The organism is Microbacterium sp. Cr-K32, assembly GCF_000708345.1.
In the GTDB taxonomy this organism is placed as follows: Bacteria; Actinomycetota; Actinomycetes; order Actinomycetales; family Microbacteriaceae; genus Microbacterium; species Microbacterium maritypicum_A.
In genome coordinates this window covers 1-57671 of sequence record NZ_JARD01000026.1, presented here as the reverse complement: position 1 = coordinate 57671, position 57671 = coordinate 1, and the positions used below count along the sequence as shown (strand labels likewise).

The 57671-nt window shown below is 69.3% G+C and carries 49 protein-coding genes and 1 pseudogene (1 of these 50 running past the window's edge); 31 read left to right on the top strand and 19 right to left on the bottom strand.

All coding sequences use genetic code 11. The annotated features are described in order from the left end of the window. Together GZ64_RS0112865 and GZ64_RS0112860 are read right to left on the bottom strand one after the other, a co-directional pair. Positions 1-99 carry the beginning of a GlsB/YeaQ/YmgE family stress response membrane protein gene (locus GZ64_RS0112865; RefSeq protein ID WP_021198885.1) on the bottom strand. The gene continues 174 nt to the left of window position 1, outside the view, so 99 of the gene's 273 nt are visible here — the first part of the coding sequence; its start codon is at positions 97-99; its stop codon lies beyond the left edge, outside the window. A gap of 168 nt (positions 100-267) precedes the next feature. Continuing rightward, positions 268-1194 (bottom strand): Bax inhibitor-1/YccA family protein, encoded by a 927-nt coding sequence (locus GZ64_RS0112860; protein ID WP_029266978.1) that lies wholly within the window; start codon positions 1192-1194, stop codon positions 268-270. A gap of 90 nt (positions 1195-1284) precedes the next feature. On the opposite strand from GZ64_RS0112860, the gene GZ64_RS0112855 reads away from it, so the two are divergent. Next, positions 1285-2271: a glycerophosphodiester phosphodiesterase family protein gene (locus tag GZ64_RS0112855; RefSeq protein ID WP_029266976.1), complete on the top strand. Its 987-nt coding sequence runs from the start codon at positions 1285-1287 to the stop codon at positions 2269-2271. A 23-nt stretch (positions 2272-2294) separates the two neighbouring features. Here the strand turns inward: GZ64_RS0112855 and GZ64_RS0112850 are convergent, their stop codons facing one another. Beyond that, positions 2295-2756, bottom strand: a complete 462-nt coding sequence (locus GZ64_RS0112850) for a hemerythrin domain-containing protein (protein WP_029266975.1) — start codon at positions 2754-2756, stop codon at positions 2295-2297. Between the two features lie 54 nt (positions 2757-2810). Further along, the gene (locus GZ64_RS0112845) at positions 2811-3209 is read right to left on the bottom strand and encodes a YccF domain-containing protein (RefSeq protein WP_021198881.1); all 399 of its coding nucleotides are present in this window, start codon (positions 3207-3209) and stop codon (positions 2811-2813) included. 89 nt (positions 3210-3298) lie between these two features. On the opposite strand from GZ64_RS0112845, the gene GZ64_RS0112840 reads away from it, so the two are divergent. From GZ64_RS0112840 to ligD, 7 genes are all read left to right on the top strand, one after another. Beyond that, positions 3299-4258, top strand: coding sequence for an ABC transporter ATP-binding protein (locus GZ64_RS0112840; protein WP_051668039.1), 960 nt, complete (start codon positions 3299-3301; stop codon positions 4256-4258). Further along, positions 4255-5274 carry an ABC transporter permease gene (locus tag GZ64_RS0112835; RefSeq protein WP_029266973.1) on the top strand — a complete coding sequence of 340 codons (1020 nt, stop codon included), beginning with the start codon at positions 4255-4257 and terminating at the stop codon, positions 5272-5274. Before GZ64_RS0112840 ends, GZ64_RS0112835 begins: the two co-directional genes overlap by 4 nt. A gap of 262 nt (positions 5275-5536) precedes the next feature. Next, positions 5537-8671: a lamin tail domain-containing protein gene (locus GZ64_RS0112830; protein ID WP_029266970.1), complete on the top strand. Its 3135-nt coding sequence runs from the start codon at positions 5537-5539 to the stop codon at positions 8669-8671. A gap of 164 nt (positions 8672-8835) precedes the next feature. Then, positions 8836-9447, top strand: a complete 612-nt coding sequence (locus GZ64_RS0112825) for a LysE family translocator (RefSeq protein WP_029266964.1) — start codon at positions 8836-8838, stop codon at positions 9445-9447. An 89-nt stretch (positions 9448-9536) separates the two neighbouring features. After that, a complete protein-coding gene (locus GZ64_RS0112820; RefSeq protein WP_029266962.1) occupies positions 9537-12011 on the top strand; it encodes an ATP-dependent helicase in 2475 nt (824 codons plus the stop codon). A gap of 62 nt (positions 12012-12073) precedes the next feature. Then, positions 12074-13279: an SseB family protein gene (locus tag GZ64_RS0112815; protein WP_029266960.1), complete on the top strand. Its 1206-nt coding sequence runs from the start codon at positions 12074-12076 to the stop codon at positions 13277-13279. Between the two features lie 88 nt (positions 13280-13367). Next, positions 13368-14441 (top strand): non-homologous end-joining DNA ligase, encoded by a 1074-nt coding sequence (gene ligD / locus GZ64_RS0112810; protein WP_021198874.1) that lies wholly within the window; start codon positions 13368-13370, stop codon positions 14439-14441. A gap of 10 nt (positions 14442-14451) precedes the next feature. Here ligD and GZ64_RS0112805 read toward each other — a convergent pair whose 3' ends face one another. Continuing rightward, positions 14452-15495 carry an ATP-dependent DNA ligase gene (locus tag GZ64_RS0112805; RefSeq protein WP_029266959.1) on the bottom strand — a complete coding sequence of 348 codons (1044 nt, stop codon included), beginning with the start codon at positions 15493-15495 and terminating at the stop codon, positions 14452-14454. Positions 15496-15541: 46 nt separating this feature from the next. Then, a complete protein-coding gene (locus GZ64_RS0112800) occupies positions 15542-16993 on the bottom strand; it encodes a phytoene desaturase family protein (RefSeq protein WP_036331531.1) in 1452 nt (483 codons plus the stop codon). Between the two features lie 72 nt (positions 16994-17065). Between GZ64_RS0112800 and GZ64_RS0112795 the strand changes: the two genes are divergently transcribed. Both GZ64_RS0112795 and GZ64_RS0112790 read left to right on the top strand, forming a co-directional pair. Continuing rightward, positions 17066-17554 carry an SLC41A family transporter gene (locus tag GZ64_RS0112795; protein WP_136025462.1) on the top strand — a complete coding sequence of 163 codons (489 nt, stop codon included), beginning with the start codon at positions 17066-17068 and terminating at the stop codon, positions 17552-17554. Beyond that, a complete protein-coding gene (locus tag GZ64_RS0112790; RefSeq protein ID WP_197020529.1) occupies positions 17500-18081 on the top strand; it encodes a GNAT family N-acetyltransferase in 582 nt (193 codons plus the stop codon). The genes GZ64_RS0112795 and GZ64_RS0112790 overlap by 55 nt, the downstream gene beginning before the upstream one ends. Positions 18082-18107: 26 nt before the next feature. Here GZ64_RS0112790 and GZ64_RS0112785 read toward each other — a convergent pair whose 3' ends face one another. After that, entirely contained in the window at positions 18108-18908 is an 801-nt protein-coding gene (locus tag GZ64_RS0112785; protein ID WP_081859753.1) for an AraC family transcriptional regulator, read from the bottom strand. 54 nt (positions 18909-18962) lie between these two features. On the opposite strand from GZ64_RS0112785, the gene GZ64_RS20215 reads away from it, so the two are divergent. Next, positions 18963-19385, top strand: a complete 423-nt coding sequence (locus GZ64_RS20215; protein WP_231479897.1) for a hypothetical protein — start codon at positions 18963-18965, stop codon at positions 19383-19385. Then, a complete protein-coding gene (locus GZ64_RS19170) occupies positions 19373-20245 on the top strand; it encodes an MFS transporter (protein ID WP_231479896.1) in 873 nt (290 codons plus the stop codon). Before GZ64_RS20215 ends, GZ64_RS19170 begins: the two co-directional genes overlap by 13 nt. Before the next feature lie 21 nt (positions 20246-20266). Here the strand turns inward: GZ64_RS19170 and GZ64_RS0112775 are convergent, their stop codons facing one another. Then, complete coding sequence (locus GZ64_RS0112775; RefSeq protein WP_029266953.1) at positions 20267-21502, bottom strand: acyl-CoA dehydrogenase family protein; 1236 nt, start codon at positions 21500-21502, stop codon at positions 20267-20269. 69 nt (positions 21503-21571) lie between these two features. Continuing rightward, complete coding sequence (locus GZ64_RS0112770; RefSeq protein ID WP_029258576.1) at positions 21572-22231, bottom strand: TetR/AcrR family transcriptional regulator; 660 nt, start codon at positions 22229-22231, stop codon at positions 21572-21574. 60 nt (positions 22232-22291) lie between these two features. Between GZ64_RS0112770 and GZ64_RS0112765 the strand changes: the two genes are divergently transcribed. The 3 genes from GZ64_RS0112765 (at position 22292) to sucD (ending at position 24848) form a co-directional block, all read left to right on the top strand. Continuing rightward, positions 22292-22645, top strand: coding sequence for a DUF2510 domain-containing protein (locus GZ64_RS0112765; protein ID WP_021198865.1), 354 nt, complete (start codon positions 22292-22294; stop codon positions 22643-22645). A gap of 115 nt (positions 22646-22760) precedes the next feature. Next, positions 22761-23927 carry an ADP-forming succinate--CoA ligase subunit beta gene (gene sucC / locus GZ64_RS0112760; protein ID WP_021198864.1) on the top strand — a complete coding sequence of 389 codons (1167 nt, stop codon included), beginning with the start codon at positions 22761-22763 and terminating at the stop codon, positions 23925-23927. Between the two features lie 18 nt (positions 23928-23945). Further along, on the top strand, positions 23946-24848 hold the full coding sequence (gene sucD / locus GZ64_RS0112755) for a succinate--CoA ligase subunit alpha (protein ID WP_021198863.1): 903 nt from the start codon (positions 23946-23948) through the stop codon (positions 24846-24848). Positions 24849-24899: 51 nt separating this feature from the next. Here sucD and GZ64_RS0112750 read toward each other — a convergent pair whose 3' ends face one another. Together GZ64_RS0112750 and GZ64_RS0112745 are read right to left on the bottom strand one after the other, a co-directional pair. Continuing rightward, positions 24900-25409, bottom strand: coding sequence for a mycothiol transferase (locus GZ64_RS0112750; protein WP_036331529.1), 510 nt, complete (start codon positions 25407-25409; stop codon positions 24900-24902). 74 nt (positions 25410-25483) lie between these two features. Next, positions 25484-26062 (bottom strand): TetR/AcrR family transcriptional regulator, encoded by a 579-nt coding sequence (locus GZ64_RS0112745; protein WP_029266946.1) that lies wholly within the window; start codon positions 26060-26062, stop codon positions 25484-25486. Positions 26063-26139: 77 nt separating this feature from the next. On the opposite strand from GZ64_RS0112745, the gene GZ64_RS0112740 reads away from it, so the two are divergent. After that, positions 26140-26541 carry a VOC family protein gene (locus GZ64_RS0112740; RefSeq protein WP_021198860.1) on the top strand — a complete coding sequence of 134 codons (402 nt, stop codon included), beginning with the start codon at positions 26140-26142 and terminating at the stop codon, positions 26539-26541. Between the two features lie 179 nt (positions 26542-26720). Here the strand turns inward: GZ64_RS0112740 and GZ64_RS0112735 are convergent, their stop codons facing one another. After that, complete coding sequence (locus GZ64_RS0112735; protein WP_021198859.1) at positions 26721-28196, bottom strand: NCS2 family permease; 1476 nt, start codon at positions 28194-28196, stop codon at positions 26721-26723. A 90-nt stretch (positions 28197-28286) separates the two neighbouring features. Between GZ64_RS0112735 and GZ64_RS0112730 the strand changes: the two genes are divergently transcribed. The 9 genes and pseudogenes from GZ64_RS0112730 to GZ64_RS0112690 all read left to right on the top strand — a co-directional run bounded on the left by GZ64_RS0112730 (position 28287) and on the right by GZ64_RS0112690 (position 40279). Next, positions 28287-29663: a cell division protein PerM gene (locus GZ64_RS0112730; protein WP_021198858.1), complete on the top strand. Its 1377-nt coding sequence runs from the start codon at positions 28287-28289 to the stop codon at positions 29661-29663. Positions 29664-29726: 63 nt separating this feature from the next. Further along, a complete protein-coding gene (gene purN / locus GZ64_RS0112725; RefSeq protein ID WP_029266943.1) occupies positions 29727-30314 on the top strand; it encodes a phosphoribosylglycinamide formyltransferase in 588 nt (195 codons plus the stop codon). Positions 30315-30353: 39 nt separating this feature from the next. After that, the gene (gene purH / locus GZ64_RS0112720) at positions 30354-31961 is read left to right on the top strand and encodes a bifunctional phosphoribosylaminoimidazolecarboxamide formyltransferase/IMP cyclohydrolase (protein ID WP_029258569.1); all 1608 of its coding nucleotides are present in this window, start codon (positions 30354-30356) and stop codon (positions 31959-31961) included. A gap of 168 nt (positions 31962-32129) precedes the next feature. Next, the gene (locus GZ64_RS0112715; RefSeq protein WP_029266941.1) at positions 32130-33650 is read left to right on the top strand and encodes a DNA-3-methyladenine glycosylase 2 family protein; all 1521 of its coding nucleotides are present in this window, start codon (positions 32130-32132) and stop codon (positions 33648-33650) included. After that, a complete protein-coding gene (locus tag GZ64_RS0112710; RefSeq protein ID WP_029266939.1) occupies positions 33647-34144 on the top strand; it encodes a methylated-DNA--[protein]-cysteine S-methyltransferase in 498 nt (165 codons plus the stop codon). The genes GZ64_RS0112715 and GZ64_RS0112710 overlap by 4 nt, the downstream gene beginning before the upstream one ends. 79 nt (positions 34145-34223) lie before the next feature. Further along, positions 34224-35272, top strand: a pseudogene (locus GZ64_RS20320) (dipeptidase). Positions 35273-35584: 312 nt separating this feature from the next. After that, positions 35585-37516 (top strand): ABC transporter ATP-binding protein, encoded by a 1932-nt coding sequence (locus GZ64_RS0112700; protein WP_029266938.1) that lies wholly within the window; start codon positions 35585-35587, stop codon positions 37514-37516. Continuing rightward, positions 37513-39327 carry an ABC transporter ATP-binding protein gene (locus GZ64_RS0112695; RefSeq protein WP_021198851.1) on the top strand — a complete coding sequence of 605 codons (1815 nt, stop codon included), beginning with the start codon at positions 37513-37515 and terminating at the stop codon, positions 39325-39327. Before GZ64_RS0112700 ends, GZ64_RS0112695 begins: the two co-directional genes overlap by 4 nt. A 130-nt stretch (positions 39328-39457) precedes the next feature. Next, on the top strand, positions 39458-40279 hold the full coding sequence (locus tag GZ64_RS0112690) for a hypothetical protein (protein ID WP_051668037.1): 822 nt from the start codon (positions 39458-39460) through the stop codon (positions 40277-40279). A 123-nt stretch (positions 40280-40402) separates the two neighbouring features. Here the strand turns inward: GZ64_RS0112690 and GZ64_RS0112685 are convergent, their stop codons facing one another. Beyond that, a complete protein-coding gene (locus GZ64_RS0112685) occupies positions 40403-40861 on the bottom strand; it encodes a GNAT family N-acetyltransferase (RefSeq protein WP_021198850.1) in 459 nt (152 codons plus the stop codon). 174 nt (positions 40862-41035) lie between these two features. Here GZ64_RS0112685 and GZ64_RS0112680 point away from each other — a divergent pair, with 174 nt between their 5' ends. Beyond that, positions 41036-43255, top strand: coding sequence for an NADP-dependent isocitrate dehydrogenase (locus tag GZ64_RS0112680; RefSeq protein ID WP_029266937.1), 2220 nt, complete (start codon positions 41036-41038; stop codon positions 43253-43255). Between the two features lie 239 nt (positions 43256-43494). On the opposite strand, the gene GZ64_RS0112675 is transcribed toward GZ64_RS0112680, so the two are convergent. Both GZ64_RS0112675 and GZ64_RS0112670 read right to left on the bottom strand, forming a co-directional pair. Continuing rightward, positions 43495-44994 carry a L,D-transpeptidase family protein gene (locus tag GZ64_RS0112675; protein WP_029266927.1) on the bottom strand — a complete coding sequence of 500 codons (1500 nt, stop codon included), beginning with the start codon at positions 44992-44994 and terminating at the stop codon, positions 43495-43497. 98 nt (positions 44995-45092) lie between these two features. Beyond that, positions 45093-45497, bottom strand: coding sequence for a RidA family protein (locus GZ64_RS0112670; protein ID WP_021198847.1), 405 nt, complete (start codon positions 45495-45497; stop codon positions 45093-45095). Positions 45498-45523: 26 nt separating this feature from the next. Between GZ64_RS0112670 and GZ64_RS0112665 the strand changes: the two genes are divergently transcribed. From GZ64_RS0112665 to nagB, 5 genes are all read left to right on the top strand, one after another. Next, the gene (locus GZ64_RS0112665; RefSeq protein ID WP_231479893.1) at positions 45524-46741 is read left to right on the top strand and encodes an alanine racemase; all 1218 of its coding nucleotides are present in this window, start codon (positions 45524-45526) and stop codon (positions 46739-46741) included. Next, positions 46732-50058, top strand: coding sequence for a family 20 glycosylhydrolase (locus GZ64_RS19500; RefSeq protein ID WP_029266923.1), 3327 nt, complete (start codon positions 46732-46734; stop codon positions 50056-50058). The genes GZ64_RS0112665 and GZ64_RS19500 overlap by 10 nt, the downstream gene beginning before the upstream one ends. A 79-nt stretch (positions 50059-50137) precedes the next feature. Continuing rightward, entirely contained in the window at positions 50138-51325 is a 1188-nt protein-coding gene (locus tag GZ64_RS0112655) for an ROK family transcriptional regulator (RefSeq protein ID WP_021198844.1), read from the top strand. A gap of 43 nt (positions 51326-51368) precedes the next feature. Continuing rightward, positions 51369-52334, top strand: coding sequence for an ROK family protein (locus GZ64_RS0112650; protein ID WP_021198843.1), 966 nt, complete (start codon positions 51369-51371; stop codon positions 52332-52334). Continuing rightward, positions 52327-53106 (top strand): glucosamine-6-phosphate deaminase, encoded by a 780-nt coding sequence (gene nagB, locus GZ64_RS0112645; RefSeq protein ID WP_021198842.1) that lies wholly within the window; start codon positions 52327-52329, stop codon positions 53104-53106. The genes GZ64_RS0112650 and nagB overlap by 8 nt, the downstream gene beginning before the upstream one ends. Before the next feature lie 28 nt (positions 53107-53134). Here nagB and GZ64_RS0112640 read toward each other — a convergent pair whose 3' ends face one another. The 4 genes from GZ64_RS0112640 to GZ64_RS20270 are packed head-to-tail and all read right to left on the bottom strand — an operon-like array spanning position 53135 to position 57301. After that, the gene (locus GZ64_RS0112640) at positions 53135-53542 is read right to left on the bottom strand and encodes an NUDIX hydrolase (protein WP_021198841.1); all 408 of its coding nucleotides are present in this window, start codon (positions 53540-53542) and stop codon (positions 53135-53137) included. Next, on the bottom strand, positions 53535-54899 hold the full coding sequence (locus GZ64_RS0112635; protein WP_029259530.1) for an FAD-binding oxidoreductase: 1365 nt from the start codon (positions 54897-54899) through the stop codon (positions 53535-53537). Before GZ64_RS0112635 ends, GZ64_RS0112640 begins: the two co-directional genes overlap by 8 nt. 38 nt (positions 54900-54937) lie before the next feature. Further along, positions 54938-55309: a YrdB family protein gene (locus tag GZ64_RS0112630; protein WP_021198839.1), complete on the bottom strand. Its 372-nt coding sequence runs from the start codon at positions 55307-55309 to the stop codon at positions 54938-54940. Between the two features lie 9 nt (positions 55310-55318). Beyond that, a complete protein-coding gene (locus GZ64_RS20270; RefSeq protein WP_051668035.1) occupies positions 55319-57301 on the bottom strand; it encodes a sigma-70 family RNA polymerase sigma factor in 1983 nt (660 codons plus the stop codon). Positions 57302-57671 lie beyond the last annotated feature (370 nt).

The window sequence follows — 57671 nt, the reverse complement described above, 5'->3', positions numbered from 1 at the left end:
CAGCGTGATGAACCAGCCGCCGCCCTGCTTGCCGGGAAGGATCAGCTTGGCGATGGCTCCGGCGATGAGGCCGAGAAGAAGAAAGCCGAGAAAACTCATGGTCAGCTCCTGTGGATCGGGAGCCCCGGGGTGCCGGGGCTTCTGGTATCCAGAGTGCCGACATCGCTGCTCGCGTGCCAACCCCTTGCGCACACATGCCTGGATGTGCGAAGAGGCCCGCCTCCCCAGGGGAGACGGGCCTCTCGACGCGGTCGGATCGGTTCGCGGTCAGTTGTTGCCGCGGACGATCGCGATGATGCGCAGGATCTCGACGTAGAGCCAGACGACCGTGACCATGATGCCGAAGGCGCCGAGCCAGCCGTACTTGCGGGGAGCACCGTTGCGGACGCCCTGCTGGATCTGATCGAAGTCGAGCACGAGCGAGTACGCCGCCATGATGACGACGAGCACGCCGATGATGACACCGAGCGGGATGCCGAAGATGTTGGCGCTCAGCAGGCCGAAGGCCTGGCCCTGGGGCAGCACGCCGGTCCACATGAGGACCAGGTTCAGCAGCGAGAAGACCAGGTAGCCGATCATCGCGATCATGAAGATCTTCGTCGCCTTCTTCGACGCGCGGATCTTGCCGCTCGCGAAGAGAGCCAGGGTCACCCCGACGACCGAGACGGTCGCGAGCGTCGCCTGGAAGACGATGCCGGGGTAGATGACCTCGAAGAACGCCGAGATGCCACCGATGAAGAGGCCCTCGAACGCGGCGTAGGCGAAGATCAGCGCGGGCCGGACCTTCTTGCGCGACGTGAAGGTGATGACCATCGCGAGCACGAAGCCGCCGAGGGCGCCGACGATCCACGGCAGCATGCTGACGGGCGCGGAGTTGTACGGGTCATATCGCGGCACGTCCAGGCCGCCGAGCGTCAGCACCCAGCCGATCGCGGCGGTGACGAGCAGGATGCCGAACAGGCCGGCCGTCTTCCAGACCGTGTCCTCGACCGACATGCGGTCGGTCTCGATCGCTCCGGCCGGCGGGGCGGCGTACATGCCCTCGAGCTGTGCGTTGGCCGCAGCGTCCATCGCCCCGTGCTGGAGCGAGGCGTTCTGCGCGCCCTGGGCAGCCTGAGGTCCGCCCGGGTACGTCGCGACGTTGCGCGGGTCCTGCTGCTGGAAAGCAGGGTTGTTGAAAGCGAAGTTGCTCATTGGTGGGCCTCACTCCAAAGGGGGGTAGTAGGTCTCTTTCCTCCACGATACTCGGGAGGGCGCACCGCCGGGGTGTTCTACGCTGAGAGCGTGCCCAGGAAATCCCCCCTCGTCATCGGGCACCGCGGTGCGCCCGGCTATCGCCCGGAGCACAGCCGCTCCTCCTATGAGCTCGCTCTCGCCATGGGGGTGGATGCGGTCGAACCCGACGTCGTGGCGACCAAGGACGGCGTGCTCATCGTGCGGCACGAGAACGAGATCTCGGGCACGACCGACGTGGCGGAACATCCGGAGTTCGCCGACCGCAAGACGACGAAGCGCGTCGACGGGCAGGCGCTGACCGGATGGTTCAGCGAAGACTTCACCTGGGACGAGCTGTCGACCCTGCGCATCCGCGAGCGGCTGCCCGAGGTGCGGGCATCGAGCGCGAGCTTCGACGGCGCCCAGCAGATCCTGCGCCTGCGCGATGTGCTCGACATCGTGCGCGACGGATCGGCGGAGCATGGACGCGAGATCGGCGTGGTGCTCGAGGTCAAGCACGCCACGTACTTCGCGAGCATCGGCCTCGACCTGGCCCCCCTCATCGACCGCGAGCTGCGCGACGCCGGATGGGCCGAGGGGGAGCTGCCGCTGGTGATCGAGTGCTTCGAGTCGACCGTGCTCGGGCAGCTGCGGGAACGCGGGATCTCCGCATCGTACATCTACCTGATCGAGGCGTCGGGGCGTCCGTACGACCTCCTGGTGGCCGAGGGCACGCACGCCCGCACGTACAGGGAGACCGTCACCCCGGAGGGGCTCGACGCCCTCGTCGGACAGGTCGACGGCATCAGCGTGAGCAAGAAGATGCTGCTCGACCGGGGCAACACGATCGTCGCGGATGCGCATGCACGAGGTCTGCAGGTCTTCACATGGACGTGCCGGCCGGAGAACGCCTTCCTCGCGGCGGAGTTCCGCGGCCGGGGTGGGCGCGGCGCCTACGGCGACTACGAGGCGGAGTGGGGCGTCATCGCACGTCAGGGCGTGGATGGCGTGTTCGTCGATCATCCGGATCTGGGCGTCGCCTTCTTCCGCAGCTGATGCGGTCGCGCAGGTCCGCGGCGTCAGAGCGGTCCGAGCACGCTCTGCACGTCGCTCTCGAGCATCAGGGCGCGCAGGGGCTCGAGGATCTCGCGTTCCTCGAAACGGAAGTGGGATTCCATGATCGCGGCGATCCCGTCGAGGTGACCGCCGATCGCGGTCGCATCGTCGCCGCGCTCGGCTGCACCGCGCAGCGAGGCGAGCAGGTGGGCGAGCATCGAGTGGTCCTGCATCAGCTTGTCGATGATCCCGCCGAGCTCCGGATGCTCCGCGCGCAGAGCAGGGAAGAGCTGCCGATCCTCGGCGCCGTGGTGGCCGTCGAGGGCGGCGCAGAATCCGACGCAGTAGAGCACGAGTTCCGATGTGGCATCGGGGACGTCCGTGCCCTGGTCGAGGGCGTCGCGCGTGGCGGCGAGGGCGGCACGCAGACGGGAGTGCGCCGACCGGAGCTCCTGATCCCAGGCGATCAGACGGGCGGCATCCATCGGCCCAGTGTAGAGGGGCCGGTGTGAATGGGGCCCGTGTCGGCGGATTCCCGCTCAGAGGGTGCGGTCGAAGGCGCCGCGGCGGGTGGAGACGATCTCCTTGCCCAGCGGCATGAGCGAGATCGGGACCATCTTGAAGTCGGCGATGCCCATCGGGATGCCGATGATCGTGATGCAGAGCAGGATTCCGGACACGATGTGTCCGATCGCGAGCCACCAGCCGGCCAGGATCACCCACAGCACGTTGCCGAGGAACGACCCGACACCCGCGGTGGGCTTGCTGATGACCTCGCGGCCGAACGGCCAGATCGCGTAGGCGGCGATGCGGAACGAGGCGATCGCCCAGGGGATCGTGATGATCGGGATGCACAGCAGGATGCCGGCGAGGACGTACCCGAGGAACAGGGCCCAGCCGGCGAGGATGACCCAGATGATGTTGAGGATCGTGCGCATGAGCTGATTGTGTCACCCCTCTGCGGCCGGGCCTGAGCATCCGCCCCGAGGTCCCGGAGGCGACGGACTCCGGATGCCAGACTGACCGCATGACCGGAATCGTGGTGCAAGACGTCAGCAGAGCGTTCGGGACGGTGCAGGCGGTGAGGGGCGCCACTCTCCGGGCCGAGCCCGGCCGGGTCACCGGCCTCGTGGGGCCGAACGGAGCAGGCAAGACCACTCTGCTGCTGATGCTCGCCTCCCTCCTCGCTCCCGACACCGGGACGATCAGCATCGGAGGCGTCGACCCCTCCGTCGATCCGCTCGCCGCACGACGCCTGCTCGGATGGATGCCGGACGCTCTCGGTGCGTGGCCGTCGCTCACCGCACGGGAGACCATCGTCACGACCGCCCGCCTGTACGGCATCGAGAAGCCGCAGGCCGCGGTCCGTGCGGAGCAGCTGCTCGCCCTCGTCGGGCTGACCGAACTCGCCGACTCCCCGGCCAAGGTGCTGTCGCGAGGGCAGAAGCAGAAGCTGGGCCTGGCACGCGCGTTGGTGAACGACCCGCAGGTGCTGCTCCTCGACGAACCGGCTTCCGGTCTCGATCCGGAGGCGCGGGTGCAGCTGCGGGTGCTGCTGCGCCGTTTCGCGGCGGAGGGGCGCACCGTGCTGATCTCGAGCCACATCCTCTCGGAGCTCGAAGAGGTCGTCGACGACGCGGTCTTCCTCGTCGCCGGTGCCGTCGTCGATGCCGCACCGGCGCGGAGCATGCTGCGCGCGTGGCGGGTGCGTCTCGCCGGTGCGACCGAGGATCGGATGAAGGCCGATGCCTGGCAGGTGGCCTCGAATCTCGGTATCGCCCACGAATCCCTCTCGCAGGATCGTGGAGCGGTGCTCGTCGGATTCGAGGGAGAGGATGCCGCAGCACAGGCCCTTCGACATCTGATCGAGGCGGGGCTCCCGGTCGTGGAGTTCGCTCCGGCGCAGAACCAGTTGGAGCACACGTTCCTGAACCTGCATCATGCGACACCACCCCAGGCATCCACCGGAACGGAGGCGGGCGCATGAGCCTCGCGAACATCGGCATCATCGCCCGACTCGAACTGACCCAGCGCCTGCGCAGCGTGGGCTGGTATGTGCTGCTCGGGGTCTTCGCCCTGGTGCTGCTCGGGGTCACGGGGCTCTCGTTCGCCGTGTACTCCTGGGGCGATGCGGTCGGTGCCGGCGTCTACTCGATCGTCGTCAACATCGTGCTGCTGCTGGTCGTGCTGGTGTCGCCGACGCTCAGCGGCAACGCGATCAACGGGGATCGTGATGCCGCGACGCTCGCGGCCGTGCAGGTGACCGCCGCGTCGACCGGCGACATCATGCTCGGCAAGCTCGTCGCGGCCGTGGCGACCGGCGGCGCCTTCCTGGTGGTCGCGGTGCCGTTCCTGGCCCTGTCGTTGCTGGGTGGGGGAGCGAACCCGGCCGTGCTGCTCATCTCCCTGCTCGTGCTCGCGGCCGAGATCATCATCGTGGCCGCGATCGGAGTGGGGTTGAGCGGACTCATCGCGCGTCCGCTGTTCTCGGTCGCGACGACCTACCTGGTCGTCGCCGCGCTCGTGTTCGGAACGCTCATCGTGTTCGGACTCGGCGGCATGGCGGTGCGCAGCGAAGCGACCGTGTACTCGCGCCCGTACGACGCGAACGGCACGCCGGACTGTGATCGCTGGGAGGTGAACAGCACCCAGGATGTGCCTCGGTTCGATCTGATGTGGTGGACGCTCGCCGCGAACCCGTTCGTCGTGCTCGCCGACGCGACCCCGACCGAGTACGCGACGGGGGGTTATCCCGTCGACATGTTCGGTCAGATCAAGTACGGATTGCGCAGCGCGCAGCTCTCGCCCTTGGAACAGCGCTGGGACGAGTGCGACCCCGGTGGCGGGTACCGCACACCCCAAGAGGTGATCGACTCGACGGTGCCGAGCTGGTTCGTCGGCCTGGGGGTGCAGATCGTCATCGCGGGTTCGCTGTTCGCGGGGGCATGGGCGCGCACGCGGACGCCGGCTCGCCGGCTGCCCCCGGGCACGCGCATCGCCTGAGGCTCTTCCCCTCGGGCACGTTCCGGTCGCACCACCCGCCGTTCCGGACGCTCTGATGCGGCGGCAAGTGGGACCGGGACGGGAACCGGGAACGGCGAAGACGTGGGCAGCGGATGGCCACCTTCCGTTCATCTGCCGTGCACTCGGCGGATCCTCTGCGGCCACGTGGGGTCGGTGGTCTGGGCGGGTACCCGACTGAGTCCCCCCTCCGGTCCGGCCCTGCACCCTGGGGTCTGCCGGCCCAGCCACCCAGGAGTCCTCCATGCCCCGCCTGCACCGTGCAGCGGCGGTCACGGCGGTGTGCGCCTTGAGCGCCGCCGCCCTGCTCGCCACTCCCATCGCCGCGATCGGCGCCGACCCCGGCATCCGCCCGTCCGTGGCGACGTCGACCGCTCCGAGTCTCGTCCTGAACGAGATCGTCTACGACGACGCGGCGACCGGCCTCGCCGACCAGGTCGAGATCTACAACGCCGGGACCGAGGTGGTCGATCTCGCGGGGTGGAAGATCGCGGACGAGAAGCGCGACACCTTCGGCGCGGCCCCGGATGGCACGTCGCTCGCCCCGGGGGAGTTCCTGGTGCTGGTGAAGGACGTCGACTTCGCGTTCGGGCTCGGCAAGGGCGACGAGGTCGTGCTCTTCGACCCGGACGGCACCGAGGTCGACTCCTATGCGTATGCGAACACCGCGCCGCTGTCGGTGTGGGCGCGCTGCCCTGACGGCACGGGTGCCTGGGCGCCGGCGACGCAGGTGACGCCCGGCGCTGCGAACGATTGCACGGTTGCTCCTGTCGCCGGTTCGATCGTGATCAACGAGGTCGACTCGCAGCCGGCCGACTGGGTGGAGTTCCACAACCCCGGCACCGCTGCGCTCGACATCTCGGGCTACGAGATCCGGGACAACTCGGACGATCACCGCTGGCAGTTCCTCCCGGGAACGCAGATCGGCGCGGGACAGTTCCTCGTGGTCGAAGAGGGTACGGTCGGAGTCTCCGGAGGCGTCGAGGCCGCATTCCGCGAGCCGATCGGCATCGGCAGCGCCGACCGCATCCGCCTCTACGACACCTCGGGCGCGATGATCGACGACACGCTCCCGTGGCAGGGGCACGCGGCGATCGACGGCGACTTCGCCGCGGCCACCCTGGCGCGCTGCCCTGACGGCGTCGGCTCCTTCGTGCTCGCGCACCCGACCCCGGGCGCCACGAACTCGTGCGTCATGCCCGACGTCGTGATCAACGAGATCGAGTCGAACGGCGACACCACAGATTGGGTCGAGGTCGTCAACACCGGCAGCACGGCGGTGGATCTCTCCGGCTGGACCGTGATGGACAGCGACCCCGTCGGCCACGCCGGTGAAACCACTCCGTTGCCCGCAGGCACGATCCTGCAGCCCGGAGGCTACTTCGTCTTCGACCAGCCGGCGAACTTCGTCTTCGGTCTCGGTAACGGCGATACCGTGTCGATCCGCGACGCGAACGGCAACACGGTCGATGAGCACGTGTACGCCGCGCATGCCACAGGGGTCCTCGCCCGCTGCGCCGACGGCACCGGCGACTTCGTCGACATCGCGGTCTCGACCAAGGGGCTGCGCAACGCCTGCGGCAACCCCGTGCGCATCAACGAGGTCGAATCCGACGGCGGCTCGCCCGACGACTGGGTGGAGCTCGTGAACCCGACGAGCACGGCGCTCGATGTGTCGGGCATCGTGGTGAAGGACGACGACGACACCCACGCGTACGCGATCCCGGCCGGAACCCTCCTCGGCGCGGGGGAGTACCTCGTGATCGAGCGGGCGCAGTTCGGCTTCGGTCTCGGTGACGGCGATGCGGTGCGGGTGTTCGACGGCGACCTGCTCGTGGACGAGACCACCTGGGGCGCGGGCCACGCCGCCACCACCTGGGGGCGTTGCCCCGACACGACCGGCGCGTTCGCTGTCACCGCAGCGCCCACGAAGGGCACCGCGAACGTGTGCCCCGGCGAGGTCGCCGTGTCGCCGTGGCCCGGCTCTGCCGAGGTGCGCGTGGTGGACGGCATCCCCACGTTCCTCGAGGACAGTTCGGGCCTCGACGTGCAGGAGACCGCCGACGGCGCCTTCCTCTGGGCTGTCGACAACGGTGAAGGCCGCATCTGGAAGCTCGATGCGCACGCCGACGGCTCGGTCGAGAAGGCGGAAGGGTGGGATGCGGGCAAGCGCGTGCGCTTCCAGAAGGACGCCGCGAACCCGGGAGCCGCGGGCCCCGACACCGAAGGCATCACGGTCGACGGAGACGGCTTCGTCTACGTGGCGTCCGAACGCGACAACAGCGCCAAGGGCGTGACCCAGAACGTGGTGCTGAAGGTCGACCCCGAGGCCTCGGACGGCGATCTCGTCGCCCAGCAGGAATGGGATCTGACCGCGTTGCTTCCTGCCGTCGGGGCGAACCTCGGCATGGAGGCCGTGCAGTGGGTGCCGGATGCCGCGCTCGCCGGAAAGCTCTTCGATGACAGGACGGGTGCGGCGTACGACCCGAGGGACTACGCCGGTCACGGTGACGGGCTGTTCTTCGTCGCGGTCGAGGACAACGGTCACGTCTACGCATTCGCCCTCGGGGCCGACGGCTCCGCGACGCTCGTGTCGGAGATCGCTCCCGGTCTCACCGGAGTCATGGCGCTCGACTACGACACCGTGCGCAACACCCTGTGGGCCGTGTGCGACGACGGCTGCCAGGGCCGCTCCGCCGAGATCACGCTGAACGGCACCGGGCAGCCGAGCCTCGTGCACTACGCCCGCCCTGCCGGGATGCCCGACATCAACAACGAGGGCTTCGCGACCGCGCCGGCCTCGCTGTCGGTCGACGGACAGCGCCCGGTGTGGTGGTTCGCCGACGGGTTCGCCTCCGAGGCGCTGCGCACGGGAACGCTGCCGGGAGTCGACGACGGCACCCCCGGCGGCGAGACCCCGCCGCTCCCCGGCACCGGCCTCGTCGACGACAATCGCCACGGTCTGACGGTGGACCCGTCGGTCGCGACCCGCGGGCAGAAGGTCACGATCACGGTCGGGGCCGGCGGCGCGGGAACGGACGTGTCGGTGTGGATGTACTCCGACCCGACGCGGATCGCGTCGGGGACGCTCACGGACGCGGGCACCATCTCGGTGACCGTCCCGGCGGACGCTCCGCTCGGCGCGCACAGGATCGCGGTGTTCGATGCGAGCGGCGCGCTCCTCGGTTGGGCGGACCTCCGCGTCGCGGCGGGTAACGGGGCCGGTGCCGGGGCCGGGGCCGGGGCAGGGGCAGGGGCAGGGGCAGGGGCCGGTGGGCTGGCGACGACCGGTGCGGAACTCCCCGTCGCCGCCCTCGCACTGGCGCTGATGCTGCTCACCGCCGGTGCGGTGGCCGTGCGGCGCAAGCGCACGGCATGAGCCATGGGAGGGGGCGCGCGCGTGCGCTCGTGTGCGCCCTCCCATGGCCGGACGGTCACGTGCCCGCCGCTCCGCGTGGATCATCTGCAATGGAGGATGCGCGCGGGCCCCGGCACCGCTAGACATGGGGGAGGCGCGGAAGGACCGCACGCGGAGGGCCGTCGATGAGCATCGCATTCCTGCTGACCACCCTGGTGATCGTCGCGACGCCGGGGACCGGTGCCGTCTACTCGATAGCGGCGGGCATCTCGCGAGGACGCCGAGCGGGCGTCATCGCCGCGTTCGGCTGCACCCTCGGTGTCATCCCGCACATGATCGCCGCGATCACGGGGCTCGCAGCGATCCTGAACGCCTCCGCGGTCGCGTTCGAGACCATCAAGTGGCTCGGCATCGCCTATCTGCTGTTCCTCGCCTGGCAGACCATGAGGGACAAGTCGTTGATCCAGGCCGACGAGAGCGTCGCCCCGCTGTCGTCCTGGCGTGTGATCCGCACCGCTGTCCTCATCAACGTGCTCAATCCCAAGCTCACGATCTTCTTCTTCGCCTTCCTGCCCCAGTTCGTCCCGGCCCAGACGCCGAACGGCACCTGGCAGATGGTCGGGCTCAGCCTGGTGTTCATGGCGCTCACGTTCGTGGTCTTCGCGCTGTACGGCGTCTTCGCGGCCACCATGCGCGCCCAGGTGCTGGGGCGACCGAGGGTCATGACGTGGCTGCGCCGCTCCTTCGCCGCGACGTACGTGCTCCTGGCCGGACGTCTCGCGCTGGAGACCCGGTAGCCTGCTCGGGACGCCGCGTCGTGAGCAGGCCTCCGGACGGCGCGAGGCCGTGCCGCGGTGTCGGTGCCGACGCCTAGACTCATAGGGCCATGACCGAAGCTCCTCTCATCGTCCCCTCCACCGCCGGTCCTCGCTCGTCGGGAGCCCCGGGGCAGGACGATCTCCTCGCCGGCCTCAACCCTCAGCAGCTCGAGGCCGTCACCTACCGCGGCCCGGCGCTGCTCATCGTCGCGGGCGCCGGATCGGGCAAGACGAGCGTGCTCACCCGCCGCATCGCCTCGCTGTTGCGGGCCCGAGAGGCATGGCCGAGCCAGATCCTCGCGATCACCTTCACCAACAAGGCCGCGGGCGAGATGCGCGAGCGTGTCGAAGGGCTGATCGGCGATGCCGCCCGTGGCATGTGGATCTCCACGTTCCACTCCGCGTGCGTGCGCATCCTGCGTCGCGAGGCCGAGCAGTTCGGGTACACGAAGTCGTTCACCATCTACGATTCGGGCGATTCGCGGGCTCTCCTCAAGCGCCTGGTCAAAGAGCACGAGGCCGATGCCTACGGGCTCACACCCGCGTCCGTGCAGTCGCGCATCTCGAAGCTGAAGAACGAGCTGTCCGACGCCGAGTCGTATGCGCGTCAGGCCAACATGAGCGACCCGGCCGAGCGCGTCTTCGTCGAGGTCTTCGCCGACTACCAACGGCAGCTGCAGAAGGCCAACGCCTTCGACTTCGATGACCTCATCGGGCAGACCGTGTATCTGTTCCGAGCGTTCCCGCAGGTCGCCGACACCTACCGTCGTCGTTTCCGTCACATCCTGGTCGACGAGTACCAGGACACGAACCACGCGCAGTACTCGCTGATCCACGAGCTCACGCGCCCCGTGTCCGGTGCTGCCGGTGCCGCGCCGGATCCGTATGCCTCCAACGGCATGATGATCTTCGAGCCCGATCCCGCCCCCACGGCAGACGCCGGCGAACCCGGTGCCTCGCTCACCGTGGTCGGCGACTCCGATCAATCGATCTACGCGTTCCGCGGCGCGGACATCCGCAACATCAGCGAGTTCGAGCGTGACTTCCCCGGCGCCCGCGTCGTGCTGCTCGAGCAGAACTACCGCTCGACGCAGAACATCCTGTCGGCGGCGAACGCGGTGATCGGCAACAACTTCGATCGCAAGGACAAGAAGCTCTGGAGCGACAAGGGCGACGGCGATCCCATCATCGGTTTCACCGGCTACTCGCAGCACGATGAGGCGCAGTTCGTGGCTGACGAGGTCGAGGCCCTGCACCGCGCCGGCATGCCCTACTCCGAGATGGCGGTGTTCTACCGCACCAACTCGCAGTCCCGTGCGCTGGAGGAGATCTTCATCCGCTCGGCGGTGCCGTACAAGATCATGGGCGGCACCAAGTTCTACGATCGCGCCGAGATCAAGGACGCGCTCGCCTACCTCGTCGCCGTCGCGAACCCGGCCGACGAGATGTCGGTGCGCCGCATCCTGAACAAGCCCAGGCGCGGCATCGGCGACGTCACGGAGACGGCCATCGCACGGTTCGCCGAGGAGCACGGGATCAGCTTCCGCGATGCACTGTCGATGCCGGGTCAGCTCGGGGTCGGGCCGAAGATCCAGACGGCGATCGGGCAGCTCGACGCGGTGCTCGCCGAAGCCGCCGCCATCCTGACCCCCGCGAGCGGCGAGCTGCCTCCCCCCACCGCGGTGGCCGACGGCCTGAGCCTGTTGCTGGGCAAGAGCGGATACCTCGACGCCCTGCGTGCGAGCCGCGACCCTCAGGACGAGGCGCGCGTGGAGAACCTCGACGAATTCGTCGCGGTGGCTCGTGATTTCGCGCGCAACAACCCGGAGGGCACGATCGTCGACTTCCTCACCGAGGTCGCTCTGGTCTCCGATGCCGATGACCTCGACGACGAGTCGGGCTCGGTCTCGCTCATGACCATGCACACGGCGAAGGGCCTGGAGTATGACGCCGTGTTCGTCACGGGCGTCGAGGAAGATCTCATCCCGCACCGCATCTCGGCCGGCGAGCCCGGGGGACCGCAGGAGGAACGCCGTCTCTTCTACGTGGGCATCACGCGTGCGCGCAAGCGTCTGCACCTCTCTCTCGCGATGACGAGGGCGCAGTTCGGCGAGGTCACGGTGGCGATGCCCAGCCGCTTCCTGCAGGAGATCCCGGCGGGCCTGATCGACTGGCGACAGTCTCCGGGCGACGTGAACTCGCGCGGGGGGATGCAGTCGCGCGCACTGAACGCGCGTCGCCAGGGCGGCTTCGGCGGCTCGGGCTCGGGCGATCGTTTCGCGGTGAAGTCGCTGCCGGGTCGAGACTCCCTGAAGCCGCTGTCGACGGCGATGGACAAGTTCCCCAACCGGGTCACGGCCAAGATGCGCGACAACGGTGATCTCGAGCTCGCCGCCGGCGACCGCATCCGTCACGTCGACTTCGGCGAAGGGCGGGTGGATGCGGTGACGGGCGAGGGCGCCAAGCGCATCGCTCACGTGCGATTCGACTCGGCGGGGCAGAAGAAGCTCCTCATCAAGGTCGCGCCGATCGAGAAGATCTAGCCCACCGCAGGTGTTTCCGCCTCGGCGAAACACCGACCGGATTGCCGGTTAGGCTGGCTCATATGGCCCTCTTCTCCCGCCGCAAGAAGTCCGGTGACGATGTCGTCGCCCCCACCGCCGAGGCTGTCGCGAGCGATAGCGCGCCGAACGACACCACGCCGAACGACACCACGCAGAACGGTGCGGGCGCGGTCGCCGGAGAGCACACGACGTCAGAGAGCCCGACCGCCGAGCAGCCCGTCGAAGCGCCCTCGATCGGGATCTCGGTGCAGGCGTTCCGGGGCGTCGGTGCTGAGGCCGGCCCCGAGGTCTCCCTTCCGACGTCCGACGGTCCTTCGAGCTCCGACGCCCCGTCCGTCTCGGCGGCGCCCGCCGCGCCGCAGGCTTCTCCCTCTCCGCCCGTTCAGCCCGAGACGCCCCAGGAGCGGCGCCTGCCTCTGGCCTCCGTGCTGCCGCCGGAGCAGACCGAGACCGTCGCCGGCATGAAGGACAATGTCCTCCTGCGTGAGGCCCTCAGCGAGATCGAGGCGGGCGCGACCAACGACCAGCTCCTCGGCGTCATGCGTCAGGCTCTTCAGGGACACCTCTACATCCGCGTGAACGGCGATGCGCGTGCCCAGATCAGCGAAGGGAAGGCGCTCTCCGTCGCCGTCGTCCGCGACAGTGAAGACAACCAGTACATGCTGGCGTTCAGCTCGGCCGGCGCGGTACGTGATTCCGTGCAGCTCGAAGCGGACCCGTCGTCGACCTCGGCGGTGGCCCAGCCCGTCACCTCGGTCCTGCAGCAGGTCGTGTCCGGAGATTTCGCCGGCCTCATCGTCGACAACGCGTCGGCCCCGCATCGGGTGGTGTTCCCGACGGAGCTGCTGCAGAAGACGCTCGAGCAGGCCGATGTCGACATGACGGTGAAGAGCATCCTCGCCGCTCCCCGGGAACAGGATTCCGTCGTCAAGGTCGGCGAAGCCCTTGCGACCACGCGGATGTGGGTCGCGGTCAACGACGGCTCCGGCGGTGGCCCCGTCGGTATCGCCGAAGCGCAGACGACCGACGGACGTCGGTTCCTGCAGCTGTTCTCGCACCCGCTCGAGGTCATCGCGCTCGGACGCGGCGACCGTCCGCTCCCGTTCGCGCCGGAGCAGCTGGCGAAGGTCCTCACGAGCCACGCCGACATCGCCGGAGTGATCGTGGACTCGGCCGGTCCGTCGATCGTCGTCGAGCGGGCTGCGCTCACGCCGGTCCTCGTGCTCGCGGTCGACCTCGGCGACTGAACCGACCCGGACACGGACGATCCGGACTCCGCGCACTGTCCGCGTCGGCGGGGTTCCGTCTGTCCGGGCGGCGCTCTAGGGTCGGAGCATGGCCTCAGAACGCGTGACCCTGACCGTCGCCGACTCCGATGGAGAACGCGAGGTCGCGCTGTCCAGCCCGAACCGCGTGGTCTGGCCCGACCTCGGCATCACCAAGGCGGAGCTGGCCGAGTATGTGCAGCTCGTCGCGGTGCCGTTCCTGGCGGCGAACGGCAACCGCCCGGTCTCGCTCGAGCGGTTCCGTGACGGCATCGGACCCGCAGGCGGGGCGCGGGCCGAGGGCTTCTTCTCGAAGAACCCGCCCAAAGGTACCCCGGACTTCGTCGACGCGGTGACGGTGACATACAACAGCGGGCGCCAGCATCCGCAGATCGTGTTGAACCGTGCGAGCGCGATCGTGTGGGCCGTGCAGATGAACACGATCGTCTTCCACCCCTGGGCGTCGCTCGCCACTGACGCGGACAACCCCGTCGAGCTGCGCATCGACCTCGATCCGCAGCCCGGTACCGACTTCGCAGATGCGGTCACGGCCGCGCACACCCTGCGCGAGGTGCTGCGCGAGGCGGGTCTGGAGGCGTTCGCCAAGACCAGCGGCAACAGAGGATTGCACGTGTTCGCGCCGATCGAGCCGACCCACGAGTTCCTGGAGGTGCGGCACGCCGTGATCGCCGCCGGGCGCGAGCTGGAGCGACGGATGCCGGAGCAGGTCACGACGAACTGGTGGAAGGAGGAGCGGGGCGCGCGCATCTTCGTCGACTTCAATCAGGCCAACCGCGACCGCACGATGGCCGGTGCCTACAGTCCTCGAGCGCTTCCCGGAGCGACCGTGTCGACGCCGGTGGCCTGGGACGAGCTCGACGGTCTCGATCCGAAGGTGTTCACGGTGCGCAGCATCCCGAAGCGTCTGGGCGAGGTCGGCGACCCGTGGGCGTCGATGCCGCACAACCCTGGCCGCATCGACACGCTGCTGGAGTGGTGGGAGCGCGACACGCAGAACGGTCTCGGCGAACTGCCTTTCCCTCCGGAGTTCCCGAAGATGCCGGGTGAGCCGCCGCGCGTGCAGCCGAGCAAGAAGGTCGCAGCGAATTGGGACGAGGACGGCACCCCGGCCGAGAAGGAGTGAGGGCTCCCGCTCAGCTCAGGACATCGGCGAGGTCGTAGCCCTCGACGGTGTCCAGCTGCTCATAGGTGCATGAGCGGGCGTCGCGATCGGGGCGCCAGCGTTCGAACTGCACGGTGTGGCGAAACCGCGCGCCTTCGAGTTGGTCGTATCGCACCTCGAGCACCCGCTCCGGGCGCAGCCGCACGAACGACACATCCTTCGATCCGCTGAATCGCGACCGCTCGCCCTCGGCGGTCACGGCGTCGCCCGACTCGTCGCGCTCGACCAGCGGGGAGAGCTCTTCGACGAGCTCCTGCCGACGGGCATCGCTCCACGCGGCCACGCCGCCGACCTGGTGGAGCTCCCCGTCGTCGCCGTACAGCCCGACCAGCAGGGAACCCACTCCCGATCCGGACTTGTGGATGCGATAGCCGAGCGCGACGACGTCGGCGGTGCGGGCATGCTTGATCTTGAACAGAGTGCGCTTTCCCGGCGCGTAAGGCTGGTCGAGCGGCTTCGCGACGACACCGTCGAGCCCTGCCCCTTCGAACTCGGCGAGCCAGCGCACAGCGGCGTCACGATCGCGGGTCGTGCGGGTGATGTGCAGCGGATGTCCGACGCCCTCCATGAGGGTCTCGAGGCGTGCGCGCCTCGTCTCGAACGACTGTCCGAGCAGGTCCTCGATTCCGACGGCGAGCAGATCGAACGCGATGAACATGGCTGGGGTCTCGACGGCGAGCTTCGCGACGCGTGAGGCGGCGGGGTGGATGCGCTGGCTGAGGGCCTCCCAGTCCAGGCGCTGCGAGCCGTCCGGCCCGGTGGCGACGACGATCTCGCCGTCGAGCAGGCACGGTTCCGGAAGCAGCTGGGGGATCACGTCGACCAGTTCGGGGAAGTAGCGGGTCAGCGGCTTGGCGCCTCGTGACCCGATCTCCACCGTCTCCCCGTCCCAGGCGATGAGTCCACGGAAGCCGTCCCACTTCGGCTCGTACAGCAGTCCGCCCGGCGTCTTCGCGGGGTCGGGGACGGCCGGCGCCGCCTTGGCGAGCATCGGCGCGGGGATGTCGTAGCGCATGCTCCCATCCTGGCCGCCGATGATCCGCGGCGGAAGGGGAGGACGATCAGCCGAAGAGGTCGGTCAAGGTGGCGGGTTCTCCGGCATCCCGCAGCGCCGTGCGGGCGGCATGCCAACCGGCCATCCCGTTCACGGAGGGGCCGGGGGGTGTCGAGGCGGACGCCAGGTACACGCCACGCATCGGCGTGCGCCACGGGGAGGGGGAGAGAACCGGGCGCCGGAGCGCCTGGCGCATGTCGAAGACGCCACCGGAGATGTCGCCACCGATCTCCGTGGGGTTGATCGCCTCGCGCGACGACGCCGGGACGGCGTGGTGCGCGAGGATGAGGTCGCGGAAGCCCGGAGCGAAGCGCTCGACCTGGGCGGTGATCAGCTCGGTCGGATCGAGGTCCGAGCCCGGGGGCACGTGGATGTACGCCCAGAGCACGGCCTTCCCCGCGGGGGCGCGTGAGTCGTCCAGTACCGATGGCTGCACGGCGAGCACATACGGGCGCTCAACCACGCGTCCGGCGGCGACGGCGTTCTCACTCGCCCATACCTCGGCGCGGGTGCCGCCCAGATGCACGGTCGGGGCCGCTGCCACGTCGGCGTTCGTCCACGGGATCGGGCCGTCGAGCGCGAAGTCGACCTTCGCTGCTCCGGGCCCGTACCGGTACGAGCGGAGGGCCCGTGCGTAGCCGGCGGGCACGTCGGGATGCGTGAGGGCGAGTCGCGGCGAGGTGTTGAGCAGCAGCAGGTCGCCCTGCTGCGGGTCGCCCCAGTCCAGGGCACCGAGATCGGAGACGGGGGTGCCCGCCTCGATCGTTCCGCCGTGCTGCTCGATGTCGGCGACCATCGCGTCGGCGATGCGCTGCGCACCTCCGCGCGGGTACGGCCAGCCGCCTGCGTGTCCGAGCGCGGCCAGCAGCAGCCCGGCCGCCGCACCCGCGAGGGAGGGCTGCGGCGAGTTGGCGTGCGCTACCACCCCGGAGATGAGCGCCGCCGCCTCCTCCGTGCGGAAGGCGCGAGCCGCCAGGGGAGTGCCCTGGTCCAGCATCCGGATCGCGAAGCGCGCGGCGGTCAACGGATCGCGGGGGATGCGGAGCAGCTGGTTGCCGGTGAAGTCGACCACGCCGTCGATGTGGCTGCTGAGTGGACGCAGGCGAGAGATCCAGGCGGATCCGTCTACTCCGAGATCCGCCGCCGTGCGCTCGATGTCGCGCCAGGCGATCGCTGCGCGCCCGTCGTCGAGCGGATGCGCGTACGAGGCGTCGGGACGGATCCACTCGATCCGCCGGTCGAGGCCGAACGCCTGGAAGAACGGGGAGGAGAGGGCGGCCGGATGCACGGCGGAGCAGAGGTCGTGCCGGAACCCCGGAAGCGTGGATTCGCGTGTGCGCACCCCGCCGCCGATGGTGTCGGCGCCCTCCAGAACTCGCACCCGATAGCCGGCGCGCGCGAGCGTCACTGCGGCAGCGAGCCCGTTCGGGCCGGAGCCGATGATCGTCGCCTGGGCCATGACGTCAGTTTGGCACGTATACAAGCGGAAAACGGTCGGCTGTACCCCTCTGGGCGTGCGATCCTGGAACTGATGAAAGAAGTACAGGGGCCGACCCCCGCAGGCACCTCCCGTCCATACCGTTCGCTCCCGGAGGCGTTGCGCGCGCACCGCATCGATCCGGCCAACCACGCGTTCATCACCGCCATCGTCGACGCGATCGGGATCAGCTCGTTCATCGACCGCGGTCGCTACATCGAAGCGATCCGTCGAGGTGAAGGCGCCCCTCTGCACATCGGGCGCACCTACACGAACGGCTTCACCGAGGACGAGCGCCTCGTCGTCGGTTCCGCTCCGCTGCGTCTGCAGCCGAGCGAAGGCCGGGCGCCGTACTTCTACGTGAGCCACCCCAGCGAGTTCATCCCGCTCACCCCGCCGCGCGCGGCCAAGCGCACGACGACTCCTCGCGTCTCCGCCCCGCGGGCCGAGAAGGCTCCGAAGCCGGTCGAGGATCGCGACTACGGCGTGTGCGACGTGTGCTTCATGGTGAAGACGCCGTCCGGCGGCTGCGGCTGCGACTGACCGTGAGCGCCGAGGCGGGATCCGGGCTCGACCGACCGTCGATCCGGCTCGCCGACCTGACCGGACCCGACGCACTCGAGGTCGGTGCGGCTGTGCGTGCGTATCTGCTGCAGACCGAGCGGGAGAAGAGTCTGCAGGAACACGGATCCGAGCGCGATCCCGCCGTGCCGCTGCCCGACCGCTATCTCCGCGAGGTCGATGACCCGGCCGAGGCGTACGCCGCGCATCGAGTGCGGGTCGCGCAGTTCGACGAACGCATCGTCGGGGTCGTGGTGCTGTCCGTGCACGACGGTGTGGCGGAGATCAAGCGATTGTGGGCGCAGCCTGACGTGCGCGGCCGCGGGGTGGGTTCGGCGCTGTTGGACGCGGCGGTGGCCGATGCGGTCGATCTCGGTGCGTCGCAGGTGCGGCTGTCGGTGTGGGAATGGCGGGACGGCCCCGTGCGTCTCTACGAATCGCGAGGCTTCGAGCGGGTGCCCTCGTGGGACGATCGCGAACGCCTCGTGTGCATGGCGCGCGTGGTCTGAGCCGACCGCAGTCGTGGTCCTTCCCCTCACGCGGTCGGTTGCGACAGCCGGTATCGGCCGGGGGTCATCCCGACGAGCGGTGTGAACTGCTCGATGAACTGACTGGTCGTGGCCCACCCGCATGCGGAGGCCGTGTCGGTCACCGTGGCGCCGTCGGCGAGCAGGACGAGTGCCCGATGCACGCGCAGTTGCAGGCGCCACTGCCGGTATCCCATGCCGGTCTCCTGCTGGAACAGGCGGCTCAGCGTCCGCTCGGCGGTGCCGGTGCGTGCGCCGAGTTCTCCGAGCGGCACGGGCAGGGCGAGGTCATCCTCGACGATGCGTGCGGCACGGCGCAGGCGCGGATCGTGGGGCTCCGGGAGATGGAGTGGCTGCTCGGGCGCGGTCACGACTTCGTCGACGACCACGCGGCGCAGGTGGTCCAGGGCTTCGTCGCTGCGTGTGCGGTCGGACGTCATCGACAGCACGGCTTCGCGCGCGAGTGGCGTCGCGACGAGCACCGCAGGGGAGGCCGGGAGCAATGCGGCGAGCTCGTCGGTCAGATGGACGATGCGCATGTCCGTGCGCCCGTGCGCGCGATGGCGATGCTCGGCGCCGGCGGGCACCCAGGCCATGCGGGTCGACGGCGCGATCCAGGCGCCCTCGTCGGTGAGCAGCGACAGCACTCCGGAAGCGGCATGCACCAGGTGTCCGAGCGGGTGGGCGTGGCGGGGGGAGGTCTCGGCGTGCGCGAACCGGTAGGCGCCCTCCATGGGCAGGGCCGCCAGGGAATCGAAGTCGACCAGATTCAGGTCGACCATTCGCGAGGATTGGCGGGTATTCGGCATCAAGATGCAGTGTACGTGTTTCCTGACATACCGGGTGAATGCTGGACTCGATGCATGACCACGATGCAGGAACCGTTCGACACCGCGCCGACCCCGTTGACCACGCCGTCCACCCGGCGCGGCGGCATCCTCACCGGGATCTACGTGGGCACCGGCCTGCTGCTGATCGCGCTGAACCTGCGCATGGGCGTCGCTTCTGTCGGACCCGTCCTCCCCGCGATCGAGCAGGACCTGGGGATCCCTGCAGCCGCGGCAGGGCTCCTGACGACGATCCCCGTGTTCGCCTTCGGCGCCTTCGCGTTCTTGACGCCCGCGCTGACACGCTGGATCGGACTGCATCGGCTGCTCGCGCTGACGATGGTCGTGGTGGCACTCGGGATCGGCATCCGCCTGCTTCCCTCACCCGTGGCTCTCTTCGGCGGCACGGTGTTGGTGGGGCGGGCATCGCGGTCGCGAACGTCTGCATGCCCGCCGTGATCAAGCAGGACTTCGCGCACCGTCTCGGTCTGATGATGGGGCTGTACTCCACATCGCTGTTCCTGGGTGCCGCCGCGGCGGCCGCATTCACGGTGCCGTTCATGATCGCCCTGGACGGGTCGTGGCGTGGCGCGCTGGGGGTCTGGGCGATTCCCGCCGCACTCGCCCTGGTGGTCTGGCTGCCCCGGGCGATGCGTCGGGTCGTCACCTCCCCGGCGGTGGCGGGCGTTCCCGTCGATGCGATCACGGAACCCATCGACGAGCCGCGGATGTCGGCGCTGTTGCGGGACCCGGTCGCGTGGGCGGTCACCGCGTTCATGGGGTTGCAGAGCCTGAGCTACTACGCGGCCCTGACCTGGATTCCCACGATGCTGCAGGACGGCGGGGTCTCGGTGTCGGATGCCGGGGTGCTGCTGTCGTACTCCAGTTTTCCCGGGATCGCGGCGGCGCTCCTCGTGCCGACGATGATGCGCCGCATGCGGCCGACGTGGCTCCCCGTCGTGCTCTCCGCGCTGCTCTGCGCGGCGGGGCTGATCGGCCTCCTCATCGCGCCCGGTGGAGCCGCGCCCTGGCTCTGGATGACGCTGCTCGGTCTCGGGCAGGGGGCCGCCATCTCGCTGTCGCTGACGTACATCGTGCTCCGCGCGCCGGATGCGAGGCACACGGCGCACCTGTCGACGATGGCGCAGGGAGTCGGCTACCTGCTGGCCGGCTTCGGTCCGCTCGGCCTCGGCATCCTGCACGCCGCGGTCGGTGGGTGGGTCGTCCCGGTCCTGGCGCTCGTGCTGCTCCTCGCGGTGCAGGCGGTCGCGGGGTCGGCGGCGAGTCGAGAGCGCCACGTGAGCGCCCGACGCCGGTGAGTCGACTCCGGGGATCCGACCTCAGGCGAACGCGCTCATCCCGGTGATGTCGCGCCCGAGGAGCAGGGCCTGAACGCTCTCGGTGCCCTCGTAGGTGTGGATGGCCTCGATGTCGGCCATGTGCTGCATCACGCCGTTCTCGAGCAGGATGCCGTTGCCGCCGAGCAGATCGCGGGCGGTCGAGGCGATGCGCCGCGCGGCACGCGTGTTGTGGAACTTCGCCAGCGAAGCCTGGGTCGGGCGCAGTTCACCGGCGGTCTCGAGGTCTGCCATCCGCCGGCAGTACAGCTGCATGGCGGTGAGGTCTTCGAGCATGTGGGTCAGACGCTCCTGGACCATCTGGAATCTGGCGAGGGGCTTTCCGAACTGCACCCGCTGGGTGGCGTAGGCGAGGGCGGCCTCGTAGCAGGCGGTCGCGTGTCCGAGCGCCGACCAGGCGACACCGGAACGAGTCGCGTACAGCACGATCGAGGCGTCCTTGAAGCTCTTGGTCCCCGGCAGCACCGCATCGAGGGGCACCCGCACGTCGTCGAGCACGATGTGTGCCTGGTGGATCGCGCGCAGCGAGGCCTTTCCGCGGATGACGCTGCCTGTGTAGCCCGGGGTCTCCTGCTCCACGAGGAAGCAGCGCACGGCGCCATGCTCTTCGGCGCCCTCGTCGTCGATGCGCGCCCAGACGAAGGTGATGCCGCCGGAGGCGCCGTTGCCGATCCACTTCTTCGTTCCGCGGAGGATCCAGCCGTCGCCGTCGCGGCGGGCCACGGTCTCCAGCGAGACGGAGTCGGAACCGTGATCGGGCTCGGTCAGGGCGAACGATCCCAGCACCGAGCCGTCGGCGAGGCCCGTCAGCCACTTCTCCTGCTGCGCGGGGGAGCCGAACAGGGCCAGGGTGCGCAGGGCGAGTCCGCCCTGCACCGCGAGGATCGTGCCCAGGGAGCCGTCGCCGCGGGAGATCTCCATGTTCACCAGTCCTGCGGCCAGTGGCGACAGGCTCGTGAGCGACGGGTGCTGCACCCCGTCGACGACGAGGTCCATCTCGCCCATCCGACGCGCGGCATCGAGCGGATACTCCGCACGGTCCCAGGCGTCGGCCATCTGCGGGGCGACCTCGTCGACGTAGGCCTTCGCGCGGTCCCACGCCTCCCGATCGGCGGCGGGGATGTCGGTGAAGACGGCGTAGTAGTCGCTGTCCTGACGTCCGGTGATGTCGTACGACGAGACGCGCTCGCCGGGGAAGGGGGAGGCTGCAGTGCTCATGGGACTCCTTCGTGGCACCAAGTATCGTACTCCTCGATACTCGGTTCCACGACCCGACCGCACGCCGAGCTAGTCGAGCTGTGACTGCAGCCTGCGGCTGACCTCGGCGATCGGCATGGACCGGGGGAACACCGCGACCACCATGTCATCCGGGGCGGTGGCCGCCTCGCCCGCAACCCCGTAGCGACGGCGGACGTCGGCCAGCGCCGTCTGCAGTGTCGCCAGCGGCACCTTCTTGCGGCCACGCAGCAGCTGGCGCAGCACATGGTTGTGCACGGCCGTCACCAAGGCGGCGAAGCCGACCGCGTCCAGGGGATCCACGCCGGGGAGTGCCCCGCGCAGGTAGTCGTCGAACAGTCGCTCGTAGCGGAAGACCGTGATGATCTCGCGCTCGCGCAGCACGGGGACCTGTCGCACGATCTGATAGCGGCGCCTGGCGAGTTCCGGGTCGTGCGCGAAGTGGGCGAAGACCGACTCCGAAGCCGCGCACACCGCGCCCCACGGGTCATCGTGCCCCTCGTCGAGGAACTCCCTGAGCTGTTCCAGAAGCACCTCGTGATCCGCGAAGACCACGTCCTCCTTGCCGCCGAACTGGCGGAAGAAGGTCGAGCGGGAGACGCCGGCGGCCTTGGCGATCTGCTCCACCGACGTTTGGTCGAACCCCTGGGCGCTGAAGAGTTCGAGCGCTGCGGCGACGACGCCGGTGCGCAGTTCTGCGGATTCGTGCATGGCGAAAGCCTAGACCTCGCCGGGCGGAGAAGCCGAGGCGTCGCCGTCATACTGAGGAGCGTGAGAGATGACGGGATTCCGGCGGGCTGGTTCGACACGCGGCGGCGCGGGACGCGGCGCTGGTGGGACGGCACGCGATGGACCTCGCACATCTCGGTGCGCGGGCGCGAGACGACCATGGCCGAGGACAGCGCATCGGTGCGCCGCCAGCTCCTCGTGTGCGAACTTGTGCTCGGTGCCGTCATGATCGGCGCGATCCTCATCGCCCTGTGGGGCTCGTTGCCGGTGGTCGTGGTGCGCCCCGTGATCGTCGCCACGGGCACGGCCCTGGTGGTCATGCCGTTCCTGATCACCCGACAGCTTCGACGGGTCGCCCTCCCCGCGCGTGGAGCCGGAGTGCCGACTCGACGCTGAGCGGTCGAGGCGCCGGGGCCGCAGGAGCGCTCAGTTCGGGGTAGTAGGCTGGGGGACTGGTCGATGTCTCGACATCGAGAGAATTACCAGACAGCAGCCCAGTGAAGGAACCACAGTGGATCTGTACGAGTACCAGGCACGAGACGTTTTCGAAAAGTACGGAGTGCCGGTCCTCGCCGGCATCGTCGCGGACACCCCTGAAGAGGTGAGGGCGGCTGCCGAGAAGATCGGCGGAGTGGTCGTCGTCAAGGCTCAGGTGAAGACCGGCGGCCGTGGAAAGGCGGGCGGCGTTAAGGTCGCCAAGACGCCCGACGAGGCGTACGAAGCAGCGAAGGCCATCCTCGGCCTCGACATCAAGGGCCACATCGTCAAGCGCGTCATGGTCGCTCAGGGTGCGCGCATCGCCGAGGAGTTCTACTTCTCCGTGCTGCTCGACCGCGCCAACCGCTCCTACCTGAGCCTCTGCTCGGTCGAGGGCGGCATGGAGATCGAAGAGCTCGCCGTCGAACGCCCCGAGGCGCTCGCACGCGTCGAGGTCAACCCGCTCACGGGCATCGACAAGGAGAAGGCCGTCGAGATCGCTCGCGCGGCGAACTTCCCCGAAGACCTCATCGAGAAGGTCTCCGATGTCTTCGTGAAGCTCTACGACGTGTACAAGGGCGAGGACGCGACGCTGGTCGAGGTCAACCCGCTGGTGCGCACCGAAGAGGGCGACATCATCGCGCTCGACGGCAAGGTCACGCTCGACGACAACGCCTCCGAGATCCGTCACCCCGAGCACGAGGCGCTCGAGGACAAGGATGCAGCCGACCCGCTCGAGGCCAAGGCCAAGGAGTCGGGCCTCAACTACGTGAAGCTCGACGGCGAGGTCGGGATCATCGGCAACGGCGCGGGTCTGGTCATGTCGACGCTCGACGTGGTCGCCTACGCGGGCGAGAACCACAACGGCGTGAAGCCTGCCAACTTCCTCGACATCGGCGGCGGCGCCTCGGCCGAGGTCATGGCCGCCGGCCTCGACGTCATCCTCGGCGACCCGCAGGTCAAGAGCGTGTTCGTCAACGTCTTCGGCGGCATCACGGCGTGCGACGCCGTCGCCAACGGCATCAAGGGCGCCCTCGAGACGCTGGGGGCCACGGCCTCCAAGCCGCTCGTCGTGCGCCTGGACGGCAACCGCGTCGACGAGGGTCGCGCGATCCTCGCCGAGTACGCACACCCGCTTGTGACCCTGGCCGCCACCATGGACGAGGGCGCCGACAAGGCCGCCGAGCTCGCCAACGCCTGAGACTGAAGGACGAGAAGAATGTCGATCTACCTCAACAAGGACTCCAAGGTCATCGTCCAGGGCATCACCGGCGGTGAGGGCACCAAGCACACCGCACTGATGCTCAAGGCCGGCACCCAGGTCGTCGGTGGCGTCAACGCCCGCAAGGCCGGCACCACGGTCTCGCACACCGACAAGGACGGCAACGCCGTCGAGCTGCCCGTCTTCGCCTCGGTCGCTGAGGCCATGAAGGAGACCGGCGCCGACGTGTCGATCGCTTTCGTGCCCGGTGCGTTCACCAAGGACGCGATGATCGAGGCCATCGACGCCGAGATCCCCCTGCTCGTGGTCATCACCGAGGGCGTGCCCGTCGGCGACTCGGCCGAGGCCTGGGCCTACGCGCAGAGCAAGGGCAACAAGACCCGCATCATCGGCCCGAACTGCCCCGGCATCATCACGCCGGGCGAGGCGCTCGTGGGCATCACGCCCGCGAACATCACGGGCAAGGGACCGATCGGCCTCGTGTCGAAGTCGGGCACCCTGACCTACCAGATGATGTTCGAGCTGCGCGACCTGGGCTTCTCCACCGCCATCGGCATCGGCGGCGACCCGGTCATCGGCACCACGCACATCGACGCGCTCGCGGCGTTCGAGGCCGACCCCGAGACCAAGGCGATCGTGATGATCGGTGAGATCGGTGGCGACGCCGAGGAGCGTGCCGCCGACTACATCAAGGCGAACGTCACGAAGCCGGTCGTCGGCTACGTCGCGGGTTTCACGGCTCCCGAGGGCAAGACCATGGGTCACGCCGGTGCGATCGTCTCCGGTTCGGCCGGCACCGCTCAGGCGAAGAAGGAGGCACTCGAGGCCGCCGGCGTCAAGGTCGGCAAGACGCCGTCCGAGACGGCAGACCTGATGCGCGCGATCATCGAAGCGCTCTGATCTGAGCTACGCTTGATCTGAAGGCCCCGGACTCCACTCCGGGGCCTTCTTTCATGCCCGTTCGGTCGGTCCGGCGGCTCGGCGGCGGGCAGCGAGTATCGCTGCCCTCAGGATGTCGAGCTGTCCGGTGTTCCAGCCCAGCTCACTCAACACGTGGACGTAGATCGCGAGCAGGCTGCGCCGGCTCTCGCCGACTTCGTCGTCGAGCCCGCGATCGGTCAGATTGCTGTCAGCGAGGGCGCTGATGCGTCGACACTCTGCCGTGACGGAGGCGATATCGTCGGTGCGCCGCACTTTCCAGGAGTTGGCGGTGGCCACCGGCAGGCCGATCTCGGCGCGGGGGCGCCCGGTGATCCTCTCGTCGAACCAGACGCCCTCCACGTACGCCGTGTGACGCACGACTCCCAGCAGGCTCGGAGCGCCGGGGATCGGCGCGGACCGCGCCTCCTCTTCGGTGAGGCCTTCGAGGCTGGCCAGAATGAGCTCCCGGTACTCGAGGAGGCGCCGGTCGACGTCCCGTCTCAGGTCGAACGGGTGGTCGTCGCGGTGTCGGTGATGCACGGGATCTCCTCAGGGTCGGGACTCCACCCTCGACGCCGGTCGGCGCGCTGCGCCGTCGGCGCGCCGCATCGCACTCAGCTGGGCGGGACCACGGCATCCAGGATGCGCTCGAGTGCCACGTGCGCTTCCGACCGCGCGTCGGCGTCATCGGGGTGCGCGGCGAGCCACAGCGCGAGCTCGTTCATCGCTCCGGAGAGTGCGGCGGTGAGCGGATCCACGAGCGCGGGGGAGACGCCGGCTTCGCGTACGCCCGTGCGCAGCTCCTGCTCCGGTCCCTCCGCGTCGAGTCGGCGCCACTGCTCCCCGCCGAGCACGGCGGGACCGTCGACGAGCAGCACGCGTGACGCCGCTCCCCGGGTGATCGCGTCGAGGAACGCGTGACTGCCGTCGCGGAGAGCGGCATCCGGAGCACTGTCTTCCGTGGCGTCGCGGATCGCGTCGGCCACGGACTGCTGCTGGGCGGCCGCGACGTCGCGGAAGAGCAGCGGCTTCGACGTGTAGTGGTGGTAGACCGCACCTCGTGTGACTCCGGCAAGGCGGGCGATCTCGTCCACGGATGCGGTGGCGTACCCGTGCGCGGCGAAGTGGGTCGTGGCGGTCTCGAGAATTCGTCGCGCGGTCTCGGCGGCGTCGGCCGCGGATGCTCGGGGCATGACTCTTTCCTTACGTACAGGTTGTATGTATCCTAGTCACGCAGAATACAAACATGCTGTATGTAAAGGAGAGACGAATGCGGATCACGAGCTTCTACCCGGTGCTGATGGTCGAAGACGTCGCAGCGAGCGCGCGGTTCTATCGAGAGGAGTTCGACTTCGAGGTGGTGTTCGAGGCCGACTGGTACGTGAGCCTGCGCTTCGATGGCGGTGAGCTCGCGATCCTCGACCGTTCGCACGAGACCATCCCCAAGGGATTTCGTGAGCCCGTGCGCGGGCTGCTGCTCAACGTCGAGGTGCCGGATGCCGCTGCCGAGCATGCGCGCCTGGTGGGGGAGCGGGGTCTGTCGGAACGGCTGCCGCTCCGCGACGAGGCCTTCGGTCAGCGCCACTTCATCGTCGAGGCGCCCGGCGGTGTGCTGATCGACGTGATCGAGCCGATCGAGCCGTCGCCGGAGTTCGCCGCTGCCTACGCCTGAGCCGCGCGAGGTGGCCGTCTTCGTCAGATGCATGACCTCTCAGCGGATGCATGGCCGCTCGGGGCGTGTGTTCCTGCATCGGGCCGATGCACATGCATGTGACGGCCGCGGCGGCGGGAGGTACGGAAGAGGGGCGGATGCCGCAGCACCCGCCCCTCTACCGTGACCTCCGATCGGCGTCAGATCCCGACGCCGAAGAGCGCTTCGATCGGACCTCGGGCGAAGAAGATCAGGAAGCCTGCGCCCACGACCCACAGCAGCGGGCTGATGGACTTGGCCTTGCCGGAGAACGCGTGGATGAGCACCCAGCTGACGAAGCCCGCGCCGATGCCGTTCGCGATCGAGTAGGTCAGCGGCATGACCGAGACGGTGAGGAACACCGGCAGCAGCACGCGGAAATCGCTGAAGTCGATGTAGCGGATCTGCGCCATCATCATCGCACCGACGATGATCAGCGCGGCAGCGGCGATCTCGGTCGGGACGATCGACGTCAGCGGGGTCAGGAACATCGCGATCAGGAACACGACGCCGGTGACCACGTTCGCGAGTCCGGTGCGCGCACCCTCGCCGATACCGGCGCCCGACTCGATGAAGACCGTGCTCGAAGACGAGGAGGTCGCGCCACCGGCGATCGCGCCGACACCCTCGACGACCAGCGCCGACTTGATGCGGGGGAAGTCGCCGTTGTCGTCGGCGAGGTTCGCCTCCTTCGCGAGGCCCGTCATGGTGCCCATGGCGTCGAAGAAGTTCGTGAAGAGCAGCGTGAAGACGATCATCACGATCGCGACGAGGCTGACCTTGCTCAGGTCGAAGCTGAAGTCGACGGCGCCGATCAGGCTGAGGTCGGGCACACCCACGGGGGAGCCGTCGAGCGCGGGAACCGTCAGGCCCCAGCCGCCCGGGTTGACCACGTTGCCCTCGTCATCGAAGCCGCGGGCCCCGATGTGCCAGATCGCCTCGACGATGACTGCGAGCACGGTGCCGCCGATGAGTCCGATCAGCATGCCGCCCTTGATCTTGAGGGCGACGAGGATGCCGGTGAGGAGGAGGGTGATGACGAACAGCAGGGTCGGAACGGTCGCGACCGATCCGTTCACGCCGAGGCCGACCGGAGGAGACGAGGCGCCGGTCGCCGTGACGAAGCCGGAGTTGACGAAGCCGATGAACGCGATGAAGAGGCCGATACCGACCGTGATCGCGATCTTCAGCTGGAACGGCACCGCGTCGAAGATCGCCTTCCGCAGCCCGGTGGCGGCGAGCAGCACGATGACGACACCGTTGATCATCACCAGCGCCATGGCCTCGGGCCAGGTCACCTGGCCGACGACCGAGAACGCGACGAAGGCGTTGATGCCGAGGCCGGCGGCGAAACCGAACGGGAGGCGCGTGACCAGTCCGAACAGGATCGTCATCACACCGGCGGTCAGCGCGGTGGCGGCGCCCACGGCGTTGAAGCTGAGCATGTCTCCGGCGACATCGGGCTTGCCGGAGAGGATGATCGGGTTCAGGATCACGATGTAGGCCATCGTGACGAATGTCACCAGACCCCCTCGGATCTCGGTGCCGATCGTGGATCCGCGCTTGCTGATCTCGAAGAAGCGGTCCAGGGAGTTCTTGGGTTCGGTGGATGCCGGGGCGGGCGGGGCAGTTGTCATCGGGAAACCTCCGGAGAAACGCTATCGTGTCGCCGACCCCACGCGCGCCCCCAGGGCTTCGTCGGCAACTCGTCGTAGTCTCGAAACGCTATGCAACGCCTCCTCGTCGCGCTCCTCGCCGCCTTCGACGCCGCCATCGCTGCGGCCGTCGGCCTCGTCGTGCTGCTCGCGCCGCTGACGCTGCTGTGGACGCTCGCCTTCGGGGTCACGGCCGACTGGGGCGCGCTCTGGCCGCTCACCGGCACGCTCTGGGAGTTCGGTCACGGCGTGCCGCTCGAGGTCACGATCCCGGACGAGCTGCTGGTCGCTCTCGCGATCCCCCCGCAGGCGGCCTCGTTCGCGGTCTCGATCACCCCGCTGGCGTTCCTGCTCTTCACCCTGCTGTTCGCCGCCCGCTCGGGTGCCAGGGCCGCGGCAGCCGGAACCTGGCTGCTCGGCTCAGTGTCAGGGACGGTGGTGTTCGCGGCCATCTCCACGGGGGTCGCGTTGACCGCGCGACTGGATGCCGTGCAGACCCCCCTGGCACTCGCGATCGGGCTCCCCACCGCCGTCTACCTCGTCGGCGCGGTGTGCGGGGCTGTCCGGGTCGCGTGGGAAGAGGGGGATGGCGGAGTCCTCGACCGTCTGCACGACCGCATCGACGCCCGTGAGGATTGGGCGCCCGTCCCCGTCGCGATCGTGCGCGGCACGGCCTTCACCCTGGTCGGCGTGATCGGAGCGGCCGCTCTGGCCCTCGCCGTCATGACGCTGTTCCGCGGCGGCGAGGTCGTGGCGCTGTTCCAGGCTGCCCGCGTCGATGCGCTCGGCGCGACCGTGATGACGCTGGCGCAGCTCGTGTATCTCCCGACGCTGATCGTGTGGGCGGCGTCCTGGCTCGCCGGTCCCGGCTTCGCCGTCGGTGTCGGAACCGCGGTCTCGCCGGCCGGAACGCAGTTGGGAGTCGTTCCGGGCATCCCGGTGTTCGGGCTGCTGCCCGAGAACAGCTCGATGTGGATGCTGATCGTGGTGCTCGTCCCGATCGCCGCCGGTGCTTTCGCCGGCTGGGCGGTGCGTTCGCGCCTCGTCTGGGAGGGCACGCCGTTGGGGACGATGCAGCGGGCGGCGATCGCGGTGGGGATCGCCGTCGTCAGCGCAGGGGTCGCGGGCCTCGCCGCGGTGCTCGCGAACGGCTCGATGGGTCCGGGAAAGCTCGCCGATGTCGGTCCCGCGGCTCTTCCGTTCATGCTGGCCCTCGGGCTGGAGGTGCTCGTCGGCGCCGCGATCCTGCTGCTGTCACCGCGTCACCGCGATGAGCTGGCCGAGGAGCGTACGGACCGCTGGATCGCCGAGATGACCGAGTTCGACCCGAGCCTCGCATCGGCGCGGACAGCGCCCGGTATCCCCTTCTCCGAGACGCCGACGTTCGACGACACGGCGCCCCTGGACGATGTCCGCGGCTTCGCCCCGCCGCGTCACGAGCGCGATTGACGTCCACCGCCCGTGAGCGGAAGCCGGGCGGAAGAGGGCTTCGCGCCCCGGTAGACTGGGCGCGTGCTCACGGTCGCCGTTCTCATCTCGGGCACCGGCTCGAATCTTCGCGCCCTCCTCGAGGCCGCTCGTCACCCCGATTTCCCCGCCAGGGTGATCGTCGTCGGTGCTGACCGTGAGGCGGACGGACTCGCCCACGCCGAGGAGTTCGGCATCCCCAGCTTCACCGTGCCCTGGCATGAGCACGAGAGCCGCGAAGCCTGGGGGGAGGAGGTCGCCCGCCAGCTCGCCGTCTGGGCCCCCGATCTCGTGGTGCTCAGCGGCCTCATGCGTCTGCTTCCTCCGTCGCTCGTCGCGCAGTACTCGCCACGCCTCATCAACACCCACCCCGCGTACCTTCCCGAGTTCCCCGGGGCACACGGCGTCCGTGACGCCCTCGCCTCCGGCGCGGCCGAGACCGGTGCCAGCGTGATCGTGGTCGACGACGGTGTCGACACCGGGCCGATCCTGGCGCAGGAACGTGTCGCGATCCTCGAGGGCGACACCGAGCACAGCCTGCACGAACGGATCAAACCCGTCGAACGTCGACTCCTCATCGACGTCGTCCGCGGGATCGCCACCGGCACGCTCGTCCTCGACCCCTCTTCCTGACCCCCTCCACCCGACGCCCCCCGCACGAAGGAGCCCATCATGGCCGGCCCCCGCCACGACCCCACGCTCTACCGCGATCGCGACACCGTGCCGATCCGGCGCGCTCTCGTCTCGGTGAGCGACAAGACCGATCTCCTGGTCCTCGCCGAGGCTCTCGCCGACGCGGGCGTCGAGATCGTCTCGACCGGCTCGACGGCATCGACCATCCGCGATGCGGGTTTCCCCGTCACCGACGTCGCCTCCGTCACGGGGGTCGCCGAGATGCTCGACGGTCGCGTCAAGACGCTGCACCCGAAGATCCACGGCGGTCTGCTCGCCGATCTGCGCCTCGAGGATCACGAGCGCCAGCTCGCCGAACTCGACATCACCCCGTTCGAGCTTGTCGTCGTGAATCTCTACCCCTTCGTCGAGACCGTCGCCTCGGGCGCCGTCGGCGACGATGTCGTCGAACAGATCGACATCGGCGGGCCCGCGATGGTGCGTGCCGCCGCGAAGAATCATGCCAACGTGGCGATCGTGGTCTCACCGCAGTCGTACCCCGGCATCATCTCGGCCCTCGCCGACGGCGGCACATCGGTGTCGCAGCGCCGCGAACTGGCCGCCCGCGCCTTCGCGCACACGGCGGCCTACGACACGGCGGTCGCGTCGTGGTTCGCCGAGGGGACGCTGCAGGATGACGGCGACCTTCCGACCCACCTGACGATCCAGGCCGAGCGCCTTGCCACGCTCCGCTACGGCGAGAACTCGCACCAGCGCGGCGCGATCTACACCCGTGCCGGTGGCCACGGCATCGCCCAGGCGACGCAGCTGCAGGGCAAGGAGATGTCGTACAACAACTACGTCGACGCCGACGCCGCGCTGCGTGCCGCGTACGACATGGTCAAGCCGGCGGTCGCGATCATCAAGCACGCCAATCCGTGCGGCATCGCGACCACCGCGCCGAACGCTCTCGACCCGATCGCCAGCGCCCACCTGCGCGCGCACGAGTGCGACCCGGTCTCCGCATACGGCGGGGTGATCGCGGCCAACGGTACGGTCACCCTCAAGATGGCCGAGAACCTCAAGGACATCTTCACCGAGGTCATCGTCGCGCCGTCGTTCGAGCCGGCCGCGCTCGAGGTGTTCAAGGCGAAGAAGAACCTGCGTCTGCTGCAGCTGCCCGAGGACTGGCAGCAGGAGCGCATGGATGTGCGTCTCGTCTCCGGTGGACTGCTGCTGCAGGACGCCGACCGCTTCCCCGACGACATCGTCTCCGTCGCGAAGAACTGGGAGCTCGTCTCCGGCGAGCGTCCGAGCGACGAGGAGATGGAGAACCTCATCTTCGCGTGGAAGGCGTGCCGCGCGGTCAAGTCGAACGCGATCGTGCTGGCGAAGGACAACGCCACGGTCGGCGTCGGCATGGGCCAGGTCAACCGTGTCGACTCGTGCCGCCTGGCGGTCGAGCGCGCAGGCGACCGCGCCGCGGGATCGGTCGCGTCTTCCGATGCGTTCTTCCCCTTCGCGGACGGCGCCCAGGTCCTGATCGACGCCGGAGTCACGGCGATCGTGCAGCCGGGCGGATCGGTGCGTGATGAGGAGGTCGTCGACGCGGCTCGCAAGGCCGGCGTCACGATGTTCTTCACGGGGGAGCGCCACTTCTTCCACTGAGTGCTCTCCGCGCTCGCACATCGAGACCCACTCTCCACGTCGAGGACCCGCACGCGCCGCTCCGGCGACGTGGGGGTGGACGAGGCGGGTGGGTCTCGGCGTTCCCGACTCGACAGCCGTGTCCGATTTCCGCCAGTCGGCGTCGAGGAAGCGTGACAGAGTGGAGGCATGAGCTTCCCCGTGACCGACTTCGACGAGCGCTACCGCGCGATCAGCGCGCGCGACACCCGCTTCGACGGGCAGTTCGTGACCGCCGTCCGCTCGACCGGGATCTACTGTCGTCCGAGCTGCCCCGCCCGCACGCCCAAGCCGCAGAACGTCACCTTCTATCCGACGAGCGCCGCGGCTCACGAGGCCGGGTATCGGGCGTGCAAGCGATGCCTGCCCGAGGCGGCGCCCGGTTCTCCCGCGTGGGACATCCGCGGTGACACCGCCGCGCGGGCGATGCGCCTGATCTCGGATGGCGTGGTGGAGCGCGAGGGCGTTCCCGGGCTGGCTGCGCGCCTGGGATACTCCAGCCGGCACCTCACGCGGCTGCTGACCACCGAACTCGGCGCCGGGCCGCTCGCACTGGCGCGAGCACACAGGGCGCACACCGCGCGCATGCTCCTCGTCGGCACCGACATGCCGATCTCCGACGTCGCCTTCTCCGCCGGATTCGCGAGCATCCGACAATGCAACGACACGATCCGCGAGGTGTTCGGACTCACCCCGGGCGAGCTCAGGGCCCGACGAAGGCTTCCGGCGTCCGCGGCTCCCGGCTCGATCGACCTCGTGCTGCCCTACCGCGGCCCGCTCGACGCGAGCGGCATCTTCACCTGGATGGCGGCACGCGCCGTTCCCGGTATCGAGGAGACGACGTCGACGTCGTTCTCCCGGCATCTGCGGATGTCGGGAGGACCCGCCTGGTTCGACGTGCGTCAGGACGATGCGGCTCGTCTGCACCTGCGCACCCGGGTCGCGCGGCTGGGAGACCTGGCCCCGCTCGTGTCGATCGTGCGGCGCATCTTCGACCTCGATGCCGATCCGCAGGCGATCGACGAGGCGCTCTCCGCGCACACCGAACTCGCCCCGCTCGTCGCGCGCACCCCCGGGATCCGGGTGCCGGGGTCGGCTGATCCGCACGAGATGCTCATCCGCGCCATGGTGGGGCAACAGATCACCGTGGTCGCCGCCCGGACCGCGCTCACAGCACTCGCCGAGGCGTTGGGGGAGCGCACCGAGAACGGATTGCTGTTCCCGACGATGACCGCGATCGCCGCCCACGGAGCCGAGGTGCTGCGAGGGCCGGCCGCCCGCATCCGCGCCATCACCGGCGCTGCGGGCGCTCTCGCCGACGGCTCCCTGACGCTCACGGTCGGAGACGACGGTGTCGACCAGCGCGCTGCTCTGCTCGCGATGCCGGGAATCGGACCCTGGACAGCCGACTACGTGCGCATGCGTGTGCTCGGCGATCCCGATGTGCTGCTCCCGGGAGACGTCGCGCTGCGCGCCGGCGCTGCAGCCTCCGGACTGCCGGGCGACGCACGCCCGCTCACCGTCTGGGGCGAGCGCACCGCCCCCTGGCGCAGCTATCTCAGCGCGCACCTGTGGCGCGCAGCACCTGTGCGCCCCGTGGGTCCTCGACGCGCCTCGGCTGCGGCACGTCCCACCCCCGCGGAAGACACGACGAAGAAGGAGACCCCATGACCGCCCTCATCCAGACCATCGAGACGCCGGACGGCGCCTTCACGATCCTTGCCGACGACCGGCAGCGCGTACTGTCTTCCGGCTGGACCTCAGACGTCGAGGCGATCCTCGGCAGGCTGTCCGCGGCGCACCGACCGGAAGATCTCCGAGACGGTGAGACCGAGGCCGCCGAGGCAGCGCTCGCGTACTACGCCGGCGACCTCTCCGCGATCGACGATGTCGCCGTGAAGCAGACCGGAACAGCCCTCCAACTCGCCGGCTGGTCGGCGCTGCGGTCGATCGAGCCGGGCGAGCCTCTGACGTACACCGGTTTCGCGACGCGGCTCGACAATCCCCGCGCCGTGCGCGCGGCGGCATCCATCTGCGCGCGCAACGCGCCGGCGCTGTTCGTCCCGTGCCACAGGGTGTTGCGCACCGACGGCACCCTCGGCGGATTCGCCTGGGGGATCGATGTCAAGGAGAGCCTGCTCGCGCGCGAGAGTCGCGCGGGTTGAGTCGCAGGCACCACGACGGGCGGTCGACATGGTGCCCGTCGACGAAGCATCCCGACCGACGCGGCCATAGGCTCGTGCCGTGACCGCCAACGATGCACTCGCCCTCCACCGCCGCGCCGTCGTCGCCGACGCACACAACGATCTGCTCTGCTCGGTGGCGAGCCGCCCCGCGGATGAGTGGTCGGACTACTTCCGTGCCCAGTGGCTTCCCCAGCTGCACGAAGGTGGTGTCGGGCTGCAGGTGCTGCCCGTGTTCATCGATGACGTGTATCGCCCGGAGGGGGCGCTGCGTCGCACCCTCCGCATGATCGAGGCCGCGCATCGGCTGGCGGAGGGCAACGCAGACGCCGTCGGTCTGTGCGGGGATGGCGACGACCTCGATCGGGTGATCGGCAAGGGCCGCATCGCGCTGGTGCTCGCCCTGGAGGGGATGCCCGGCATCGCCGACGACGTCGAGCTCCTCGAGACCGTGCATCGGCTCGGGGTGCGGATCGGCTCGGTGGCGCACTTCGGGCGCAGCGCGTTCGCCGACGGCAGCGGCGAAGACGCGGCAGGCAGCAGGCTGACGCGAACCGGGGTCCGAGCGCTCGCCGAGATGGAGCGCATCGCATGATCTTCGACATCAGCCACCTCGGAGCGGGCGGGGTCGACCACGTGCTCGAGCTCGCCACGCGCCCGGTCATGGCCACGCATTCCTCGGCCCGTGCGCTGTTCGACCACCACCGCAACCTCACCGATGCCCAGATCGCCGGGGTCGCCGAGAGCGGGGGAGTCGTGTGCGTCAACTTCTTCGCTCCGTACCTGCATGAGAGCGCGTACACGATCGACACACTGATCGACCACTTCGAACGCGTGGTGTCGGTCGCCGGAATCGAACACGTCGGGATGGGGCCGGACTTCGTCCGCGAAGTGCTGGAAGACACCACGGCACCGTGCTGCGTGCAGACGACGATCGAGGGCGTGCCGGCCGATCGGTACCTGCCGGGCCTCGAGGGCCCGGCAGGTCTCCCGCTCGTGACCGAGGCGCTGATGCGTCGTGGCTGGCGGGAAGAGGAGATCCTCGCCGTCCTCGGCGGCAACCTGCAGCGGTTCCTCCGATCCGGGCTCGGAGCCGCAGCCCTCGCCTGAGGCTCCCGGCGTCCCCCTCCGCGGTCTTCGAGAGCCGCGGTCGACGAATCGGGAATGACTCTTGCTTTCAGCTGGTTCACAGCAATAGGCTGGTGGGCTGTCGCGCCAACCGGACGACATCGCCGAGCCCCTGAGGAGGACACCATGACCACGATCGCCACCGCGCGGATCGCAGCTCTCGGCTCGACCCCGGCGCGTCCGCTCTCCTAGAGCCACCCCGCCCCTTCTTCGTCGGATACCGGACTCCACGAGTCCGCTCTCGTATCCGTCCCCTTCCGCAATCGCTTTCCATACGAAACTCGTCTGAGAGACATGTCTTCCTCGCCTTCCGTGCAGAATCCCTCGCCTTCATCGACCCTTTCCACTCCGGCCGCACTGTGGCGCCTGAAGCCCTTCGTGAAGCCCGTCATCTGGCGGCTCGCCGGCGGTGCCGCCAGCGCGCTCATCGCCGCCGTCATCGCCTTGATGATCCCGATCGTGCTCGAGCAGATCATCAGCGGACCCGTTCGCTCCGGTGAGATCAGCGCCATCGTCTGGGGTGCCGTCGCCGTCTTCGCTCTCGCCCTCGGCGAGGCCCTGATGGTGTGGCTGCGACGCCAGTTCGTGCTCAACCCGTCGACCGAGGTCGAGTACAAGATGCGCACCGAGCTCTACTCGCGCCTGCAGACCCTTCCGGTGTCGTTCCACGACCGGTGGGGCTCCGGACAGTTGCTCAGCCGCATGATGCAGGACATCGGCCTCATCCGCCGCTGGCTCGCGTTCGGGCTCGTGCTGCTGGTCGTCAACATCCTCACGATCATCATCGGCTCCGTGCTGCTGTTCCGCTGGCACTGGCTGCTGGGCACGATCTTCCTGGTGACCGCGATCCCGCTGTGGATCCGCGGTTACCTGTTCGAGAAGCGCTACGGCGCGCTCACCCGTCGCAGCCAGGACCAGGCCGGCGACCTCGCCACGAGTGTCGAGGAGAGCGTGCACGGCATCCGCGTGCTCAAGGCGTTCGGTCGTGGCAAGCACGCTCTCAGCCGCTTCAGCCGCCAGGCCGAGACGCTGCGCGAGACCGAGATGAGCAAGGCCGGCGCGATCGCGTCGATCTGGTTCTGGCTCGACCTCATGCCGCAGATCGCCTTCGGTCTCAGCCTGATGTCCGGCATCTGGCTGATCTCCGTGGGGCAGATCGACGAGGCACAGCTGTTTGCCTTCTTCGCGATGGCGGTCGTGCTGCGGTGGCCCATCGAGTCGATCGGCTTCCTGTTCTCGTTCATGCTGGATGCGCGCACGGCGACCGACCGCGTGTTCGACATCTTCTCGGAGACCAACACCATCACCGACCCGGAGAACCCGGTGCACATCGAGAACCCGCGTGGGGAGCTCGCGTTCCAGAACGCGTACTTCCGCTATCAGGACGCCGGTGCCCACGAGCGGGATCTGCTCGACGGTATCGACCTGGTGCTGCGCCCGGGTGAGACCATGGCGCTGGTGGGCCTGACCGGCAGCGGCAAGACCACTCTCACCACGCTGCCCACGCGTCTGTACGACGTGACGGGCGGCAAGGTGACGCTCGACGGTGTCGATGTGCGGGATCTCCCTCTCGCCGAGCTCCGTCAGCACATCGCCATGGCGTTCGAGGACGCGACACTGTTCTCGGCGACGGTCCGTGAGAACGTGCTGCTCGGACGTGCCGAACTCGATGTGCACAGCGACGAAGGCGAGCGCGTGCTCCGCGAGGCCCTCGACGTCGCCCAGGCGTCGTTCGTCGACGCGCTGCCCGACGGCGTCGAGACGGTGATCGGTGAAGAGGGGCTCAGCCTCTCCGGCGGCCAGCGTCAGCGGCTCGCCCTCGCCCGTGCGGTCGCGGCGAAGCCGAAGGTGCTCGTGCTCGACGACCCGCTGTCGGCTCTCGATGTCGACACCGAGGCCCTCGTGGAGGAGGCCCTGCGACACGTGCTCGCCGACACCACGGCCATGATCGTGGCGCACCGGCCCTCGACCGTCGCCCTCGCCGACCGCGTGGCCCTGCTCGAGGCGGGTCGTGTGACGGCGGTGGGGACGCACTCCGAGCTGCTCAAGTCGAGCCGGCACTACCGCCACGTCATCTCGAGCCTGGAGGCCGAGGAAGCGGCGCGCACCGGCGCGATCCCCGTGATCCGCGATGAGCAGGCCGAGATCGACGAAGAGGTCCGCGAGGGCCTCGGGATGCAGGCTGCCGACGAAGACCCGATCACCGAGAAGGAGGTGCAGCGATGAGCTCCGCCGTCACCGGAACCCAGAACGAGGATCGTTCCGAGTACACCCGCGAAGAGAGCCGGGAGATCCGTCGTCGATCCCTCCGACTCCTCGGATCCCTGGTCAGCCCGTTGAAGCCGAGGATCGTCCTCGCCGCCGCGGTGCTGATCGTGTCGACCGCCCTCCAGGTCGCCGGCCCTATCCTCATCAGCATCGGCCTCGATCGCGCGCTGCCCGCGGCCATCGATCGGGCCGACTGGATGCCGACGTTCATGATCGGCGGCATCTATCTGCTGGCGGGTGCGCTCGCCGCCGTGCTGATCGCGTGGTACGTGATCATCGCGGCCAAGCTCACCCAGGCGGTGCTGCTCGATCTGCGCAAACGCATCTTCCTGCACACCCAGCGCCTGAGCCTGGAGTTCCACGAGTCGTACACGTCCGGGCGCATCATCTCGCGCCAGACGAGTGACCTCGACTCGATCAAGGAGCTCCTCGACGGCGGTCTGAACGAGCTCGTCTCCGGCGTGCTCTTCGGGCTCTTCACCTTCATCGCGCTGTGCTTCTGGGACTGGCAGTCGGGTCTCATCCTGGCGATCGGCGGCGTGCCGCTGTTCTTCCTGATGAAGTGGTTCTACTCGCGCTCGCAGTTGGTCTACCGCGAGTCGCGGGTGATCAGCGCGAAGGTGATCGTGCAGTTCGTCGAGACGATGACCGGCATCCGGGCCGTGAAGGCCTTCCGCAAGGAGCCGCGCAATGACAAGGCGTTCCAGGAGATCGCCGGTGACTATCGCGACGTCAACCGTCGCTCGATGCTGCTGTTCGGCACGTTCGAGCCCGGGCTCATGGGTGTCGCGGCCCTCGTGCTCGGAATCGTCGTGCTGTGGGGTGGTATCCGCGTCTCAGAGGGGGCGCTGACCGTCGGCGTGCTGCTGTCGGCGGTGCTGTATGTGCGCAACTTCTTCGCCCCGATGCAGGAGATCGCGATGTTCCTGAACTCCTACCAGTCAGCCACGGCCGCGCTGGAGAAGGTGTCGGGCGTGCTCGAGGAGGTGCCGACGGTTCCGGATCCCGAGAAGCCGATCGACCTCTGGGAAGCCCGCGGGCACGTGGAGTTCGACGAGGTGACGTTCGGCTACAACGGAGAGAAGACGATCCTCCCGAACTTCTCCCTCGACATCCCGGCCGGGCAGACGATCGCTCTGGTGGGCACGACCGGCGCGGGCAAGTCGACACTCGCCAAGCTCATCTCCCGGTTCTACGACCCCTCCGATGGGCGGGTCACCCTCGACGGCGTCGACCTGCGCTCGCTGCACCCGAAGGACCTCCGCCGCGCGATCGTCATGGTCACGCAGGAGGCCTACCTGTTCAGCGGGACCGTCGCCGACAACATCGCCCTCGGCAAGCCGGAGGCGACGCTCGACGAGATCAAGGCGGCGGCGCGGGCCGTGGGCGCCGACGGGTTCATCTCGTCGCTCCCCGACGGCTACGGCACCGATGTGAACAAGCGCGGCGGTCGGGTCTCGGCCGGTCAGCGTCAGCTCATCTCGTTCGCCCGGGCCTTCCTCGCCGACCCGGCGGTGCTGATCCTGGACGAGGCCACGGCGTCGCTGGACATCCCGTCGGAGCGACTGATCCAGGATGCCCTGCAGACCCTTCTCAAGGACCGCACGGCGATCATCATCGCGCACCGCCTGTCGACGGTCGCGATCGCCGACCGGGTTCTCGTGATGGAGCACGGACGCATCATCGAGGATGACACCCCTGCCGCGCTCATCGGCGGAACAGGCAAGTTCGCCCAGCTGCACGCGGCGTGGCAGGAGACGCTCGTCTGATCGCCCTCTCGACTGCTGCGACCACGCCCGCCTCATCGTCCCGGCGAGGCGATCGCGGCCGCAGCAGTCGAGACCTCGGGCGAACGTCCGGGGGCGCGCATCGAGCGCGGTGCGTGGGTAGCATCGAGGTATGGACCCGTTGCTGCTCGTTGCCGAGTGGTGGTGGATCGCGCCGAGTGCGGTCGCCGCGGGGACGGTGGGGGTGATGGGAATGCGTCGTCGCAACAGCACGGTGAGCGGACGCCGCCTCGCAGTCGATGCTGCGCGTCATGATCTCAGGGAGGCGCAACTGGCCGCGGCCGAGAGGCGCACCGCCTGGAAGATCGCACGCGCCGACCTGGCTCGCGTCACCGCTGAGCGGGCGGCGCAGCGGGCGACGGCCGAACAGGTGGCCGGTGCGCGACGGATGCTGAAGGAGCGGGAGCGTGATGCGAAGGCCGCCTCGGCCGATGTCCGCGCGCGTCAGGTGCGTCTCAATGCGGCGCGGGCCGCGGTGCCCTCGGCATCGGAGCCCCGCCCCTTGGAGCGGTTGCACGCCGCTCACGATGCTGTGACGGCGCGGTGGATGCGGTACGAGACCGATCCGGCACTGCAGATCTCCTATCCGGCGATGACCGACGTCAAGAGTCCCGAGACGGCGGCCTACTTCCGTGCTGCCGGCCACGCGACGGACATGCGCCGCGCGGCGGCCGGGCGCATCACCCCGGCGGAGTTCGCCGCCTATCGCGATGCCGTCGCCGAGCTCGAGCGCGCGTTCGAAGCGGCCGAGCACGCCGCGAAGGTGCAGGCGGGGGAGGCGCCGACCACGGCAGCGTGGCAGGACGCTGCGCAGGACATGCTCAGCCGCTCCGCGGAAGCCCTCGACCGAGCGGCCGGTGCGGCTGCGGCCGCCCTCACGTCGTGGACGAATCGGCGCAAGCCCGGCGGTGGCAAGCCGGACGAACGCCCCTGAGTCACGAGGGGGACGCCACGACAGTGCGTCACGTGAGGAGGTCGTGAGAGCGCTCCCCCGGAACCCCGTGAAAGGGCGACGAGGTCTCGATGGGGGAGGGGATTCGAGACCCCGCCGCCCGGCTTAGGTCGTGACCCGGATCTCGGCGATGACCTCGCCGTAGGCGGTCTCGCCCACGGGGGTGAAGCCGACGCGGTGGAAGAAGGTCTCCGGACCGCCTTCGCCCGCCTCGTAGATCACGTTGACGTGGTCGACGCCGCGCGCGCGGGCCTCATCGACGAGCGCCTCGACGGCGTACCGGCCGACACCGCGGCCCTGGTCGTCGGCATCGACGTTGATGCGCCACAGCACTGAACGGAAGTGCTCTTCCGGTGCCTCCGCGTCGAAGTTGGCGCTGACGAAGCCCACGACCTCGTTGCGGTCCAGGATCACCCGCTGCCAGGAGGTCTGCGGGTTGATGACGGTCGCTGCGATCCCGTACGAGACCGGAGCGAGGAACTGCTCCTGCCCGGGCTTGAGCGACAGGTTGTTCACGGCGACGATCGTCGCAGCGGAGAGTTCGACCATGCGCAGTTCGGACATGGACCCAGGCTAACCCCTCCCGGCAGGCGCGACACCTTTCCGGACAACATTTCGCTGCGCTCTGGCCGTTCGTCGATATGGGGTGGCCACCGGTCGTGGGCCGAGGCCGCAGGGCCAGACCGGCTCAGGTATCTTGGTATCGAGACAATTTCCCCGCGAACGGAGTACCTCCCGGTGACCGACGACGCCATCATCTACACGTACACAGACGAGGCACCGGCGCTCGCCACCGCCTCGTTCCTCCCGATCATCCAGGCATTCACCGGCCAGGCCGGTATCGAGGTGGAGACGCGCGACATCTCGCTGGCAGGCCGCATCCTCGCCGCCTTCCCGCAGAAGCTCACCCCGGAGCAGCAGGTGGGCGATTCGCTCGCCGAGCTCGGCGGTCTCGCCACGCTCCCGGAGGCGAACATCATCAAGCTGCCGAACATCTCGGCGTCGATTCCGCAGCTGAAGGGGGCCATCGCCGAGCTTCAGAAGCAGGGCTACGACATCCCCGACTTCCCGGACGAGCCGTCCTCGCTCGAGGAGAAGGACGTCCGCGCTCGTTACGACCGCATCAAGGGCTCCGCCGTGAACCCGGTGCTGCGTGAGGGCAACAGCGACCGACGTGCCCCATTGGCAGTGAAGAACTACGCGAGGAAGCACCCGCACCGCAACAAGCCCTTCGCCTCGGGCTCCAAGACGCGCGTCGCGACTCTCGGTCACGACGACTTCAAGCACAACGAGCGCTCCTGGGTCGCCGCACACGACGACGTGCTGAGCTTCCGCCACACGGCGGAGGACGGAACGGTCACGGTCCTGAAGGAGGGGCTCAAGGTCCTCCCGCGCGAGATCATCGACGCGACGTTCCTCTCCGCCAAGGAGCTCGACGCGTTCCTCGCCCAGACGCTCGAAGAGGCCAAGGCCGACGACGTGCTGTACTCGGTGCACCTCAAGGCGACCATGATGAAGGTCAGCGACCCGATCATCTTCGGTCACGTCGTGAAGGCGTTCTTCGCAGACGTGTTCGCGCAGTACGGAGACAAGCTGGCCGCTGCGGGCCTCAGCGCGAACGACGGGCTCGGCTCGATCCTCTCGGGTCTCGCGAACGTGGCTGACGGCGCCGAGATCGCCGCGGCCTTCGACAAGGCCATCGCCGAGGGCCCGCGTCTGTCGTACGTGAACTCCGACAAGGGCATCACGAACCTGCACGTGCCGAGCGATGTGATCGTCGATGCGTCGATGCCGGCACTGGTGCGCAACGGCGGCAAGCTCTGGGGCAAGGAGGGCGAAGAAACCGACACGCTCGCCGTGATCCCCGACTCCTCGTACGCGAGCGTCTATCAGGCTGTGATCGACGACGTGATCGCGAACGGTCCGCTCGACCCGGCCACGATCGGCACGGTTCCCAACGTCGGGCTGATGGCGCAGGCGGCTGAGGAATACGGCAGCCACGACAAGACGTTCGAGATCGCGGCAGACGGCATCGTCCAGGTGCTCGACAGCGAGGGCACCGTGCTCATCGAGCACACGGTCGGCAAGGGCGACATCTGGCGAGCGACGCAGACCAAGCACATCCCGGTGATGGACTGGGTCAAACTCGCGGTGACCCGTGCCCGTGCGACCGGCGACCCCGCCGTCTTCTGGCTCGACGCGAACCGTTCGCACGACGCGCAGATCATCGCCAAGGTGCACCAGGGTCTCGCGACCCTCGACACCAAGGGCCTCACGATCACCATCCTCGCGCCGGAGGAGGCCACGCGTTACACGCTCGCTCGCATGCGTCACGGGCTCGACACGATCTCGGTCACCGGCAACGTGCTGCGCGACTACCTGACCGACCTGTTCCCGATCCTCGAGGTCGGCACGAGCGCCAAGATGCTCTCGATCGTGCCGCTGCTCGCCGGCGGCGGCCTGTTCGAGACCGGTGCCGGAGGCTCGGCGCCCAAGCACGTGCAGCAGCTCGTCGAGCAGAACTACCTGCGTTGGGACTCGCTCGGTGAGTTCTTCGCGCTGGCTGCCTCGCTCGAGCACTTCGCCGACCGCACCGGTAACGAGAAGGCCCGAGTGCTCGCCGAGACGCTGGACGCCGCGACCGGGACGTTCCTCGAGGAGGACCGCTCGCCCGGTCGTGCTCTGGGCACGATCGACAACCGCGGCAGCCACTTCTACCTGAGTCTGTACTGGGCTCAGGAGCTGGCGAAGCAGACGAAGGACGCCGACCTCGCTGCGGCGTTCGCACCGATCGCCGCGACACTCGCGCAGAACGAGGAGGCCATCGTCTCCGAGCTCAACGCGGTGCAGGGCGCGCCCGTCGAGATCGGCGGCTACTACCGTCCGGACGACGCGTTGGTCGAAGCGGTCATGCGTCCGTCCGCGACCCTGAACGGTATCGTCGACGCACTGCGCTGAGCAGTCGACGCATAAGTCGACAGAAGGGGGCGGACGCCGCGGCGTCCGCCCCCTTCTGCGTACCCGCGCGGAAGCCCGCGTCGTGTCCGCGCGGAATGCCGCGCCGGGCGCGCGGGTGCGCGGGTGGCGCGTCCTGTCTCCGGACTCGACCTGATCGCGTGATGCCGGAGCGCGACGATGTGGTCGTCGGCAGCGGGGGACGCGTCTGTCCCTCCACGTGCGCAGAGGGACAGCGCTCGTCAGTAGTGGACGGAGACCTCGAGGCCCTTCGGGGACCAGTCGTAGACGTACTTGGCGAGGTCGATCGGCAGGTTGACGCAACCGTGGCTCATCCGCTGGCCGAAGTTGTTGTGCCAGTAGGTGCCGTGGAAGCCGATGTTCGGGGCGAACCAGGTGATCCAGGGCACGTCCTTGGTGCAGTACGGGGCACCTTCGTAGCAGCCCATGTCCTGGATGCGGGTGTGCGCGAAGACCGTGAAGTTGCCGGTGGGCGTCAGCGTTCCGGGAAGGCCGGTCGACACGGCCCACGAGTTCACGACCACGTTGTTCTCGTAGAGAACGGCGCGCTGCGAGCTCAGGTTGATGTCGATGCGGCGGAACAGGCTCACCGTCTCGAACGGCGTCTCGGTGACCGAAAGCGCGAAGGCGCCGTTGCCGGCGGCGAGCTGGTCGGCGAACTTCTCTGCGATGCCGGAGGTGTCTCCGAGCGCTCGCCCCGCGACGCCCTCCTGCTCTGCGCGCAGCACGGTGCCGGCGGAGTTGACGATGTTGGTCGCATTGACCGGCGCGCGGTCGACGAGAGCGGGAAGACCGTCGACGGTCGCCTGGATCGCCTGCGGATCGGCGTCGATGCGCAGCTGACCGTCGTCGTCCGAGACCGTGAGCCAGGTGGCGACGACGGCGGGATCCACCGGTACGGTGCGCTCCTCGCCGACATAGAACCCGACGGTGGGGAGCATGGTGTTGAGAGCCGTGGCCGTGGCGGTGGCATCGTCGTCCGAGACGGCGGGCAGGGCCTCGGCGGCGTCGCCCGAGTACTCGAGCGTGGTACGGCCTTCGCCGACCGCCTCGGTGAAGGCGGCGTTGAGCGCGGTGAGGTCGATGCCGGTTCCGGTTTCGGCCGGGGTGATGACGAAGGTGCCGCTCGCGGCATCGAAGACGACACCCGCGTCCACGGGGTCGTCGAAGCTGGTCGGTACCGCGTCGCGCAGTGCGGTGGTCGCCTTCTCGGCGTCGAATGCGATCTCCGCCGGCACGGGCTCGCCCATCCACGCGCCGAGGTTCCACAGCGGGTGCTCGGCGAAGGCCTTGTCGGCGAGAGCGGTCGCGTCGACGGTGACGCCGAGGTCGGCGCCGGTCAGGACAGTGCCGTCTCCGTCTCCCGTGAGGGCGATCTCGGTCTCGGCCAGGTGGGAGTCGATCGCGTCTGCTGCGGCTCCGGGTGTCATCCATCCGACGGGAATTCCCGCGACCGTGGTGCCTGGGGCGATGAGGATCATGGATGCGGCGCCGGCGCCGAGTGCGACGACGCCCAGGCCCAGTCCGATCCAGAGGCCGAGGCGGCGCTTCTTGGGAGACGGCTCGATGGGCGCCCAGGCCAGAGGCTGGTCGCCTGTGGTCGGTGGAACGGTCTCGGTGGGAGCGTCCGTGGGAGTGAGCACTGCAGTGGGCGCGGAGTCATCTCCACGCGCCTCGGCTGCTGCGCCCGGCGCAGAAATCAGATCGGTCACGAACTTCACCCCCCGGTTCTCAAACGTGTCCTGACGTCCAATGGTACGGGATGGGAGGTAACGGGGAGGCAACGGTCCGTGATAACGTTCCTCCCCGCTTCGCCAGGTCAGTCGACGATGGCGATGCCGTCGATCTCGACCAGCATCTCCTCGCGCGGCAGGCCGGTGAAGACGGTGGTGCGCGAGGGCAGCACCCCGTTCGTGGTGTGCGCGGTCACGAACTCCCCGTAGGCGTCGTTCATGATCGGGAAGTCCTCGCGCTTGGTCAGGTAGACGCGCAGCATCACGACATCGTCGAACGTCGCGCCGGAGGCTTCGACGATCGCCTTCACGTTCTCGAGCGTGCGGGTGGTCTGGGCGGCCACGTCGCCGGGGAACAGGTACTCGTTCGTCGTCGGATCGACGGGCCCCTGACCGGACACCTGCACGAACGGGCCCTTGCGGATCCCCTGCGAGAACGTGTGGGCGGGGGCGGGGGCGGCATCGGTGGAAACGCGGATCTTCTCGGTCATGCCGTCAAGCCTAGTAGCATTGTTAGATGCCTCTACAAATTCCGGATCCCGTTCTCGGCGCCTGGACGAAGGGCTTCCCGGCGCATGCTGCGGGACTGCGTCTCGCCGAGGTGGCCGAGGCCGGCCTGCACCTCTCCGATCTGGTCACCCCGGTCCTGACGGTGCATGAGGGTGCCCTCGCGCACAACGAGGAGACCGTCTTCACCTGGGCGAAAGACCGTGGCGTGCTGCTCGCTCCACACGGCAAGACCACCATGGCGCCGGCCCTGTGGCAGCGGCTGCTCGACGCGGGCGCGTGGGGGATCTCGGTCGCGACGCCCTGGCAGGCCGAAGTGGCCGTGGATGCCGGCGTCTCGACCGTGCTCATCGCGAACGCCGTCACCGATCCCGCGGCGGTGCGCCGACTGGGATCCCTGCTCGGTGCGGACGACGGGCTGCGTGTGCTGTGCTGGGCCGACTCCCTCGACGGCGTCATGATCCTCGCGAACGGCATGCGCGATGCGTCGCGTCCGCTGGACGTGCTGGTCGAGCTGGGCGGCGCGCACGGTCGAACCGGCGCGCGCACGGTGGCGGAGGGGGAGTGCATCGCGCAGGCCATCGCCGCCGCCCCGGGACTGCGCCTCGCGGGCGTCACCGGATACGAGGGGCCGTTCGGGCCGGACCGCGGCGACACCTCCGTGGCCGCGGTCGACGCCTACCTGGAGACGCTCATCGAGCTGCACACGCGGCTGGAGTACCCGGACGACGTGCGCCCTGTGCTGAGCGCCGGCGGCAGTTCCTTCCCCGACCGGGCGGCGGCGGTGCTCGGGACGGTGGGCGCCGAGGCGGATGTCGTGCTGCGCTCCGGCGCGTTCCAGATCCACGACGACGGCTTCTACTCCCGTATGTCGCCCTTCGGGCCGCTCACCGGGACCGCACCGCTGCGTTCTGCGATGCACGCCTGGTCGCGCGTGGTGTCGCAGCCCGAGGACGGCCTCGCGCTGCTCGACGCCGGTCGTCGAGACGTGCCCTTCGATCTCGACCTGCCCGTTCCCCAGAGCGTCGCGGGTGCGATCACCGCGCTGAACGACCAGCACGCGTTCCTGAGCCTCGCGGATGACGCGAGGGTCGCCGTCGGCGATGTCGTGCGGCTGGGACTTTCACATCCCTGCACGGCGTTCGACAAATGGCGGGTGGTCGCGGTGATCGACGATCCGGACGCCGCCGACCCGCGGGTGATCGGAGCGGTGGCGACATGCTTCTGAGCGCGGAGAAGGCGGCCGCCGGCCTGGTCCGGGTCTATCGCGGAGCCACCGTCATCGACGGGACGGGCGCGCCGAGGTATGTCGCCGACGTCGCCGTGGAGGGAAAGAGGGTGGTGGCGATCATCCCCGAAGGGGCATCGGAGCCGGTGCTCGCGCTTCCCGACGGGGCTGTGGAGGTCGGAGCCGACGGCCTCGTGCTGGCCCCCGGATTCATCGACATGCATGCGCACAGCGAACTCGCCGTGTTGAGCGGCGCGGCGCACGACGCGAAGATCCGCCAGGGCGTCACGACCGAGGTGCTCGGTCAGGACGGCCTCGGGTACGCGCCCCTCGACGATGCGGCGGCCGCGGTCATCCCCGCGCAGATCGCCGGATGGAACGGCATGCCCGCCGAGGTGCCATGGCGGACGATGGACGATCTGCTCGCGGCGATCGACGCCGCAGCGGTCGCGAACGCCGCTGTCCTCGTACCGCAGGGGAACCTGCGGATGATGGTCGTCGGTCATGAGAACCGTCCGGCGACGTCGGCCGAGATGTCCGCCATGGCCGACCTCCTGGGCGAAGCGCTGGATGCGGGAGCGTTCGGGATGTCGAGCGGACTCACCTACACGCCGGGGATGTACGCCGACACCGCCGAGCTCGAGGCGCTGTGCCGCGTCGTCGCCGAACGCGGCGGCTACTGGGCGCCGCACACCCGCAGCTACGGGGGAGGGGCGCTCGAGGCGTACCGCGAAGCGCTCGACATCGGCCGTCGCACGGGATGCCCCGTGCATCTGACCCATGCCACCATGAACTTCGCTCCGAACCGGGGTCGCGCGCGTGACCTGCTGACTCTGGTCGACGAGGCGATCGCGGATGGCGTGGACGTCACGCTCGACACGTATCCCTATCTTCCCGGCGCCACCACCCTCTCCGCACTGCTGCCCAGCAGGCTCGCAGCCACCGGCGATCTGCTCGGTGCCATCGCCGGGCTCGACAGTGCCGGCCGAGAGGCCGTGCGCGTGGAGCTCGAGGAGGTCGGCTGCGACGGCTTCCACGGTGAGAAGGCCGATTGGACGCAGATCCAGATCTCCGGCACCGCCGATCCGGCCCTGGCCGATCTCGTCGGACGCACCATCGCCGAGATCTCCACCACGACCGGCCGCCGCGCCGTCGATGTGGTGCTCGACACGATCCTCGACGATGCCGGGGCCACCGGGATCCTGATGCACATCGGCGACGAGGAGAACGTCCGCGCGATCATGCGGCATCCGCGGCACGCGGGCGGAAGCGACGGGATCCTGATCGGCGCCCGGCCGCACCCGCGCGGGCGCGGCACATTCCCGCGATACCTCGGGCACTACGTGCGCGAACTCGGCATCCTCACCTGGGAGGAAGCCGTCCGTCACCTCTCCGGAACTCCGGCCAGGCGTCTGGGGCTCGATCGCGGCGATGCACCCCGTGGCATCGTCACGCAGGGTGCGACCGCGGATCTGGTGCTGTTCGATCCGGAGACCATCGCGGCGGGAGCGACCTTCGAGGCGCCTTTCGCCGCCCCGCAGGGCATCGTCGAGGTACTGGTCGACGGCGTACCGGTGGTGTCGGACGGTGACGTCACCGGACTCACTCCCGGCCGCGCGCTGCGGATGCCGCCGCCGCCGCACCGTGCAACGGTGCCGCGCGTCGATGCGCGTATCGATCCGGCCGCCCCGGGATTCCTGTGGACGGAACGGACGCCGATCCGCACCGCTTCCGGTATCACCGCTTCCGGTATCACCGCTTCCGGTACCACCGCTTCTGATCTCACCGCTTCTGATCTCCGCGCATCCGTGGCGCGCCTGGGCGGCGAGGGAGGCGACGGCGAACTCTCGCCGATCCGTCTGGTGATCGACGAGTCCCTCGGCGCGGATGCCGCCGTCGCCGGCCGCATCGGCGACGAGGCCTTCCGGGTGACCGTGAGCGCGTCCGGGATCGAGGTCAGGGGCGCGAGTCCCGTGGGCGTGTTCCGGGGCGCGACCACACTGCGACAGCTCCGGGACCCGGATGCCACGACGGCGCTGATCCCCGCGGGGGTCTGGCAAGGGGCGCCCGCGTACAGCTGGCGCGGAGCCATGCTCGACGTCGCCCGGCACTTCCGGAGCGTCGAGGAGGTCCGCCGGTTCATCGACCTTCTCGCCGACCATCACCTGAATGTCCTGCATCTGCACCTCACCGACGACCAGGGTTGGCGTTTCGAGGTGCCCGGCTTCCCCCGGCTCACCGAGGTGGGCGGGCGGCGGGAGGCGACACAGCTGGGACACGGTCCGTCGTCGACCGTCGTCCCCGGTGTGCACGAGGGGTTCTATACGACGGCGGAACTGCACGATCTGGTCGCTTACGCTCGCGAGCGATTCGTGACCCTCGTGCCGGAGGTGGAACTGCCGGGGCACATCCAGGCGGGCCTCGCCGCGTACCCCGAGCTCGGCAACCTCGACGTCGGGGAGCCGGCGCCCTCCGCCTGGGAGCGCTTCGGGGTGAACCCGCGCACCCTGGCGCCCACGGATGCCGCTCTGGCCTTCGGACGTGCGGCGATCGATGCGCTGTGCGATGCCTTCGATTCGGAGTGGATCGGGATCGGCGGCGACGAGGTGCCGGTCACCGAGTGGGCGCAGAGCGCAGCGGCCGGCGCGCGGATGCGTGAGCTCGGCCTCGCCACGCCGCATGACGTGCAGCCGTGGTTCACCGCGCACTTCGTGGCGCACGTGCGTTCCCGGGGGCGCACCGCGCTTGCCTGGGACGAGGTTCTCGAAGGGGATGTCCCCGAGGGGGTGCGCATCCTCGCCTGGCGCGGCCCGGCGGCGATGCGCGAGGCGCTGCGTCTCGGTATCGAGGTCGTGGCGTGCCCCGACCTCGAGGTCTATCTCGACTACCCGCAGTCGGAGTCCGAGGAGGAGCCGATCAGGGTCGGTCCGCCGCTCACGATCGAGCGCGCCTACACGCTGCGCGTCGTGGATGGCGCAGTGGGGGGACAGGCGAACGTGTGGAGCGAGCATCTGCCGACAGCGGATCGCGTCGACTTCGCGGTGTTCCCGCGTCTCTCGGCGATCGCCGAGAGACTCTGGGAAGGAGGCGACGCCGCACCGTATGCCGGCTTCGGACGCCGCCTGCCGACCCATCTGCGCCGGCTCGCCGCCGCCGGGGTGCGGTATCGTCCCCTTGACGGTCCGCAACCCGCTCAGCGCCGTCCCGGCGTGCCGGGGAAGCCGCTCACGATCGAGGCGCGGGAGCAGATCGTCGCGGGCCTGGTGGAGCGTCTCCTCGAGCGCTCGAACACGGTCGCCGAAGACGATCGAAAGTAATGTAACGTTTCGGTAACCCTGCTCGCGCGTCCGCGGGTAGAGGTTGCGCAAATTTTGTTCGTAAGGTCTACTAACAAACATGTCCGTTTCGGATGAACAGCGTTCCGCATCGCCGTCAGAGTACGTCGGTGCGAATGCGCACGCCTTCGGCCCCGGGCGCCACCTGCGCTCACGATCCAAGGTGCTGCCCGAGCACGCACGAGGGCACAACCGCGCCCTCGTGCTGCAGACGCTCTACCACGCCGGCGCGATGAGTCGTGCCGACCTCTCCCGGGAGACCGGACTCACCCGGGTCACCATCTCCGACCTGGTCGCAGAGTTCATCGCCGACGGCATCGTGATCGAGATGGGCGTCCGTGAGGCCGTCGGCCCCGGCAAGCCGCCGATCCTCATCGACATCGACCGCTTCGGGCATCAGATCGTCGGTCTCGACCTCTCCGGACCGGACGCCTTCACCGGTGCGGTGCTGAGTCTCGACGGAGATGTGCTCGAGCGGCGCGAGGTGGCCCGCCCCGCATCGCCCGACGGCGAGGCGGCCTATGCGGCACTGCGTGAGCTGGCGGACGCCCTCGTCGCCGCATCGACCCAGCCTCTGCTGGGTGTGGGAATCGGCACGCCCGGTGTGGTGCGTCCCGATGGCCTCGTCCTCAGCTCGCCCAACCTCGGCTGGACGAACTTCCCGCTCGAGGCGAAGCTCGGCGTCGACCTCGACCTTCCCGTCCTCGCCCGAAACGACGCCAACGCAGCGGTGCTCGCGGAGTACACCTTCGGTGACGCCAAGGCCGACTTCATGCTGATCAAGATCGGCAAGGGCGTCGGCGCCGGTCTCATCACCGGCAGCCAGCCTCTGCTCGGCAGCCGCTTCGCCGCAGGGGAGATCGGTCACGTCGTGGTCGGAACCGACGGCGGACCGCGCTGCGCGTGCGGCAAGGACGGCTGTCTCGAAGCGTGGCTCAGCGTGAGCCGCCTCGGCGCGGCGATCGCTGCGGACCCCGATGCGCGAGACGAGATCCTCCGTGATGCCGGAACGCGGATGGCCATCGCGGTCGCCCCGATCGTCGCGGCGCTCGATCTCTCCGAGGTCGTGCTCTCCGGACCGGCCGAGCTGCTCGACGGCATCCTGATCGACGCCGCCATCGAGACGCTGCACGCGCGGACCCTCGAGGGCGTCTTCGAGGATGTCGTGGTGCGGCTGACGCACCAGGAGGACATCGTCCTGCGAGGAGCCGCCGTCATGGTGCTCTCCGGACAGCTGGGAGTGTCGTGATCGTCGACGCCACCATCACCGTCACGGCAGGGAGCAGCATCCGATGATGGGTGCCGGCAGTGCCGACCGCTCCGGTCGGCCCATTCGAGTGGGCCTGGACGTCGGCGGTACGAAGATCGACGCGGTCGCCGTCGATCCGTCCGGAGACATCCGGGGGAGACTGCGCCGACCGACCGGCTGGGGTGACGACGCCGTCGTCGAGAGCATCGTCGCGGCGGTCACCGCCCTCGCCGTCGAGAGCGGATTCGCCCTCGACGACGTCGGATCCGTGGGGATCGGGATCCCCGGACTCGTCGACGCCGAGGCCGGCCGCGTGGATCACGCCGTCAACCTCGGGGTGGAGTCCCTGGACCTCGCTGCCACGGCCGAGCGTGCACTCGGTGTCCCCTTCCGGGTGGAGAACGACGTGAAGGCCGCGGCGCTCGGAGCCGCGGTGCTGAGCGGAGTCGCCGGGTCCATGGCCTACCTGAACCTCGGAACGGGCGTCGCCGCCGGAATCGTGATCGACGGGCGCATCTGGCGCGGCGCGCGGGGAACGGCCGGCGAGGTCGGTCACCTCTCGGTCGATCCGCGTGGACGACTGTGCGGCTGCGGACAGCACGGCTGCGTCGAGACCTTCTGCGGTGGGGGCGCGCTGGCCAAGGCGTGGGGTCGCCCCGGTGCGCTGCCGATCCGGGACATCTTCGACGCGGCGGACGCCGGCGATCCGCTGGCACTCTCCCTTCGCGACGACCTCTACCACGGAGCCGCAGCCGCCGTGCGGGTTCTCGTGCTCTCCGCCGACGTCGAGACGGTGGTCATCGGGGGAGGACTCACCGCTCTCGGAGACCGGCTCGAGAACGGCATCCGCGCCGCCCTGCACGCGGGCGCCGAGGCGTCACCGTTCATGCGGTCGCTCCGCCTGGATGAGAGAATCGAACTGCTCCCCGCGGGTTCTCCCGCCGCCGCATTCGGCGCCGCACTCGTCGGCGCTTCCATCACCGAGAAGGAGATCGTTCCCCATGGCTGAGGTCGTCATCGTCGAGAATGCCGAGGCTGCCGGTGCGTTGGTCGCCACCGAGATCGTGGAGCTGATCGCGCGTCGTGCGGATGCGGTCCTCGGCCTCGCCACCGGATCGACACCGCTGCCGGTGTACCAGGCGCTGCGCACGCAGCTCGCGGGTCACGACGTCTCGCAGGTGCGCGGCTTCGCCCTCGACGAGTACGTCGGGATCGACCCCGCGCACCCGGAGAGCTACCGCTCCGTCATCACCCGTGAGGTCGTCGAGCCGCTCGGCCTCGACCCGCAGCGCATCCATGTCCCCAACGGTGCGCAGGCGACGATCCAGCACGCGGGCGATGACTACGAGGCGGCCATCGATGCCGCCGGGGGCGTCGACCTGCAGATCCTCGGCATCGGCACGGACGGACACATCGGCTTCAACGAGCCCGGATCGTCGTTCGCGTCCCGCACTCGCGTGAAGACGCTCACGGAGCAGACGCGCGAAGACAACGCCCGCTTCTTCGACTCGATCGACGACGTTCCCATGCACTGCATCACCCAGGGGCTCGGAACGATCCTGAGGGCGCGTCACCTCGTGCTGCTCGCCTTCGGCGAGGGCAAGGCCGAGGCCGTCGCCGGAGCGGTCGAGGGACCGCTCACGGCTCTCCTGCCCGGTTCCGCGATCCAGCTGCACCCGCACGCCACGATCGTGGTCGACGAAGCCGCGGCGTCGCGCCTCGCACTCGCCGACTACTACCGCTACACGTTCGCCAACAAGCCCGCCTGGCAGGGCATCTGAGGCCTGCCCGAGCGCCGCGCCGGCGCGCTCAGCTCGCCGGCGCTGGCCAGGCGATCGGGAGCAGGTGCTCGACGCTCAGCGGCGCCAGCGGAAGCGTGGCGACGTCGGCCGGGGTGATCCACCGCAGCTCGGCGAGCTCTGCCTGAACACTCACCGCCCCGGGGTCGACGGAGGTCGCGAAAGCCTCTGCGACGACCCGGTGCCCCGGTTCGTTCGCTGCCGCGGAGACGAACGTGCCGAGAGGCTCGAGGTCGGCTTCGTCGAGGACCAGCCCGAGTTCCTCGTCGAGCTCGCGGATCAGCGTCTGCGCGGCGGACTCGCCGGCCTCGGGCTTGCCGCCCGGCTGCATGAACATGGTCGTGCCCTGCTTGCGGACGACCAGCACGCGTCCGGACTCATCGACGATCACCGCCGCGCTCACATGGATGTCAGGCATCGGAGGCGAACACCTTTCCGGGGTTGAGGATGCCGAGCGGATCGAACACGGCGGCGATCTGACGTTGGAGCTGCCATTGGTCGTCACCCAACTCCTCGGCGAGCCAGCGCCGTTTCAGGACTCCGATGCCGTGCTCGCCTGTCAGGGTGCCGCCGAGACGGATGGCGGCGCGGAAGAGCTCGTCTGCTGCCGCCCACACGTGCGGCGGCGTCTCCGTCCCCTCGAAGATGAAGTTCGGGTGCAGGTTGCCGTCGCCGGCATGGGCGACCGTCGGGATCACGATGCGGTACTCGCGCTCGATGCGCGCGATCTCGTCGAACATCGCCGGCATGGCGCTGCGCGGTACCGAGACGTCTTCGATCAGAGTCGTGCCCAGCGATGCCATCGCTGCGTGCATAGACCGTCGGACGGCGAGGAGGCGCTCGCCCTCGTCGCGGTCATGGGAGACGATCACCGCCCCCTCGTGATCGCGCAGGATCGCGGCGATCGTGTCCGCTTCGGCGGCAGCCGCCGGGCCGTCCGTCTGGATGGTCAGCTGGGCCGCGCCCTCCGGGGGAACAGCGAGCGCGAGGAGAGCATGCACGGCGGAGAGGCTCGCGGCATCCATCAGCTCCATGATCGCCGGCTGGACGCCGGCAGCGGTGACGGCGGCGGAGGCGGCGGCCGCGGTGCGTACGCCGGGGAAGGTCGCTGTGACGGTGCAGATCTCGCCGGGGACGAGCCGGCGCAGCTTCAGGGTGGCCCCGACGACGACTCCGAGCGTTCCTTCCGAGCCGACCATCAGTGCGGTGAGATCCAGTCCAGTGACGCCTTTGACGCTGCGGTGCCCGAGGTGCATCAGCCGCCCGTCCGCGAGCACCACGTCGACCCCGAGTACCGCGTCGCGCACGACGCCGTACTTGGCGCAGAGCAGACCGCCGGCGCCCGTGGCGATGTTGCCGCCGACGGTCGAGATGTCGCGACTGGCGGGGTCGGGCGCCCACCACAGCCCGTGCTCGGATAGTGCGGCGTTGAGGTCGGCGTTCAGGATTCCGGGCTCGACCACGGCGAGCAGATCATCGGGACGGATCTCGTTGATCGCTGTCATCCGGCGCAGCGACAGCACGATCTCGCCGGTTCCTGCGTTCGCGGCGCCCGCCAGCCCGGTTCCGGCGCCGCGGATCACGACCGGAGTGCGGGTGGCGGTGGCGATGCGCATGGTCTGCTGCACATGCTCGATCCGCTCCGCGTGGACGACGGCGAGTGGACGGCCCACTGCGGCATGACCGGAGCGGTCGGCCCTGGCCTGTTCGAGCGAGGCGTCGTCGGTGTCGACGAGCGCTCCGAGGGATTCCTGCAGGAGGGAGAGGGCGCTCACGATGGCGTGCTCACGACGGTGTGCTCACGAGAGAAGCCTCAGGACAGCGCGCGTCGGCCGCTGAGCACACCGGCGACCACCGCGACGAGGGCGAAGGCCGTGCCGATGAGCGCCTGGCCCATCGACCACCAGGCGATGGTGACTCCGACGTAGATCAGCAACTCGACGGCGGCGCGGAGGAAAGGGTGCACGCGCAGGACCGGACGCGGCGACAGGAACAGCGCCCAGATCAGGATCACGACGACGGGAGCTCCGACGCCGATGACGACGTTCCAGGGAAGATCCCAGCTCGCGAAGCCCCAGAGGGCGAGAGAGGCCACGGCGACGATGAGGACGACGGCGCGGACGATGTCGAGAGCGGTGATGACCGGGCGGTCGACGCCGGGGACAGGAGCGGGATCCGAGGACATGGATCCAGTCTATTCGGCGGCGGGGGCGTCCTCAGCCGGGGCAGCGGCGGCCTCGGTCAGAGGCGCAGGTGCGGGTTCGGTCGAGTCTGCGGGGACAGGCGTGGCCTCGACGGGCGTGGCCTCGACGGGCGCGGGCTCGACGGGTGCGGGGTCGACGGGTGCAGGTGCGGGAGCCGTCACAGGGTCGGCCACCGACGTCGGCTCGGACGCCGCAGGTGAGGTGGTCGACACATCGCTCGCGGTGTCCGGCGTCGCGGTGGCGGACACGATCGGAGCCTCCTCTTCCGGACCCTCGGGACGGTTGGGCTCGAGCTCGAGCAGTGTGGTGACCGTGGAGGGGCTGGTGCCCGACGCGAGGATGTAACGGAAGGTGACGGTTGTGATGTCCGCGTCGACGAACTGCCAGAAAGTCGGGCGGAGATCGATGACGCCGAAGCCGGACTCGTCGAGCAGGATGCTGTCACCGCCGCCGGTGCTGTCGTCGAGAAGGGCCTCGACCCTTTGACCGGCCATTCCGGTGATCGGAACGCTGTAGTGGACCTGGAGGCCGTTGAACCAAATGGTGGCGGTCTCCCACGCGGGAGCCTCCGTGGGGACACCCGGGTCGACCGGATCCACGGGGTCGACCGGGTCCACGGGGTCGACCGGGTCCACGGGTGGCACCGTGACCGGAGGGGGCGTGACGGGAGGGAGGGTGGCGGGAGGCGCGGCGGCGGCCGGACCCACCTCATCTGCTCCCGGCACCGGATCCACGGCCGGCGGCGCAGGAGGCTGCTCCGGTACGGTGACCGGCGGCTCGATGACGACGGGCTCGTCGAGGCTCAGCTTCTCGTCCGGTCCGACGTCCGCCGAGATCGACGACGGGTCCTCGTCCCCCGCGCTCGGAAGCGAGGTCGCCGGGTCGGCGCCGGCGAGTCCGGGAAGGATCGTGGCGGCAGCGACGACACCGGCGACCACCAGAGCGGCCGATCCCACACCGACGAGCGCGCCGATCCCGGTGAACACACCACCCGCGGATCCGGCACCGGCGGACGAGCCGGCAGTGCCTCCCGCCGAGCCGCCGGCCCCGCCACCGGAACCTGAACCACCGGTCGCAGCGAGGCCCGTCGCGGCGTGTGAAGCACCGGGGTCACCGGCGAAGACGGCTCCGGGAATGCTCGACGGCATGGCCGCCAGCGCGACGATCGGCGTGCCGGCGCCTTGCAGCGTGGCGAGGTAGCCGGCGGCGCCGGTGACGCCGAGGACGAGAGGCAGGAGCACCAGGGCGAGACGCTTGGAGACATCTTTCGCCTCGGCCGCGACGATCATGCATCGAGCGCACTCATCGAGGTGCAGCTCGAGCCGCTTGTGGTCGCGCGTGCTGAGGTTGCCACGTGAGTAGGCGCCCAGGTGCTCGATGGTCCACTGGCACTCGGAGCCGTCTTCGGCGCTGCGCAGATGCGCCTGGATCCAGGCTTCGCGCAGACCCTCGCGGGCGCGGAAGGCCAACTGCGACACGGCGCCGGCCTTCATCCCGAGGAGAGGGCCGACCTCCTGCGGCTTCATCTGCTCGATCTCGGTGTACCAGAGCACCTCCTGCCAGCGGGAGGGAAGACTGCGGAAAGCCTGCGCGGTGAGGCTGCGGTCGAGTGCCTCGCTCGCAGCCTGATCGGTGGTGTCGGGGTCGGCGACGGTGTCGAGTTCATCGATCGCGGTCTCGCGGCGGGCGCGTCCCCAGCCTGCCGCCGTGTTGCGGATGCTCGTGAACAAGTAGGCGCGGAAGGATCCGTTCGGCCCGCCCCCTTTGATGATCGCCTGATAGATGCGCGTGTACGACTCCTGCACGAGGTCATCGGGGTCGATCGACGAGGTGACCGAGCGGGCCACGGAGAGACCCGACGGGTAGTGTCGTCGCCAGAGTTCACCGAACGCCTCCGTGTCGCCCGAACGGGTGCGGAGGATCAGGTCGGCGTCGCCGATCGCTTCGTCGTGTGTCGTGTTCTCTTCGTGCACAATCATCCATCTGTCGCCGGGCGCAGGTGCGCCTCCACGGGAAGAGACGCATGAGAGCGCCTCTCATCACGCGACTTCTCCATTCTCTCGCGAATCTCCCAGGGAAGCCACCCTTTCCCGGAACTCCAAGGCGATGCCCGGGTTCGCCAGAGGTGCCGCCGGAGCCGGATGTCGGGGGTCCCCGAAACTCGTACGAAGGAATTTCGAGAAGTCGCGTAATGAATCGGGAGGAGCGTCGTCTCATCCCATAGAGACAGCCGTGAGGATCCCACCGGGGGGCGGGATCCAGGCACTGGTGCGGGGGGCATTCGCACTGGTCGGGCAGGTCGGGATCCTCGGGGGAGGAGAACCCGGCCGCCCGTCTCACGAG

Coding starts and splice junctions, on each gene's coding strand:
- GZ64_RS0112835 (WP_029266973.1), top strand. CDS start 4,255: ATGAGCCTCGCGAACATCGGCATCATCGCCCGACTCGAACTGACCCAG.
- GZ64_RS0112840 (WP_051668039.1), top strand. CDS start 3,299: ATGACCGGAATCGTGGTGCAAGACGTCAGCAGAGCGTTCGGGACGGTG.
- GZ64_RS0112655 (WP_021198844.1), top strand. CDS start 50,138: ATGTCCGTTTCGGATGAACAGCGTTCCGCATCGCCGTCAGAGTACGTC.
- GZ64_RS0112690 (WP_051668037.1), top strand. CDS start 39,458: ATGGACCCGTTGCTGCTCGTTGCCGAGTGGTGGTGGATCGCGCCGAGT.
- purH (WP_029258569.1), top strand. CDS start 30,354: ATGGCCGGCCCCCGCCACGACCCCACGCTCTACCGCGATCGCGACACC.
- ligD (WP_021198874.1), top strand. CDS start 13,368: ATGGCCTCAGAACGCGTGACCCTGACCGTCGCCGACTCCGATGGAGAA.
- GZ64_RS0112815 (WP_029266960.1), top strand. CDS start 12,074: ATGGCCCTCTTCTCCCGCCGCAAGAAGTCCGGTGACGATGTCGTCGCC.
- GZ64_RS0112820 (WP_029266962.1), top strand. CDS start 9,537: ATGACCGAAGCTCCTCTCATCGTCCCCTCCACCGCCGGTCCTCGCTCG.
- GZ64_RS0112860 (WP_029266978.1), bottom strand. CDS start 1,194: ATGAGCAACTTCGCTTTCAACAACCCTGCTTTCCAGCAGCAGGACCCG.
- GZ64_RS0112805 (WP_029266959.1), bottom strand. CDS start 15,495: ATGCGCTACGACATCCCCGCGCCGATGCTCGCCAAGGCGGCGCCGGCC.
- GZ64_RS0112685 (WP_021198850.1), bottom strand. CDS start 40,861: ATGTCCGAACTGCGCATGGTCGAACTCTCCGCTGCGACGATCGTCGCC.
- GZ64_RS0112795 (WP_136025462.1), top strand. CDS start 17,066: ATGAAAGAAGTACAGGGGCCGACCCCCGCAGGCACCTCCCGTCCATAC.
- GZ64_RS0112665 (WP_231479893.1), top strand. CDS start 45,524: ATGCCTCTACAAATTCCGGATCCCGTTCTCGGCGCCTGGACGAAGGGC.
- nagB (WP_021198842.1), top strand. CDS start 52,327: ATGGCTGAGGTCGTCATCGTCGAGAATGCCGAGGCTGCCGGTGCGTTG.
- GZ64_RS0112710 (WP_029266939.1), top strand. CDS start 33,647: ATGACCGCCCTCATCCAGACCATCGAGACGCCGGACGGCGCCTTCACG.
- GZ64_RS0112850 (WP_029266975.1), bottom strand. CDS start 2,756: ATGGATGCCGCCCGTCTGATCGCCTGGGATCAGGAGCTCCGGTCGGCG.
- GZ64_RS0112845 (WP_021198881.1), bottom strand. CDS start 3,209: ATGCGCACGATCCTCAACATCATCTGGGTCATCCTCGCCGGCTGGGCC.
- GZ64_RS0112830 (WP_029266970.1), top strand. CDS start 5,537: ATGCCCCGCCTGCACCGTGCAGCGGCGGTCACGGCGGTGTGCGCCTTG.
- GZ64_RS0112640 (WP_021198841.1), bottom strand. CDS start 53,542: ATGCCTGACATCCATGTGAGCGCGGCGGTGATCGTCGATGAGTCCGGA.
- GZ64_RS0112825 (WP_029266964.1), top strand. CDS start 8,836: ATGAGCATCGCATTCCTGCTGACCACCCTGGTGATCGTCGCGACGCCG.
- GZ64_RS20215 (WP_231479897.1), top strand. CDS start 18,963: ATGACCACGATGCAGGAACCGTTCGACACCGCGCCGACCCCGTTGACC.
- GZ64_RS0112740 (WP_021198860.1), top strand. CDS start 26,140: ATGCGGATCACGAGCTTCTACCCGGTGCTGATGGTCGAAGACGTCGCA.
- sucD (WP_021198863.1), top strand. CDS start 23,946: ATGTCGATCTACCTCAACAAGGACTCCAAGGTCATCGTCCAGGGCATC.
- GZ64_RS0112735 (WP_021198859.1), bottom strand. CDS start 28,196: ATGACAACTGCCCCGCCCGCCCCGGCATCCACCGAACCCAAGAACTCC.
- GZ64_RS0112770 (WP_029258576.1), bottom strand. CDS start 22,231: ATGCACGAATCCGCAGAACTGCGCACCGGCGTCGTCGCCGCAGCGCTC.
- GZ64_RS0112695 (WP_021198851.1), top strand. CDS start 37,513: ATGAGCTCCGCCGTCACCGGAACCCAGAACGAGGATCGTTCCGAGTAC.
- GZ64_RS0112650 (WP_021198843.1), top strand. CDS start 51,369: ATGATGGGTGCCGGCAGTGCCGACCGCTCCGGTCGGCCCATTCGAGTG.
- GZ64_RS0112730 (WP_021198858.1), top strand. CDS start 28,287: ATGCAACGCCTCCTCGTCGCGCTCCTCGCCGCCTTCGACGCCGCCATC.
- GZ64_RS0112715 (WP_029266941.1), top strand. CDS start 32,130: ATGAGCTTCCCCGTGACCGACTTCGACGAGCGCTACCGCGCGATCAGC.
- GZ64_RS0112630 (WP_021198839.1), bottom strand. CDS start 55,309: ATGTCCTCGGATCCCGCTCCTGTCCCCGGCGTCGACCGCCCGGTCATC.
- GZ64_RS0112775 (WP_029266953.1), bottom strand. CDS start 21,502: ATGAGCACTGCAGCCTCCCCCTTCCCCGGCGAGCGCGTCTCGTCGTAC.
- GZ64_RS19170 (WP_231479896.1), top strand. CDS start 19,373: ATGCCCGCCGTGATCAAGCAGGACTTCGCGCACCGTCTCGGTCTGATG.
- GZ64_RS0112785 (WP_081859753.1), bottom strand. CDS start 18,908: ATGCCGAATACCCGCCAATCCTCGCGAATGGTCGACCTGAATCTGGTC.
- GZ64_RS0112700 (WP_029266938.1), top strand. CDS start 35,585: ATGTCTTCCTCGCCTTCCGTGCAGAATCCCTCGCCTTCATCGACCCTT.
- GZ64_RS0112800 (WP_036331531.1), bottom strand. CDS start 16,993: ATGGCCCAGGCGACGATCATCGGCTCCGGCCCGAACGGGCTCGCTGCC.
- GZ64_RS19500 (WP_029266923.1), top strand. CDS start 46,732: ATGCTTCTGAGCGCGGAGAAGGCGGCCGCCGGCCTGGTCCGGGTCTAT.
- GZ64_RS0112670 (WP_021198847.1), bottom strand. CDS start 45,497: ATGACCGAGAAGATCCGCGTTTCCACCGATGCCGCCCCCGCCCCCGCC.
- GZ64_RS0112745 (WP_029266946.1), bottom strand. CDS start 26,062: ATGCCCCGAGCATCCGCGGCCGACGCCGCCGAGACCGCGCGACGAATT.